Source organism: Pseudomonas sp. RIT-562 (genome assembly GCF_026241895.1).
Taxonomy (GTDB): Bacteria; Pseudomonadota; Gammaproteobacteria; order Pseudomonadales; family Pseudomonadaceae; genus Aquipseudomonas; species Aquipseudomonas mandelii_F.
Map to the genome: position 1 here is coordinate 1 of NZ_JAPJIV010000016.1, position 57671 is coordinate 57671.

The 57671-nt window shown below is 60.7% G+C and carries 51 protein-coding genes (1 of these 51 running past the window's edge); 25 read left to right on the forward strand and 26 right to left on the reverse strand.

Translation table 11 applies throughout. The features are described from left to right. Positions 1–6 precede the first annotated feature (6 nt). The gene (locus ORL50_RS18875) at positions 7–2853 is read left to right on the forward strand and encodes a valine--tRNA ligase (protein WP_266017362.1); all 2847 of its coding nucleotides are present in this window, start codon (positions 7–9) and stop codon (positions 2851–2853) included. A gap of 246 nt (positions 2854–3099) precedes the next feature. Continuing rightward, entirely contained in the window at positions 3100–4125 is a 1026-nt protein-coding gene (rlmF, locus tag ORL50_RS18880; RefSeq protein WP_266017187.1) for a 23S rRNA (adenine(1618)-N(6))-methyltransferase RlmF, read from the forward strand. Between the two features lie 189 nt (positions 4126–4314). Here rlmF and ORL50_RS18885 read toward each other — a convergent pair whose 3' ends face one another. Next, complete coding sequence (locus ORL50_RS18885; RefSeq protein ID WP_007905514.1) at positions 4315–4596, reverse strand: HU family DNA-binding protein; 282 nt, start codon at positions 4594–4596, stop codon at positions 4315–4317. 394 nt (positions 4597–4990) lie between these two features. Here ORL50_RS18885 and yejK point away from each other — a divergent pair, with 394 nt between their 5' ends. Both yejK and ORL50_RS18895 read left to right on the forward strand, forming a co-directional pair. Continuing rightward, positions 4991–5995, forward strand: coding sequence for a nucleoid-associated protein YejK (gene yejK, locus ORL50_RS18890; protein WP_247292135.1), 1005 nt, complete (start codon positions 4991–4993; stop codon positions 5993–5995). Further along, positions 5995–6345, forward strand: coding sequence for a glutaredoxin family protein (locus tag ORL50_RS18895; protein WP_266017191.1), 351 nt, complete (start codon positions 5995–5997; stop codon positions 6343–6345). Before yejK ends, ORL50_RS18895 begins: the two co-directional genes overlap by 1 nt. Positions 6346–6451: 106 nt before the next feature. Here the strand turns inward: ORL50_RS18895 and ORL50_RS18900 are convergent, their stop codons facing one another. The 4 genes from ORL50_RS18900 to ORL50_RS18915 all read right to left on the reverse strand — a co-directional run bounded on the left by ORL50_RS18900 (position 6452) and on the right by ORL50_RS18915 (position 9049). Beyond that, positions 6452–7387, reverse strand: a complete 936-nt coding sequence (locus ORL50_RS18900; RefSeq protein ID WP_266017192.1) for a glutathione S-transferase family protein — start codon at positions 7385–7387, stop codon at positions 6452–6454. An 88-nt stretch (positions 7388–7475) separates the two neighbouring features. After that, entirely contained in the window at positions 7476–7793 is a 318-nt protein-coding gene (locus tag ORL50_RS18905; RefSeq protein WP_266017193.1) for a GIY-YIG nuclease family protein, read from the reverse strand. 39 nt (positions 7794–7832) lie between these two features. Continuing rightward, positions 7833–8303: a nuclear transport factor 2 family protein gene (locus ORL50_RS18910; protein WP_266017194.1), complete on the reverse strand. Its 471-nt coding sequence runs from the start codon at positions 8301–8303 to the stop codon at positions 7833–7835. 113 nt (positions 8304–8416) lie between these two features. Next, on the reverse strand, positions 8417–9049 hold the full coding sequence (locus tag ORL50_RS18915) for a response regulator (protein WP_266017195.1): 633 nt from the start codon (positions 9047–9049) through the stop codon (positions 8417–8419). A gap of 357 nt (positions 9050–9406) precedes the next feature. On the opposite strand from ORL50_RS18915, the gene ORL50_RS18920 reads away from it, so the two are divergent. From ORL50_RS18920 to ORL50_RS18940, 5 genes are all read left to right on the forward strand, one after another. Beyond that, positions 9407–10123 carry a fimbria/pilus chaperone family protein gene (locus ORL50_RS18920; protein ID WP_266017196.1) on the forward strand — a complete coding sequence of 239 codons (717 nt, stop codon included), beginning with the start codon at positions 9407–9409 and terminating at the stop codon, positions 10121–10123. A 126-nt stretch (positions 10124–10249) separates the two neighbouring features. Next, a complete protein-coding gene (locus ORL50_RS18925) occupies positions 10250–12718 on the forward strand; it encodes a fimbria/pilus outer membrane usher protein (RefSeq protein ID WP_266017197.1) in 2469 nt (822 codons plus the stop codon). Between the two features lie 10 nt (positions 12719–12728). Further along, positions 12729–13862 carry a DUF1120 domain-containing protein gene (locus ORL50_RS18930; RefSeq protein ID WP_266017198.1) on the forward strand — a complete coding sequence of 378 codons (1134 nt, stop codon included), beginning with the start codon at positions 12729–12731 and terminating at the stop codon, positions 13860–13862. An 85-nt stretch (positions 13863–13947) separates the two neighbouring features. Continuing rightward, complete coding sequence (locus ORL50_RS18935; protein ID WP_266017199.1) at positions 13948–14571, forward strand: DUF1120 domain-containing protein; 624 nt, start codon at positions 13948–13950, stop codon at positions 14569–14571. Between the two features lie 161 nt (positions 14572–14732). Then, positions 14733–15356, forward strand: a complete 624-nt coding sequence (locus ORL50_RS18940) for a DUF1120 domain-containing protein (protein WP_266017200.1) — start codon at positions 14733–14735, stop codon at positions 15354–15356. 98 nt (positions 15357–15454) lie between these two features. Here ORL50_RS18940 and ORL50_RS18945 read toward each other — a convergent pair whose 3' ends face one another. From ORL50_RS18945 to ORL50_RS18970, 6 genes are all read right to left on the reverse strand, one after another. Next, positions 15455–16762, reverse strand: a complete 1308-nt coding sequence (locus tag ORL50_RS18945; protein WP_266017201.1) for a CynX/NimT family MFS transporter — start codon at positions 16760–16762, stop codon at positions 15455–15457. After that, on the reverse strand, positions 16752–17411 hold the full coding sequence (locus tag ORL50_RS18950) for a FadR/GntR family transcriptional regulator (RefSeq protein ID WP_266017202.1): 660 nt from the start codon (positions 17409–17411) through the stop codon (positions 16752–16754). Before ORL50_RS18950 ends, ORL50_RS18945 begins: the two co-directional genes overlap by 11 nt. Before the next feature lie 258 nt (positions 17412–17669). Then, positions 17670–18434, reverse strand: coding sequence for an amino acid ABC transporter ATP-binding protein (locus ORL50_RS18955; RefSeq protein WP_045062117.1), 765 nt, complete (start codon positions 18432–18434; stop codon positions 17670–17672). Between the two features lie 11 nt (positions 18435–18445). After that, positions 18446–19543, reverse strand: a complete 1098-nt coding sequence (locus ORL50_RS18960) for an amino acid ABC transporter permease (RefSeq protein WP_266017203.1) — start codon at positions 19541–19543, stop codon at positions 18446–18448. A 10-nt stretch (positions 19544–19553) separates the two neighbouring features. Next, the gene (locus tag ORL50_RS18965) at positions 19554–20735 is read right to left on the reverse strand and encodes an amino acid ABC transporter permease (RefSeq protein ID WP_266017204.1); all 1182 of its coding nucleotides are present in this window, start codon (positions 20733–20735) and stop codon (positions 19554–19556) included. A gap of 65 nt (positions 20736–20800) precedes the next feature. Beyond that, entirely contained in the window at positions 20801–21832 is a 1032-nt protein-coding gene (locus ORL50_RS18970; RefSeq protein WP_266017205.1) for an amino acid ABC transporter substrate-binding protein, read from the reverse strand. A gap of 469 nt (positions 21833–22301) precedes the next feature. Here ORL50_RS18970 and ORL50_RS18975 point away from each other — a divergent pair, with 469 nt between their 5' ends. The 5 genes from ORL50_RS18975 (at position 22302) to ORL50_RS18995 (ending at position 27616) form a co-directional block, all read left to right on the forward strand. Next, on the forward strand, positions 22302–22958 hold the full coding sequence (locus ORL50_RS18975; RefSeq protein WP_266017206.1) for an alpha/beta hydrolase: 657 nt from the start codon (positions 22302–22304) through the stop codon (positions 22956–22958). Between the two features lie 96 nt (positions 22959–23054). Further along, positions 23055–24542 (forward strand): ATP-dependent RNA helicase RhlB, encoded by a 1488-nt coding sequence (rhlB, locus tag ORL50_RS18980; RefSeq protein ID WP_266017207.1) that lies wholly within the window; start codon positions 23055–23057, stop codon positions 24540–24542. A gap of 138 nt (positions 24543–24680) precedes the next feature. After that, positions 24681–25628 carry an ornithine cyclodeaminase family protein gene (locus tag ORL50_RS18985; RefSeq protein WP_266017208.1) on the forward strand — a complete coding sequence of 316 codons (948 nt, stop codon included), beginning with the start codon at positions 24681–24683 and terminating at the stop codon, positions 25626–25628. Between the two features lie 143 nt (positions 25629–25771). Further along, positions 25772–26908 carry an NAD(P)/FAD-dependent oxidoreductase gene (locus tag ORL50_RS18990; RefSeq protein ID WP_266017209.1) on the forward strand — a complete coding sequence of 379 codons (1137 nt, stop codon included), beginning with the start codon at positions 25772–25774 and terminating at the stop codon, positions 26906–26908. Between the two features lie 81 nt (positions 26909–26989). Next, positions 26990–27616: a helix-turn-helix transcriptional regulator gene (locus ORL50_RS18995; RefSeq protein WP_266017211.1), complete on the forward strand. Its 627-nt coding sequence runs from the start codon at positions 26990–26992 to the stop codon at positions 27614–27616. A gap of 75 nt (positions 27617–27691) precedes the next feature. Here the strand turns inward: ORL50_RS18995 and hmpA are convergent, their stop codons facing one another. Beyond that, the gene (gene hmpA / locus ORL50_RS19000) at positions 27692–28873 is read right to left on the reverse strand and encodes an NO-inducible flavohemoprotein (RefSeq protein WP_266017212.1); all 1182 of its coding nucleotides are present in this window, start codon (positions 28871–28873) and stop codon (positions 27692–27694) included. Between the two features lie 146 nt (positions 28874–29019). Between hmpA and norR the strand changes: the two genes are divergently transcribed. From norR to ORL50_RS19025, 5 genes are all read left to right on the forward strand, one after another. Further along, positions 29020–30570: a nitric oxide reductase transcriptional regulator NorR gene (gene norR / locus ORL50_RS19005; RefSeq protein WP_266017213.1), complete on the forward strand. Its 1551-nt coding sequence runs from the start codon at positions 29020–29022 to the stop codon at positions 30568–30570. A 292-nt stretch (positions 30571–30862) separates the two neighbouring features. Next, a complete protein-coding gene (locus tag ORL50_RS19010; protein ID WP_266017214.1) occupies positions 30863–31765 on the forward strand; it encodes a chemotaxis protein CheV in 903 nt (300 codons plus the stop codon). A 27-nt stretch (positions 31766–31792) separates the two neighbouring features. After that, positions 31793–32251 carry a GNAT family N-acetyltransferase gene (locus tag ORL50_RS19015; RefSeq protein WP_266017363.1) on the forward strand — a complete coding sequence of 153 codons (459 nt, stop codon included), beginning with the start codon at positions 31793–31795 and terminating at the stop codon, positions 32249–32251. A 151-nt stretch (positions 32252–32402) separates the two neighbouring features. Next, on the forward strand, positions 32403–32729 hold the full coding sequence (locus ORL50_RS19020; RefSeq protein WP_266017215.1) for a hypothetical protein: 327 nt from the start codon (positions 32403–32405) through the stop codon (positions 32727–32729). An 84-nt stretch (positions 32730–32813) separates the two neighbouring features. Further along, complete coding sequence (locus ORL50_RS19025) at positions 32814–33563, forward strand: YkgJ family cysteine cluster protein (protein ID WP_266017216.1); 750 nt, start codon at positions 32814–32816, stop codon at positions 33561–33563. Positions 33564–33647: 84 nt separating this feature from the next. Here ORL50_RS19025 and ORL50_RS19030 read toward each other — a convergent pair whose 3' ends face one another. Then, positions 33648–33905 (reverse strand): hypothetical protein, encoded by a 258-nt coding sequence (locus ORL50_RS19030; protein ID WP_266017217.1) that lies wholly within the window; start codon positions 33903–33905, stop codon positions 33648–33650. Positions 33906–34149: 244 nt separating this feature from the next. Between ORL50_RS19030 and ORL50_RS19035 the strand changes: the two genes are divergently transcribed. The 6 genes from ORL50_RS19035 (at position 34150) to ORL50_RS19060 (ending at position 42767) form a co-directional block, all read left to right on the forward strand. Beyond that, positions 34150–35310, forward strand: coding sequence for an efflux RND transporter periplasmic adaptor subunit (locus ORL50_RS19035; RefSeq protein ID WP_266017218.1), 1161 nt, complete (start codon positions 34150–34152; stop codon positions 35308–35310). After that, on the forward strand, positions 35307–38408 hold the full coding sequence (locus ORL50_RS19040; RefSeq protein ID WP_266017219.1) for a multidrug efflux RND transporter permease subunit: 3102 nt from the start codon (positions 35307–35309) through the stop codon (positions 38406–38408). Before ORL50_RS19035 ends, ORL50_RS19040 begins: the two co-directional genes overlap by 4 nt. A 9-nt stretch (positions 38409–38417) precedes the next feature. Then, complete coding sequence (locus tag ORL50_RS19045) at positions 38418–39095, forward strand: heavy metal response regulator transcription factor (RefSeq protein WP_266017220.1); 678 nt, start codon at positions 38418–38420, stop codon at positions 39093–39095. Next, positions 39085–40449, forward strand: coding sequence for a heavy metal sensor histidine kinase (locus ORL50_RS19050; protein ID WP_266017221.1), 1365 nt, complete (start codon positions 39085–39087; stop codon positions 40447–40449). The genes ORL50_RS19045 and ORL50_RS19050 overlap by 11 nt, the downstream gene beginning before the upstream one ends. Before the next feature lie 298 nt (positions 40450–40747). Further along, complete coding sequence (locus ORL50_RS19055; RefSeq protein WP_266017222.1) at positions 40748–40972, forward strand: hypothetical protein; 225 nt, start codon at positions 40748–40750, stop codon at positions 40970–40972. Positions 40973–41264: 292 nt separating this feature from the next. After that, positions 41265–42767, forward strand: coding sequence for a sensor domain-containing diguanylate cyclase (locus tag ORL50_RS19060; protein WP_266017223.1), 1503 nt, complete (start codon positions 41265–41267; stop codon positions 42765–42767). 53 nt (positions 42768–42820) lie between these two features. On the opposite strand, the gene lpxC is transcribed toward ORL50_RS19060, so the two are convergent. The 13 genes from lpxC to ORL50_RS19125 form a co-directional block, all read right to left on the reverse strand. Next, positions 42821–43732, reverse strand: a complete 912-nt coding sequence (gene lpxC / locus ORL50_RS19065; RefSeq protein WP_045059296.1) for a UDP-3-O-acyl-N-acetylglucosamine deacetylase — start codon at positions 43730–43732, stop codon at positions 42821–42823. Positions 43733–43844: 112 nt separating this feature from the next. Beyond that, the gene (gene ftsZ, locus ORL50_RS19070; RefSeq protein ID WP_266017224.1) at positions 43845–45038 is read right to left on the reverse strand and encodes a cell division protein FtsZ; all 1194 of its coding nucleotides are present in this window, start codon (positions 45036–45038) and stop codon (positions 43845–43847) included. 73 nt (positions 45039–45111) lie between these two features. After that, entirely contained in the window at positions 45112–46371 is a 1260-nt protein-coding gene (gene ftsA, locus ORL50_RS19075) for a cell division protein FtsA (RefSeq protein WP_122838792.1), read from the reverse strand. Between the two features lie 15 nt (positions 46372–46386). Further along, the gene (locus ORL50_RS19080; protein WP_266017225.1) at positions 46387–47256 is read right to left on the reverse strand and encodes a cell division protein FtsQ/DivIB; all 870 of its coding nucleotides are present in this window, start codon (positions 47254–47256) and stop codon (positions 46387–46389) included. Between the two features lie 4 nt (positions 47257–47260). After that, a complete protein-coding gene (locus ORL50_RS19085; protein ID WP_266017226.1) occupies positions 47261–48217 on the reverse strand; it encodes a D-alanine--D-alanine ligase in 957 nt (318 codons plus the stop codon). Then, a complete protein-coding gene (murC, locus tag ORL50_RS19090; RefSeq protein WP_266017228.1) occupies positions 48214–49674 on the reverse strand; it encodes a UDP-N-acetylmuramate--L-alanine ligase in 1461 nt (486 codons plus the stop codon). Before murC ends, ORL50_RS19085 begins: the two co-directional genes overlap by 4 nt. Continuing rightward, a complete protein-coding gene (murG, locus tag ORL50_RS19095; protein WP_266017229.1) occupies positions 49667–50737 on the reverse strand; it encodes an undecaprenyldiphospho-muramoylpentapeptide beta-N-acetylglucosaminyltransferase in 1071 nt (356 codons plus the stop codon). Before murG ends, murC begins: the two co-directional genes overlap by 8 nt. Further along, entirely contained in the window at positions 50727–51944 is a 1218-nt protein-coding gene (gene ftsW / locus ORL50_RS19100; protein ID WP_045059289.1) for a putative lipid II flippase FtsW, read from the reverse strand. The genes murG and ftsW overlap by 11 nt, the downstream gene beginning before the upstream one ends. Then, the gene (murD, locus tag ORL50_RS19105; RefSeq protein ID WP_266017230.1) at positions 51941–53287 is read right to left on the reverse strand and encodes a UDP-N-acetylmuramoyl-L-alanine--D-glutamate ligase; all 1347 of its coding nucleotides are present in this window, start codon (positions 53285–53287) and stop codon (positions 51941–51943) included. The genes ftsW and murD overlap by 4 nt, the downstream gene beginning before the upstream one ends. 5 nt (positions 53288–53292) lie before the next feature. After that, entirely contained in the window at positions 53293–54375 is a 1083-nt protein-coding gene (mraY, locus tag ORL50_RS19110) for a phospho-N-acetylmuramoyl-pentapeptide-transferase (protein ID WP_266017231.1), read from the reverse strand. Then, on the reverse strand, positions 54375–55742 hold the full coding sequence (locus ORL50_RS19115) for a UDP-N-acetylmuramoyl-tripeptide--D-alanyl-D-alanine ligase (RefSeq protein ID WP_266017232.1): 1368 nt from the start codon (positions 55740–55742) through the stop codon (positions 54375–54377). The genes mraY and ORL50_RS19115 overlap by 1 nt, the downstream gene beginning before the upstream one ends. Beyond that, positions 55735–57198 (reverse strand): UDP-N-acetylmuramoyl-L-alanyl-D-glutamate--2,6-diaminopimelate ligase, encoded by a 1464-nt coding sequence (locus ORL50_RS19120; protein WP_266017233.1) that lies wholly within the window; start codon positions 57196–57198, stop codon positions 55735–55737. Before ORL50_RS19120 ends, ORL50_RS19115 begins: the two co-directional genes overlap by 8 nt. Beyond that, positions 57198–57671, reverse strand: partial view of a peptidoglycan D,D-transpeptidase FtsI family protein gene (locus ORL50_RS19125; RefSeq protein WP_205940065.1) — the 3' portion only. It continues 1266 nt past the right edge of the window; the window shows 474 of its 1740 coding nt (coding positions 1267–1740); its start codon lies off the right edge, out of view — the gene reads right to left on this strand; it ends in the stop codon at positions 57198–57200. The genes ORL50_RS19120 and ORL50_RS19125 overlap by 1 nt, the downstream gene beginning before the upstream one ends.

The following is a 57671-nucleotide window of genomic DNA, read 5'->3' on the forward strand; positions in this document are numbered from 1 at the left end:
CCGCGCATGGATAAGACCTACCAGCCGCACGCCATTGAAACTTCCTGGTACAACACCTGGGAGTCAGAGAATTACTTCGCCCCGCAAGGCGCGGGCGAGTCCTACACCATCATGATCCCGCCGCCGAACGTCACCGGCAGCCTGCACATGGGCCACGGTTTCAACAACGCGATCATGGACGCGCTGATCCGTTTCCGTCGCATGCAGGGTCGCAACACCCTGTGGCAACCGGGTACCGACCACGCCGGTATCGCCACGCAGATGCTGGTGGAGCGTCAACTCGAAGCCCAGGGCCAGAATCGCCACGACCTCGGCCGCGAGAAATTTCTCGAAAAGGTCTGGGAATGGAAGGATCAGTCCGGCGGCAACATCAGCCGTCAGATCCGTCGCCTCGGCTCGTCCGTGGACTGGAGCCGCGAGCGCTTCACCATGGACGACGGCCTCTCGGAAGCGGTCAAGGAAGCGTTCGTGCGCCTGCACGAAGATGGCCTGATCTACCGCGGCAAGCGCCTGGTCAACTGGGACACCAAGCTGCACACGGCGATTTCCGACCTCGAAGTGGAGAACCACGACGAGAAAGGTTTCCTGTGGAACCTCAAGTACCCGCTGGCCGACGGTGCAAAAACCGCTGAAGGTAACGACTTCCTGATCGTCGCGACCACTCGCCCGGAAACCATGCTCGGCGACTCCGCCGTGGCCGTTAACCCGAACGATGAGCGCTACAAAGCCCTGATCGGCAAATTTGTCGAGCTGCCGCTGGTCGGCCGCCGCATCCCGATCATTGCCGACGATTACTGCGACCCTGAATTCGGCACCGGCTGTGTGAAAATCACCCCGGCCCACGATTTCAACGACTACGAAGTCGGCAAGCGCCACAACCTGCCGCTGCTGAACATCTTTGACAAAAACGCCGCTGTCCTGCCGGCCTGCCAGGTGTTCAACCTCGATGGCACGCTGAACGGAAGCATCGACGGCAAGATCCCGCCTGAATACGCCGGTCTCGACCGCTTCGAGGCGCGCAAGCAAATCGTTGCCGCATTTGACGCCGCCGGCCTGCTGGTCAGCGTCGACGATCATGGCCTGAAAGTGCCTAAGGGCGACCGCTCCGGCACCATCATCGAGCCGTGGCTGACCGACCAGTGGTACGTGTCCACCAAACCCCTCGCCGAACCTGCGATTGCGGCCGTTGAAGATGGCCGTATCCAGTTCGTGCCGAAACAGTACGAAAACATGTACTTCTCGTGGATGCGTGACATCCAGGATTGGTGCATCAGCCGTCAACTGTGGTGGGGCCACCGGATTCCGGCCTGGTACGACGAGTCGGGCAAGGTCTATGTCGGTCGCGACGAAGCCGAAGTGCGCGCCAAGCACAACCTCGGCCCGGACGTCGCGCTGCAACAGGACAACGACGTTCTCGACACCTGGTTCAGTTCGGGCCTGTGGACCTTCTCCACCCTGGGCTGGCCTGAGCAGACCGAGTTCCTGAAGAAATTCCACTCCACCGACGTGCTGGTCACTGGTTTCGATATCATTTTCTTCTGGGTCGCCCGGATGATCATGCTCACCATGCACCTGGTGAAAAACGAAGACGGCACGCCGCAGGTTCCGTTCAAGACCGTGTATGTGCACGGTCTGGTGCGTGATGGCCAGGGCCAGAAGATGTCCAAGTCCAAGGGCAACGTCCTGGACCCGCTGGACATCATCGACGGCATCGAGCTGGAAGCCCTGGTACAGAAACGCACCTCCGGCATGATGCAGCCGAAGCTGGCGAAGAAGATCGAGAAGCAGACCCGCGACGAGTTCGCCGACGGCATCGCCAGCTATGGCACCGACGCCCTGCGCTTCACTTTCTGCTCGCTGGCCTCCACCGGCCGTGACATCAAGTTCGACATGGGTCGCGTCGAAGGCTATCGCAACTTCTGCAACAAGATCTGGAACGCCGCGCGCTATGTTCTGGACAAGGGCGAAGACTGCGGCCAGAACGGCGAGGCCTACGAGCTGTCCCTGGCAGACCGCTGGATCATCTCGCAGCTGCAGCGCACCGAAGCAGAAGTGACCCGTCAACTGGATCAATTCCGCTTCGACCTGGCGGCACAAGCCTTGTACGAGTTCATCTGGAACCAGTATTGCGACTGGTACCTGGAACTGTCCAAGCCTGTGCTGTGGGATGAAAACGCACCGGTCGAGCGTCAGCGCGGCACCCGTCGCACGCTGGTTCGTGTACTGGAAGTGGCCCTGCGCCTGGCGCACCCGTTCATGCCGTTCATCACCGAAGAAATCTGGCAGCGCATCGCGCCGCTGGCCGGCATCGAAGGCAAGACGATCATGCTGCAACCTTGGCCAGTGGCCAATGAACAGCGCATCGATGCGGCCGCCGAAGATGATATCGAATGGCTGAAAACCCTGATGCTCGGCACGCGCAACATTCGCGCCGAGATGAACATCGGTCCAGGCAAGCCGCTGAACCTGTTCCTGAAAAACGTCAGCGCCGAAGACCAGCGTCGTCTCACCGAGAACGAAGCCCTGTTGAAGAAGCTTGCGCGTCTCGAGTCGATCACTGTGCTGGCTGCGGGCGAAGAAGCGCCATTGTCTGCAACCGCTCTGGTTGGCGAGATGGAAGTGCTGGTGCCGATGGCCGGCCTGATCGACAAGGATGCCGAGCTGGCGCGCCTGGACAAGGAAATCCTGCGTCTGCAGGGTGAAGTCCAGCGCGTGGGCGGCAAGCTGTCGAACGCCGGTTTCGTCGACAAGGCCCCGGCCGAAGTCATCGAGAAGGAACGCGCCAAACTGGCCGAAGCGGAACAGGCTTTGGGCAAATTGGCTGAGCAGCATGCGCGGATTGCCAGTTTGTAACGGCGAATCGCAATGAAAAAGGGAGGCCAGAAATGGCCTCCCTTTTTTGTGCGCGCCCTTCTCCTCTAGACACCGAATACCCCCTGTGGGAGCGGGCTTGCTCGCGAAAGCGTCGTGTCAGTCGACTTCAATTTCGCTGACCCGCCGCTTTCGCGAGCAAGCCCGCTCCCACAGGGATTGCGTTCACAACGCCTGGATGTGGGACAATACCCCCCACTTTCAGCCATACCCGAATCGATCACGCCCATGAACGCCCCCCGCACTCCAAGACCCGCGCGCAAGAAGCCCGAATCCGCGACCCCGGCCAAAGCCGTGGAGCCCCGCGAGAAGGCCAGCCTGCACCCGCGCAACCGCCACCAGGGTCGTTATGACTTCCCGGCGCTGATCAAGACCACGCCGGAACTGGCGAAGTTCGTGATCACCAACCCGTACGGCAAGGAAAGCATCGACTTCGCCAGCCCGGACGCGGTGCGGGTGTTCAACCGAGCGCTGCTCAAGTCGTTCTACGGGGTGGCCCACTGGGATATCCCGGCAGATTACCTCTGCCCACCGGTTCCGGGGCGTGCCGACTACGTGCACTTCCTGGCCGACCTGCTGGCCAGCGTCAACGACGGTGAAATCCCCCGTGGCGCACCGGTGAAAGTGCTGGACATCGGCATGGGTGCCAACTGTGTCTACCCGCTGATCGGCTACAGCGACTACCGCTGGCACTTCCTCGGTTCGGAAATCGACCCGACTGCCGTGGCCGCCGCCAAGGCCATCGTCCAGTCCAACGGGCTGAACAAGGCCATTCAGCTGCGCCAGCAAAGCAATCCCAAGCACATCCTGCTGGGCCTGCTTGAACCAGGTGAACGCTTCGACCTGACCATGTGCAACCCGCCGTTCCACGCCTCGATGGATGAAGCCACCAAAGGCAGCGAGCGCAAATGGCGTGCACTGGGCCGTGCCGACCCGAAACGCAAGCTGCCGGTGCTGAACTTCGGTGGCCAGTCGGCCGAACTGTGGTGCGAGGGCGGCGAAGCTCGCTTCGTGACTCAACTGATCGCCGAGAGCGCGCACTTCCAGCACAAGGTGTTGTGGTTCAGTACCCTGGTGTCCAAGGCATCGAACCTGCCAGCCATCGAGATCGCCCTGAAAAAGGCCGGAGTGCTGGAAAGCCAGGTGGTGGAAATGTCCCAGGGCCAGAAGAAAAGCCGATTCGTCGCCTGGACGTTCCAGACCAAGAGCGAACAGCAAGTCTGGCGTCAGCGCTGGACCCGAAAGGGTAACTGACCCACGCAGATCAATTGTGGGAGCGGGCTTGCTCGCGAAAGCGGTGTGTCATTCGACTTCAATGGTGACTGACACACCGTCTTCGCGAGCAAGCCCGCTCCCACATTGGTTTTGCGGTGTCGGTATTAAATCGCAGGCACAAAAAAACCGTGCCCGGATCACTCCGGAGCACGGTTTTTTTTACACGTCTTACTTGTTAACAGCGTCGGTCAGGCCTTTGGCCACAACCAGCTTGATAACTTTCTTGGCAGCGATTTCGATGGCAGCGCCAGTCGAAGGGTTGCGGCCAGTACGGGCAGGACGCTCGGTCACTTTCAGTTTGCCGATACCTGGCAGAGTGATTTCGCCGCCGTTTTCCAGCTGATCAGCAACGATTTGGCCCAGTTGGTCCAGAGCGTTACGCGCGGTGGTTTTTGGCGCGTCGATAGCTTCAGCGATGTCGGCGATCAGTTGGTCTTTAGTAAGAGCCATGTAGTGTTCCTTCCCTATCAAATTCATATGGATTGCAGAGTGCAGTGTCAGCCATCGAGCCCGATCTTCTGGATCTGGCACCCTCGGCCAATAACCACGGGATCGGGGTTATAGATACCGAAATCAGGGTTTGGTTCGACCTGACAAATGCTGATTGCACGCTTAACGCAGTGACTTCGCGCAAGACCGGGCAAAACTAGCACAGAGACGGGGAAATATCCGCTTCTAGCTACCCATTTGGTCAGCTTTATTGCTCTAAAACGTTAAAAAACAGCATAAGCAGCAGCGCACCCCTCGGAATTGCCCTTCACCCCGCTCCAAAACCAATGGTTGCGGTACACTGGGCGCTTTTTCGGGGAGCACGCCCTCCCCTCTACAATCAGCCGAGAAGCCCATGCCGATCCGCCATTGCATTGTTCACCTGATCGACAAAAAACCCGACGGCACTCCCGCAGTTTTGCACGCCCGTAGTGAAGAGCTGCCTGAGTCGAGCGCCATCGAGAACATGCTCGCCGACCTCAATGAGAGCTACAACGCCAAACAAGGCAAGGCCTGGGGTTTGTTCCATGCCGAGTCCGGGGCGCATCCCTTCAGCGGCTGGCTGAAGGAGTACCTCGAAGGCGGAAAGGACTTCACGGCGTTCAGCCGGGTGGCGGTAGAGCATCTGCAGAAACTGATGGAAGAATCCAACCTCTCGGTGGGCGGCCACGTACTGTTTGCGCACTATCAACAAGGCATGACCGACTACCTGGCCATCGCGTTGCTGCACCACAGCGAAGGCGTCGCCGTGACCGAGCAGCTCGATGTAACCCCATCGCGACATCTGGACCTGGGTCAGTTGCACCTCGCGGCGCGAATCAACGTGTCGGAGTGGCAGAACAACAAGCAGTCCAAGCAGTACATTTCGTTCATCAAGGGCAAGAACGGGAAAAAGGTCTCGGAGTATTTCCGCGACTTCATCGGCTGCCAGGAAGGCGTCGACGGCCCCGGTGAGACCCGCACACTGCTCAAGGCTTTCAGTGATTTCGTGGAAAGTGAAGACCTGCCGGAAGAATCCGCCCGGGAGAAAACCAAGACCCTGGTGGACTACGCCAGCAGCCAGGCCAAGATGGGTGAGCCCATGGGCCTGGAGGAGTTGTCCGAGCTGATTGATGAAGAACGTCCGAAGGCGTTCTACGATCACATTCGCAACAAGGACTACGGTTTGTCGCCGGAAATCCCGGCAGACAAACGCACCCTGAATCAATTCCGCCGCTTCACTGGCCGTGCTGAAGGCCTCTCGATCAGCTTTGAGGCGCACCTGCTGGGTTCGAAGATCGAGTACGACGAAGAGGCCGGAACCCTGATCATCAAGGGCCTGCCAACCCAGCTTACTGATCAGCTCAAGCGGCGCAACTGATGCTCCAGGGCGTGCTGAAAAAATTCCTGCTGATTCTGCTGGTGGTCGTCGTTTATCAGAACTGGGGCAAGGTCGAGCGGCTGTTCAATCCGTCCCAGGTGGTGTCGCAGCAGACCCAGGCCAAAGCCAATGTGGTGCTCTACGCCACTGAGTGGTGTGGCTACTGCAAGCTGACCCGACGTTTTCTTGATCAGAAAGGCATTCCGTACAAGGAATTCGATATCGAGAAAGACGCCGCAGCACGCAAAGCCTATGAAGCGCTGGGCGGTGGCGGGATCCCGATCATCGATGTAAACGGGACGTTGATTCGCGGGTATGACCCGGATGCAATTCTTGCGGCCTTGAAATAACGCCTGCCTGTAGGAGTGAGCCTGCTCGCGATAGCGATGTGTCAGTCACATTGATGTTTGATGTGCCGCCCTCATCGCGAGCAGGCTCGCTCCCACAGTTTGTCCATCAGTGCTTTTCGATCCGAAACCCAAACCGCGGAAAGTGCACATGCACCACCCCGCCGCGTTCGTCTTCACGCCGCAGAATCAATTCTTCACTCCCGGCAAACATCAACTCACCGGCCACCGGATCAACCCCGTAATCGGTAGCCGCGATCACTACCTGCTGACCCGGCTCAAATCCGTTGGGCTCCTCGAAATGCTCCTCCGGCAACGGCGCAGGCGTTGCGGCCCGTGCCACTTCAAGCGCCTCTTCTGCCGTCATTTCGCTCGCAGCACCATGGCCGAACCCCAACACGCGTCCCAACCACGCGGATATTGCCGGATAGGCATCGACCAGGGGTGCCGTGACCGGGGTGGCCTTGAGAAACCACATTGGGTGAGCCAGGGAGAAATCGGCTATCGACGGTTCGCCAAATAGAAAGTCGCCCTGCTCACGCTGCAGTTGTTGTTCCAGCCGCGCCATGATCGTTGGCCACTGATGCCGCGCTTGCTCGGCCGACAATTTGCTCGCACTGCCGCCACTGAACAACCCGGCGCGATCGGCCAGGAAAGCCTTGATCGCTTCCGGTGGCAGATTGCCAAACCGTGCGGCGATCGACTCCGGCTGAAATATCAGGCTCACCGCATGCTGAAACACCACTGAATCAGCCCAGGCGGCGAACGACGCAGTGATCATTTCCTGGCCATCCGGGAAGAACGCTGGCAAGGCCTTTTCCTGCTCCAGGCGCCGGGCAATCAACGCAGTGTCACAGTAGATGTCAGCGCCGACCTGCAGGACCGGAGTCTTGCGATAGCCACCGGTCAAGGCAGTCAGGTCAGGTTTGGGCATCACCGGGGAAATCTTCACCGAGCGCCAGGACAGCCCCTTGAAGCCCAACAACAGGCGGGCCTTTTCGGCGAAAGGGGACGTCGGGTAATGATGCAGAATCAACTCGGACATGCTCGGCTCCGCCGCGCGAATAAGGAATTGGCAGCTTAGCGCGCAATTTTGAAGCAGCCTACGGGTCTGCCTGATGGGAACTGATCAGTCAGATTGATAAGCCTGCAGCAAAGGTCGCTACCAGGCATTCCTTGGCGCTTTTGCGTAGTTTCTTGATCAGCCGTTCCTGACGCAACGCTTCACCCTTGTCGCTACAGACTTCCGTATAGACCAAGGCCACGGCGGGGCTTGAGAGGAAAAATCGCGCACCTTTGCCTCGCTGGTGAGTGGCGAAGCGGCGCACCGGATCGTCGCTGATCCCGCAATACAACGATCCATTCGCCGCGCGAACGAGGTAGACGAACCAGGGTTTACTGACCAGCGCGGGCTCGGCGGCAATTGCGGGCATTTCGCTCGGAGTGTTCACGTGGCGTCAGGGCTTGAAAGGAAACAAGCAGCAATCTTATCAGCGACCCGCCTGAAATGCCTTAAGCCCCTTCAAGGCCTGGGCGCGTACGGCATTGCGCACCAATGGCGTCCAGCCCAGCAGCAGGCCCTTGAAACCCAGCGCCTGGCGCGACCAGCTCCACAGGTCAAAATTGTCGTGATGCTCGCAGATTTTTCCATCGCGAAATACGAACCGCGCCTGGATGTCGTTGACCACGGTATTGCCGGTCTGGCTGAACAGGTACGTGGCCACCCAATGCGCACCGCCCGTATGCTCGTCTGCGCGAACCTCATCGAACGTCAGGGAAAAATCCCTGGCTCGGGTGGTGAGCATGCGCCACATGTCACCCGCGTCGCGCCCGCGCAGTTCGCCAAAGGCCGGGTCACTGAACACCACATCATCGGCGTAACAGGCGCTCATGGCCTCGGCATCCAGCCTCTGGAAGGCTTGGTAGAACCGGGTAATCAAGGCTTGGTGGGCTTCGCTCATGGACAGGCTCCCTGGATAACAAATGGTTTCACAAGATTGCCTGCACGATAGTCAACTACTGCGCCGAACACTACCGGCATCAGTGTGGGGAATATCCTTGGCCATTGCGCAACCTACTGCACCATGCCACTTTCACGGGCATACGCAAACAGGCCCACATCATTGGCGATGCCCAGCCGCTGCATGGCCATGTTCTTCTGTTTGCTGATGGTGGAAACACTGCGCTTGAACCGATTGGCGATTTCACTGACGGTCATGCCACTGGCGAGCATTCTCACGACCTCATACTCCTTCGCCGACAATACGGGGAGATTCGACTGGTTCCGGGCGTCGACCTGAAGCAGCGTCGTGCGCAACGATCGGCTGACAAACCGGCGACCTTCGGCCACTGACTTGATCGCCATGGGCAGCTCCTGCGCCGACGCGTCCTTGGCCACGATTCCCTGGACCCCTTGGGCAAAGGTGGCCCTGAGTGTCATCACGTTGGCGAACATGGTCACCAGGATGATCTGCATTTTCGGGTAGGTACGCCGCACCTGGCTCAACATCTTCAGCCCGTCCGCGTGGGAGTTCCCGGGCATGGAAAAGTCTGTGACCAGTAAATCACAAGGTGTAGTGGCGAGCAGGTCGAGCAGGCTGTCAGGGCCATCAGCTTCGCCGAGGACCTCACAGTTCGCATTCAGATTTACGAGCATTCGCAGGCCGATGCGGACGACAGGATGGTCGTCAGCGATGATTACACGCATTGTAGGATTCATCCCGTTTAGTGACTGGAATTGGGGAAAATAGCGCCGCCATAGCGCCACTACAACACCATCAAACAATGGCAAATCCGCCAAGATCAATACAACCGGGGGCCTGTCCGGTCTCCTACACAAAAGAAAAAAAATTCCTACGCGACTTACTTACAACAGCCGTGCGAAAGGACTACAGACAATAGCGGTTAAACGGCAAAAACTCATTTCCATCAACTCTTTCAACGTTTTTCGTATTAGTTGCATTTCAGCCCTCAGCCTCAATCGATAGATTGCATCCACCAACACCACACCGGGCAACATCACAGGTGGGGTACCGCCTATTCCCTAATACTTACGAGAAACGTCATGCTGATGTTTTCAGATTTTAATCGCCGTTTGCTGCTGTCCGGCATCGTCGCACTCACCCTGCTGCCGAGCGCGCAGGCGAAGGCCGACGGCATGGTGCCCAGTACTTCCGTGGTGATCGTCAATGAAGCTGACGGCGAAGCATCGGTGTCGGTGACCAACACCGATGCCACCCTCGCATTGATGCACGTCACCCTCGAAGACATCGCCGAGGACAGCGAGTCCCTGTTGTTCGTCACACCACCGCTGGCGCGCGTCGAACCCGGCAAGAGCCAGCTGGTAAGGTTCATTCTGCAGTCGGAGAAACCGTTGCTCACCCAACGTTTGAAACGAGTCATTTTTGAAGGCATTCCCCAGGCTAAATCCGCCGCCGAAGCTGGCCAGGCACGAGTGGGTGTGACGCTGCGCCAGAACTTGCCGGTGATTCTGCACCCCAAGGGGCTGGCACCCAATCGCACGCCGTGGACCGACCTGCAATGGTCGCTGCGAGACGGGCAACTGACCGTGCGCAATGACACGCCGTATGTGGTCCGACTGAGCCAGGAAGTGCAACTGCTGCCCTCGGCAGGCAACGCAATGCTACCTAAAAGCTACGTGTTGCCCGGCGAACACGTCAGCATCAAGGTGCCGGAGGGCAGCGCTAAGCAGGTGCGCTTTCAACCGGCAACCGTCTACGGCTTTGCAGTGCCGCATTACGAAGCCCCCATCAAATCCTGAAACCACGCTACGAAGAAACCGTGAGCGCCTGCATCCACAGCCGACGGCCTCCAAGCCCTTCGCCACGCGCGTGATTAAGCCCCAGGCACAGCAGCCCGGCACGCCGAAATAACTCAAGTGAGCCCGATGAACACCGTATTGAATTACCGTGATGGCGAAGCCATGCCCGCGATTCGTGCCAGCGCTGCACCAAAGTGGTTGCGAAGGCTGATGCTGCTGGCGCTGCTGCTGACTCTGGCATTGATGATGCTCTATGCGCATGGCGCCGAGTCCGTGCCAGCCTCGTTCGACGAGGACACGTTGCTGCAGCGGGGCATCGATCCAGCGCTGGCAACGTTACTGATGCATGCTCCGCGATTCACTGCGGGCAGGCACCCCGTCACGCTCACCGTCAACGGCCAGCGCCAGGGCCGGGTCGACGTCGCATTTAATGAAGACGGTGCGCTGTGCTTCGATCGCGGCCTGGTGGATGCCGCCAATTTGAATGTGCCTGCGGACTTGCTGGACGATGGCCGCTGCCATGACTTCCTTGGCACTTCGCCGCAGACCATCATCGAACCGGACCCGGCGAACCTGGCCCTGTCGCTGATTGTGCCCACTGACTCGATTCGCCCGACGGCCAGGGACTTTTCCGGCTATCAAACCGGCGGCATTGCCGGCCTGATCAACTACGACGTCACCGGTTTGCACAGCCGCTATGGCGACCAGTCGAGCCGCTACGCTTCCGCCAATACCGAGCTCGGCTTCAACGCCGGGGACTGGATCGTGCGCAGTCGCCAGGTGCAGACCTGGCAGGACGACGTGTCCCGCACCACACATATCGCGGCATACGCCCAACGAACCTTTGCCAGCCAGGAAATGGTCTTGCAGGCGGGCCAGATCAACCTCTACAACCCGGTGCTGGCTGGCGCCCAGATCACCGGCGTGCAAGTGCTGAACGAACAGGCCCTGCAGGTTGAATCCCAAGGCGCCGTGATCGAGGGCATCGCCAACAGCCAGGCGCAGGTGGAAGTCCGTCAGAACGGTTCCCTGATCCATTCCACGGTGGTGCCGGCCGGTCCTTTTGCACTGGATAACGTGCGGCGCCTGAACACCCGTTCCGACGTCGAAGTCACGATCAAGGAGGCCGACGGCAGCGAGCGCCGTTTTACCGTGCCTGCGGCCATGCTCGGGATCGGCCTGCCCGCACCGGGTTACTCGTTGGCGGCCGGTCGGGTGCGCAGCGTCAGTGGCACCGAGGGCAGCGATCCCTGGGTGATCAGCGGCGGCTGGAGCGGCGCGCTCACCCCGCAATTGTTGCTCAGCAGCGGCCTGACCGGTGCTGCCAAGTACAGTGCGGCAGGGGCCAGCATCGGCCTGCTGCCGTTAGCGTCCACCCAGGTCCAGGCGGCGCTGACAGGCGCCAACGCCAGCGGCAGGAAGGCCAGCAAGGGGCTGCAGGCGGACTTGAGCCTGTCGCACCGTTTGAATGATCAGTGGGCACTCAACGCCGGCACTTCCTACCGCACGCTGGGTTACCGCGAGCTGGAAGATGCGGTCTTCGAAGGCACCAACGACAACCACAAGTCGCGTTATCGCGATCAGCAGAGCGCGGCCTTGTCCTGGTCCCATGCTTGGCTGGGCGCGTTCAGCAGCGGCTTGAGCCGCTCCAGTTCATTCGACGGCCAAAGCAGCAGCCGCGCCATCGCTTCCTGGGGCACCAGCATCGCCGGAGTATCGGTATCCGCCACTGCCGAATGGCAGGTCAGCGGCGCCAACCGCAACGACGACAGTGTCTACCTGAACCTGAGCTTTCCCTTGGGTGGGAACCGCCAGGCACGCAGCTGGGTACGCAGTTCCGACGGCGAATACCGCAGCGGCGTGGGCTTGAGCGAGCGGGTCAACGACCAGTTCGGTTACCGGGTAGGCGTCGAGCACGACACTCGCGACAAACAGGTCCAGACCACGGCCGGCGCTTCACTGCTGCCGCGCTACACCCAGCTGGATTTCAATTACACCCGCAGCGATGCCGACCGCTCCAGCTATCAGGCGAGCGCCCGCGGCGCAGCGGTGCTGCACGGCGGTGGGGTGACCATGTCGCCCTACCCGGTGAGCGACACCTTCGCCCTGTTGTCGGTTGGCGACATGGGCGCGATCAAGGTGTCCACGCCCAGCGGCCCGGTGTGGACCGACTGGCAAGGTCAGGCGGTGATCCCGCAGGTCGCGGCTTACGGCCGCAGCGCCGTGGAAGTCGACACCAAGACCCTGCCGCGCAACGCCGACATCAACAACGGCCTGGCAGTGATCTCGGCCGGTCGCGGCGCCGTCGACAACGTCGAATTCGGCATCACCCTGACCCGCCGCGCCCTGCTCAAAGCCACGACGGCCAACGGCGCACCGCTTCCCCGCGGCGCGTCTGTGAGCACCGAGGATGGTGAGTTCGTGACGCTGGTGCAGGACGGCGGCCTGGTGTTCGTGCCCAACGCCCTCGACCGCCGTGCGTTGTGGATCAGCGCACCGGGAATGGAACGCTGTGCACTGAGTTTCGAATTACCGGCGGACGCCGACACCGACGCCTACTACGAAACAGCACCCGCCAAGTGCCGGGCGCTCTGAGGATGACTTTATGAAACTGCCACGCGTGCTGCTGCTCCTCGCCCCCCTGATGTCGAGCGGCTTGACTTCGCTGGCCATGGCCGACGAGTGTCAGTTCAGCCTGAGCCAGCCGCTACTCGACTACGGCCTGATGAACCGCGCGATACAGCCCAATGGCGGCCAGGAGCGCCACCTTGGTGTGCGCAACCTGAGCCTCAGCCTGAGCTGTGCGCAGCCCACCGACGTCAGCCTGTTCTACCGAGCCATGGCCGCGACTGCCGAGCGCTTCCACTTTGCCGATCGCGGCAGCTATCAGGTCCGCATCCGCGATGCCGTGCTCGATGGTCATTCTGTGGATATCGGCCTGATTGCCGGGCCGGGTCAGCCGCCCACCGAAACGGCCTCGACACTGATCTGGCGTCCGGGCCACGGGGTGGTTGCGGTACAGGCGGGAGCGCCGTCCCAGGGTCGCACTTTTTCCGCCCAGCTTGAGGTCACTGCGTGGGTTCAGGAACAAGGGATGCTGCTACGTGAGGAGGTCACCTGGGACACCGCCGGGGTATTCGACGCCATCGCGCCGGGGCTCACTCGGGAAGCGAACCTGCGCGCCCGGTTTGCCCCGGCGGCCTGTCAACCCATGCTGTCCAATGGCGGCCTAGTCGACCTCGGCACCCTGTCAAACAAAGACCTGAACGCCGACAAAAGCACTCGCCTGCCCGACAAGTCCTTGACCCTGACCGTTGGCTGCGACGCGCCGACGGCATTTGCCTTGGTCATGCACGACAACCGCCTGGGCTCGGCGACCGTGGACAGCGACATCTACTACGGCCTGGGCAAGGACAGCCGCGACCACAAAATTGGCCTGTACTCGCTGCACTTCGACCCCAACGACGCCAGCGCCGACCGTTACCCCAAGCTTTATCGAACCGACTCCACCACCGGTGGCAGAGCCTGGAGTTCCAGCAGCGCCAATCCGATTCCCATCGGCAAGACCAGTTACCTGGCGTTTACCGACACCGCCGGCAGCACCTCCGGCCCGGTGATGATCCAGACACTCGCTACCCGGGTGACGGTGCAAGCCGTCATCGCCCCGACCAACGACCTCGACCTGAGCAGCGCCATCGACCTCGATGGCGCCGCGACGATCGAGATTCTGTACCTGTAACCCCCAAACCGAACCTGATGGATCGTGAGCGCAGTTGGGCGCAACGCCACCATCAAGTCCACTAACCATAAAAGTGAATAAACAAATGATGAAAAAGTACTTAGCAGCACTCTCCGCCACCGCACTGATCGGCATCGCCCCTTCTGCACTGGCGGCTTCGACCACCGAGTTGAAAGTCACTGGCATCATTACGCCAGCGGCGTGCGTACCAACATTGTCCAGTGGCGGAATCGTCGATCACGGCAAGATATCCTCCAAGGACCTGAACCAGACCAAGGAGACACGCTTGACTCCATATACATTGCAATTCTCTGTGAATTGCGATTCCGCGACAGTGTTCACGTTGAAGCCGATCGATAACAGACCGAATACCGACCACGATAACGGTGAGCTTTTCGGTTTGGGCAAGATAAACGGCGATCAGAGGCTCGGCGGCTTCCAGGGCTACTTCGGCAACTCTGTAGCCGACGGTGTGCCCGCAATCACACTAGGCTCCACAAACAATGGCAACAGCTGGTCTAAAGTTTCCGGTTTCTACCCCTACATGCTTTACGCAGTCGGTTCCCCCGCTGATCAAGCCACTCCGATAGCCGTGAAGGATCTGGTCACAGACCTTCAAGTCCAAACGTTCATTGCCAGGGCAGACTCACTGGACCTCGGCAACGAAGTGAATATAGACGGCTCCGCAACCCTGGAAATCCGTTACTGATTCCCGACCTAGCCCCGAGCCTCTCGCCAGCTAACTGGCAAGAGGCTCCGGGCCCCTCCCCCCGTCACTGGCGTCTACGGACACCGCCGGCAGCAACTCCGGCCCGGAACTGATCGAGACAATCAACATCAGGGCCACTGACCAGATAAGTGAATAAAACAATGATCAAGCGGTATTTGGCAGCACTCTGCGCAACTGCACTAATCGGCGTTGCCCCGCCTGCGGTGGCGGCTTCGACCACCGAGTTGAAAGTCACTGGCATCATCACGCCAGCGGCGTGCGTACCAACATTGTCCAGTGGCGGAATCGTCGATCACGGCAAGATTTCCTCCCAGGACCTGAACCAGACCAAGGAAACACGCTTGGCTCAACATACGTTGCAGTTCTCTGTGAATTGCGATTCCGCGACAGTGTTCACGTTGAAGCCGATCGATAACAGACCGAATACCGACCATGATCGCGGAGAGCTTTTCGGTTTGGGCAAGATAAACGGCGATCAGCGGCTCGGCGGCTTCCTGCCCTCCTTCCACAATGTTGTAGCCGACGGTGTGCCCGCAATCACCCTGGGCTCCATAGACAATGGCAACAGCTGGTATCGAAACTCCTTTATCTTCCCCTACGCAGTTAACGCAGTCGGCTCCCCTGCTGATCCATCTACTCCGATAGCCGTCAAGGATCTGGCCACAGACCTGCTGATCAACACCTACATTGCCAGGGCAGACTCACTGGACCTTGGCAATGAAGTGGCTATAGACGGCTCCACAACACTGGAAATCCGTTACTGATTTCCCGACCTTGCACGAAACCTCTCGTCAGCTAACTGGCGAGAGGTTTGGCGCGACAACCGCCACGGCTCGGCGACGTCGGGTAGGGTGAGCTTGAGTCAGACCTTCTCGCTGACTACGCCGACGTACAACGATCGGCCGGCACCCAGTCCGGCAAGGATCGCGCCGAGGCCGATGACCGCAAAAATCCAGCCGACCGCCGCCCAGCCGCCGGTCCAGTCATGCACGATGCCAACCGCAAGCGGCCCCATGGAGGCCAGGGTGTAGCCAAAGCCCTGAGCCATGCTCGACAGGTTCGCCGCCACGTGCGCGTCTCGCGAGCGCAGCACGATCAGGGTCAGCGCCAGGCTGAAAGCCCCGCCTTGCCCCAGGCCGAGCAGGATCGCCCAACCCCACAGGCCATCGATCGGTGCATACAGGCAACCGAACAGACCGCCCAGGGTCAGAGCCATGACAATCACGATCGCCAGGCGCTGGTCCTTGCCGCGAGTGGCCAGCCAGGGTGCCGCCAGGGAACTCGCCAACTGCACGATCACCGAACCGGACAGCACCAGCCCGGCCTGGGTCGGCGTCAGGCCGCGACCGATGAGGATCGAAGGCAGCCAGCCGAACACAATGTAGGCCAGCGATGACTGCAGCCCCATGTACAAGGTCACTTGCCAGGCCAGGGGATCGCGCAGCAGGCCGCGAACCCGGTAGGCGACATTGTGCACCCCGTGTTTCTGGCCGACTTGCGGCAGCCAGAACAGTGCCGCGACCAGTGCCGGAATCATCCAGAAGCCCAGGCCGATGGCCCAGCTGTTATCGAAATGTTCGCTCAACGGCACGGTCGCACCCGCCGCCATCGCTGCACCCAGGCACAGGGCCATGGTGTAGACGCCGGTCATGGTGCCCGCGTGTTTGGCGAAGTCGCGCTTGACGATGCCCGGCAGTAATACGCCAATCACGCCGATACTGGCGCCGCCCAAAACGCTGCCGGCAAACAGGCCGATTTCGCCGAACGAACTGCGCAGGATAATGCCGCCAGCCAGGGTCAGCAGAATGCCCAGCACCACTCGCTCGGCGCCGAAGCGGCGGGCCAGGATTGGCGCCAGTGGGGCAAACAGCCCAAGGCACAGCACTGGCAAGGTAGTCAGTAATCCGGCCTGGGCCGCGGACAAGCCAAGGCTTTTCGAGACCTCGCTGAGCATCGGCGCCATGCTCGACAGCGCCGGACGCAGGTTAAGCGCGACCAGAATCAAGCCCAACAGCAACAGCCAGGGCCGACGCAGGATTGGGTGGCTGTTCTGCACCTCTTCGTCGTCGGCTTCGGCGTCTATCAGCAGCTCTTCGAGCTCCGCCGTGCGTTTGGCTTCAGGGATGTTGCTGTTACGGCTGGACATGGTTTTCCTGGGTTCAAGGTTCATTGATCAACTGCCTGGACAGGGCTTTGGCCCGCTCCGGGTCACGTTGTTCGACGGCATCCAGCAGTTCGACATGGAGGTCGAACACTTCCTGGCGCCGTGGGGTGACGGTCAAGGTCTGGCGCAGTTGCGCGCCGACGATTCTGGAAAAGTAGCGATACAGCTCACTGAGCGTGGGGTTGTGCGCGGCGTCGACCAGGCGCCGGTGAAACACCAGGTCGCAAGCGATGTAGCTGTCGAGATCACCATGGTAGTGACTGCCGCTGACACCCAGGGCTTCGCGCAATGCCAGCAGATCTTCGTCGGTGCGTCGCAAGGCCGCGAGGCCAATCGCTTCGACTTCAAGGATGTGCCGGGTTTCGCGGGCCTGTTCATGGGAGCAGCGCGACAGCGCCTTCATAGTGTCCAGGGGGTCGATCACTGCGCGCAGGTAACTGCCATCGCCCTGGCGAATGTCGATCAATCCGGAAAAGGCCAGCACGCGCATGGCTTCACGCACGGTGTTGCGGCTGATGCCCAACTCCGCAGACAACTCCGGCTCGGTGGGCAGACGCTGCCCAACCGCCCAGACGCCTTCGGTAATGCGCTGGCGCAATTGGTCCAGGGCCTGATCGACCAGGGAGCGCTTGATTAACGGTGACATGTCAGACATGGATTCGCCCTGTCATCCAATCATAGGATGAATTTCCTGACATGTTAGTCAACTAACTATCAAAGGGCAACCACACTCCGTAGGAGCTGCCGAAGGCTGCGATCTGTTGATCTTGCTTTTTCGCTGATCTGGGTGAGCTCATGGACGCCTAGATCAAAAGATCGCAGCCTGCGGCAGCTCCTACAGGTGAGAAAGCGTTTCTGCGGGCGAAAAAAAACCCGGAACTGAGTCCGGGTTTCTTTCAATGCTTGAATCAGATCAATGCAGAATCTGGCTCAGGAACAACTTGGTCCGCTCATTCTGCGGGTTGTCGAAGAAGTCATTCGGCGCCGCCTGCTCAACGATTTCGCCCTTGTCCATGAAGATCACGCGGTTGGCCACGGTACGGGCGAAGCCCATTTCGTGAGTCACGCACAGCATGGTCATGCCGTCTTCGGCCAGGCCGATCATGGTGTCGAGCACTTCTTTCACCATCTCCGGGTCGAGTGCTGAAGTCGGTTCGTCGAACAACATGATTTTTGGCTTCATGCACAGAGCGCGAGCGATCGCCACGCGCTGCTGCTGACCGCCGGACAGTTGCCCCGGGAATTTATGCGCCTGCTCCGGAATGCGTACGCGCTCCAGGTAGTGCATGGCAATTTCCTCGGCCTTGCGCTTGGGCATCTTGCGTACCCACATCGGTGCCAGGGTGCAGTTCTGCAGGATGGTCAGGTGCGGGAACAGGTTGAAGTGCTGGAACACCATGCCGACTTCGCGACGCACCGACTCGATCTGTTTGAGGTCGTTGGTCAGCTCCACGCCATCGACCACAATGCGTCCCTGCTGGTGTTCTTCCAGGCGGTTGAGGCAGCGAATAGTGGTGGATTTGCCGGAACCCGATGGGCCGCACAGGACGATTCGCTCGCCCTGCTTGACGTTCAGGTTGATGTCTTTCAGCACGTGGAACTGGCCATACCACTTGTTCACACCCTGCATCTGAATAATGCCTTCAGGGCTCACAGGCTGTTTGATTGCTTCGCTCATAAAAAGAACTCCTAACGCTTGTGGCCAGTGTCGAGCTTGCGTTCCAGATGCATGGAATAGCGCGACATACCAAAACAGAAAATCCAGAACACCAGGGCGGCGAACACGTAGCCTTCAGTGGCCATGCCCAGCCATTTCGGGTCGGCGGCGGCTTGCTTGACGCTGTTGAGCAGGTCAAACAGGCCGATGATGATCACCAGGCTGGTGTCCTTGAACAGCGCAATGAAGGTGTTGACGATGCCCGGGATCACCAGCTTCAGGGCTTGCGGCAGGATCACCAGGCCCATCGAACGCCAGTAGCCGAGGCCCATCGCTGCGGCCGCTTCGTACTGACCTTTGGGGATCGCCTGCAGGCCACCGCGCACCACCTCGGCCACATAAGCCGACTGGAACAGGATCACGCCGATCAGTGCCCGCAACAGTTTGTCGAAGTTCATCCCTTCAGGCAGGAACAGCGGCAGCATCACCGAGGACATGAACAGCACCGTGATCAATGGCACGCCGCGCCAGAACTCGATGAAGGTCACGCACACCACGCGAATCGCCGGCATGTTCGAACGACGTCCCAGCGCCAGGACAATGCCCAGCGGCAACGCACCGGCAATACCGACAGTGGCGATCACCAGTGTCAGCATCAGGCCGCCCCATTGGCTGGTCGCCACCTGGGTCAGGCCGAACACTCCACCGTGCAACAGGCACCAGGCAATGATCGGGTACAGCACCAGGAAGCTCAGCCCGTACACCGCTTTGCGCGGGAAGCGAGAGATGAACAGCGGGGCCACGCCGATGACCGCCAGCCACACGGTCAGGTCCACGCGCCAGCGCAGGTCCACCGGGTAGTAGCCGTACATGAACTGGCCGAAGCGCTGTTGGATGAACACCCAGCAGGCGCCATCCTTGGTGCAGTCGGCCTGGCTGGTCCCGACCCAGTTGGCGTTGATAATCGCCCAACTGAGAATCGGCGGCACCACCAGGTAAATCAGGTAGAACGCAAACAGGGTCAGCAGGGTGTTGAGCCAGCTGGAGAACATGTTGGCGCGCATCCACGCCACCACACCGATACTGCGGTCCGGTGGCGGCATGTCAGGTTTGAAAGTATGAGTACTCATGCGCTTTTCCTTACCGCTCGATCAGCGCAATGCGCTTGTTGTACCAGTTCATCAGCAAGGAAATGCTGATACTGATCGCCAGGTACACGCTCATGGTGATGGCAATCACCTCGATCGCCTGCCCGGTCTGGTTCAGCACCGTGCCGGCAAACAGCGAGACCATCTCCGGGTAACCGATACCGGCGGCCAGCGAGGAGTTTTTTGCCAGGTTCAGGTACTGGCTGGTCAGCGGTGGAATGATCACGCGCAGGGCTTGCGGGATGATCACCTTGCGCAGGGTCGGACCATTGCGCAGCCCCAGGGAGTGCGCCGCTTCGGTCTGGCCATGGCTGACCGACTTGATACCCGAGCGCACGATCTCGGCAATGAATGCCGCGGTGTACACGGTGAGCGCCAGGGTCAGCGCCAGCAGTTCCGGGATCAGCACCCAGCCACCGACGAAGTTGAAGCCTTGCAGCTTGGGCATTTCCCAGTGCACGGGGGCGCCGAAAATCAACGCGCACAGCGCCGGGATCACCAGGAACAGCGCCAGGCCAACCCAGAACTTGTGGAACGGCACGCCGGTCTCTTCGAAACGTTTGGTCGCCCAGCGGTTCATCAGCACGATAGCGACTATGGCCACGCCGACGCTGGCCACGAACGGCCAGAAACCATCCGACGCCAGCGCTGCCGGCATGTTCAGGCCACGGCTGCTGACGAAGAAGGTATCGCCGAAGTTGTGGCTGTTGCGCGGCCCAGGCATGGTCAGGAATACCGCGAAGTACCAGAACAGGATCTGCAGCAGCGGTGGGATGTTGCGGAAAACTTCTACATACACCGTCGCCAGCTTGGCAATGATCCAGTTTTTTGACAGCCGTGATACGCCGACGATAAACCCGAGGATTGTCGCCAGGATCACGCCGATGAAGGTCACCAGCAGCGTGTTGAGCAGGCCGATGACAAACACCCGGGCATAGCTGTCCGATTCGGTGTAGTCGATCAGGTGTTGGGCGATGCCGAAACCGGCACTGCGCTCCAGAAAGTCGAAGCCGGAGGTAATGCCCCGGTGTTGCAGGTTGGTCTGGGTGTTATCGAACAGATACCAGCCCAGCGAGACCACCGCCACAATGGTGATGATCTGAAATAGCCACGCACGCACTTTGGGATCGCTGAGGCTGAGCCTCTGCTTTGGTGCGCCGATTGAATTTTGCATGAAGTGCCCCGCAAGAAATGGAACAGAACATCACCCGGCGGTTGGCCCACCGGGTGATAGAACCATCAGCGCACTGGTGGTGCGTATTGAATGCCGCCGTTGTTCCACAGCGCGTTCAGGCCGCGGTCAATTTCCAGCGGGGTGCTCTTGCCGAGGTTTTTCTCGAACACTTCGCCGTAGTTACCTACCTGCTTGACGATCTGTACTACCCAGTCCTTCGGCAGTTTCAGATCCTTGCCGTATTCACCGTCAGCCCCGAGCATACGAGCGACGTCCGGGTTCTTGGTGGCTTTGGCTTCGGCTTCGACGTTCTTGGAAGTGATGCCGGCTTCTTCTGCATTGAGCATGGCGTAGCCAGTCCAGCGAACCACAGCCAGCCATTCGTCATCGCCGTTACGCACCACAGGGCCGAGCGGCTCTTTGGAGATGGTTTCCGGCAGAACCACGTAGTCCTTCGGCGCGGCCAGCTTGCTGCGCTGGGCGAACAGCTGGGACTTGTCGGAGGTCAGCACGTCGCAACGACCGGATTCCAGCGACTTGGCGCTTTCGTCGGAGGTGTCGAAGGTGATCGGGGTGTATTTCAGACCGTTGCCGCGGAAGTAATCGGAAACGTTCAGCTCGGTGGTGGTACCGGCCTGGATGCAGATGGTTGCACCGTCCAGTTCCTTGGCGCTCTTGACGCCGAGCTTGTTGTTTACCAGAAAGCCGATGCCGTCGTAGTAGGTGATGAAACCTGGAAACTTCAGGCCCATGCCCGCATCACGGGAGCTGGTCATGGTGGTGTTGCGCGACAGAATGTCGATTTCGCCGGATTGCAGCGCGGTGAAGCGCTCCTTGGCGTTCAGCTGGCTGAATTTAACCTTGTTGGCGTCGCCGAATACCGCAGCGGCTACAGCGCGGCAGAAGTCAGCATCGATGCCGAGGATCTTGCCAGTGGCGTCCGGAACCGAGAAACCCGGCAGGCCGTCACTCACACCGCACTGTACAAAACCTTTCTTCTGCACTGCATCCAGGGTTGCACCCGCCTGAGCGAACCCGCTGACGCCAAGTACTGCGGCTGCAGTCACGACGGCCAGGGTGGATTTCAACATCTTCATTCAAACCTCCAGTTTTGCTCTTGTTGTGTCGGAGCGTGAGTCCAGTCGCACCCTTATGAGGCGTTGTTGACCCGTGTTGGCTTTTTTTAGGGTCAAGCGACGTAGGACCTTAGCTATGAGTCTAGTAGGAGAAAATCCACGTCATGGACCACTCACTTCTCACCAATCGGCCGAACGGGCTGTAGCCCTTCTCGTTCGCGAAGCCCGTAGCGGCCACTGGCGAACATCCATCACCGGATTTTTTTTGCTATCCCGCCGCCAGCAGTACACTGATAGTGTTACCGCCAGTCGCTGGATTGATTGCTCGGGTTTTCCCATAGCAAAGCCCGTACCAGACCACTCGCCAATGCCATTCAAAGACAGGTCAATAGCAAAACTTGTAACCTTGCGACATCTTCTTAACTGATCAACCAGACGCGCACTCAGAACTCGCACTCAATGAGAGCGCACGCACAAAAATGGAGCGAACATGACCGAGCCCTTGATTCTTCAACCCGTCAAGCCAGCAGATGCTTGCGTTATCTGGCTGCACGGCCTGGGCGCCGACCGTTACGACTTCCTGCCGGTGGCCGAAGCGCTGCAGGAAACCCTGTTGAGCACCCGCTTCGTTTTGCCCCAGGCACCGACTCGCCCAGTCACTATTAATGGTGGCTACGAGATGCCCAGCTGGTACGACATATTGGCCATGAGCCCGGCCCGGGCAATCAGCCGCGAGCAGCTGGACGAGTCAGCACAGCGGGTGCTGGATTTGATCGAAGCTGAGCGCGCCAGCGGAATAGACGCCTCGCGCATTTTCCTCGCGGGTTTTTCCCAGGGTGGTGCCGTGGTGTTGCACGCCGCCTTCCTGAAATGGCAGGGGCCACTGGGTGGCGTACTTGCCCTCTCCACCTACGCGCCGACATTCAGCGACGAGCTGGAAATTTCCGCCAGCCAGCAGCGTATTCCGGTGCTGTCGCTACATGGCCAGTACGATGACGTGGTGCAAAACTCGATGGGGCGCAGCGCTTATGAGCATTTGAAGACCCGTGGTGTCACCGTGACATGGCAGGAATACCCAATGGGTCACGAAGTGTTACCCGAGGAGATACACGATATCGGGGTCTGGCTCACCGAGCGCCTGCGTTAAACAACTCGTGTAAAAGCCACCTTTGATCATCACACTACGCCGCGCCCGATTCTTGCATTACACTGGCCGGCGTACATTCCTTAATCAATTGATGAGATGACCGTGCTCAAAGCACTCAAGAAAATGTTCGGTAAAAGCGAGACTGAGCAGCTCGCGCCAGCCTCCAGCGCTCCGTCTCACACTCCCAGCCACCGCACCGACGGTAATCAGCCTGGCCGGACCGCAACCGCAGCGGTACCCAAGGACGAGCCGATGACCCCACCGGTCGCCCCCTCCGTCGCAGTTACTGCCGACGAACCGCCGCTCAGCGAAGCAGCAAAACCGGCAAGGCCACGGCGCGAACCCAAGCCCAAGGCACCGGTTATTCCCTGGAAGCTCGAGGACTTCGCCGTCGAACCCCAGGAAGGTAAAACCCGCTTCCACGATTTCAAACTCGCCCCCGAACTGATGCACGCGATCCAGGACCTGGGCTTCCCGTATTGCACGCCTATCCAGGCCCAGGTGCTGGGTTTTACCCTCGCCGGCAAAGACGCCATCGGTCGCGCCCAGACCGGCACTGGCAAGACTGCCGCATTCCTGATTTCGATAATTACCCAGCTGCTGCAAACCCCACCGCCCAAAGAGCGCTACATGGGCGAGCCACGGGCACTGATTATCGCGCCGACCCGTGAACTGGTAGTGCAGATCGCCAAGGACGCCGCCGACCTGACCAAGTACACCGGCCTCAACGTCATGACCTTTGTCGGCGGCATGGACTTCGACAAGCAGCTCAAGCACCTCGAAGCCCGTCACTGCGACATCCTCGTGGCCACGCCTGGCCGTCTGCTGGACTTCAACCAGCGCGGCGACGTGCACCTGGACATGGTTGAAGTCATGGTCCTGGACGAAGCCGACCGCATGCTCGACATGGGCTTCATCCCGCAAGTGCGGCAGATCATTCGCCAGACCCCGCCGAAAAACGAGCGCCAGACGCTGCTGTTCTCCGCGACCTTCACCGAAGACGTGATGAACCTGGCCAAGCAATGGACCACCGAGCCGTCGATCGTCGAGATCGAGTCGCAGAACGTGGCCAGCGAAAACGTCGAGCAACACATTTACGCCGTCGCCGGTGCGGACAAATACAAGCTGCTCTACAACCTGGTCAACGACAACGGTTGGGAGCGGGTGATGGTGTTCGCCAACCGCAAGGACGAAGTACGGCGCATCGAAGAACGCCTGGTGCGCGATGGCGTCAACGCCGCGCAGTTGTCCGGTGACGTGCCGCAGCACAAGCGCATCAAGACCCTGGAAGGCTTCCGCGAAGGCAAGATCCGCGTACTGGTCGCCACCGATGTAGCCGGTCGCGGCATCCACATCGACGGCATCAGCCACGTGATCAACTTCACCTTGCCGGAAGTGCCGGACGATTACGTACACCGTATCGGCCGCACCGGCCGGGCTGGCGCCGACGGTGTGTCCATCAGTTTTGCCGGTGAAGACGACTCCTACCAGCTACCGTCCATCGAGGCGCTGCTGGGCCGCAAGATCAGCTGTGAAACGCCGCCGACGCATCTGCTGCGGGCGGTTGAGCGCAAGCGCCCGTAACTTCTGGCGTGTGCAAGAGGCGCAGCCGGCAACGGACTGCGCCTTTTTTTCGTCCGGGTTTCGTTCAACAGGCTTGCCCAACAAAACTAAAAGTCCATAATGGACAAAATAGTTTAGATGCAGTCTCCGGAGCCGTTCATGTCCAGCACGCCCTACGTGATCACCCAACCCCAGACCCGCGAACTGCTGGCGCAACTGGATGTTCCGCAGATTCTGCGCAAACTGTTTCGCGACCTGGCGGCCGGGCACGCGGTGCAACCGGCGCAGCAACTGGTGGAATTTCCCCAAGGCGCCGGTGACTTCATCAACTACCTGGGTGTGCTGGCCGAAGACGGGGTGTACGGGGTCAAGACTTCACCCTACATCGTGCGCGAGCAGGGCCCGTTGGTGACTGCGTGGACCTTGCTGATGTCGATGCAGACCGGCCAGCCGTTGTTACTGTGCGACGCCGCCGAACTGACCACGGCACGCACTGCCGCGACCACCGCCGTGGCAGTCGATGCCCTGGCCCCACAGAAGGCGCAGCGCCTGGCGATTATCGGCAGCGGCAAGGTGGCCCAGGCGCACCTGCATTATGTGAAGGGTCTGCGTGAGTGGCAGAGCATCAACCTCTATTCCCCCGGCCTGGACAGTCTTGATGCTGAAACGAAAGCGCGGCTCACAGGCCTTGACCCACGCCTGACACTGGCCACGAGTCGCGAAGCGGCCATCCACGACGCCGATGTGATCATGCTGTGTACCTCGTCCGCCGGCCCGGTCATCGACCCGTCCACCTTGAGCAAACCGGCACTGATCACCTCCATCAGCACCAACGCGCCACGGGCTCACGAAGTGCCGCCGCAAAGTCTCAGCGCCATGCAGGTGTTCTGCGACTACCGGGTGACCACGCCTGGTTCGGCCGGCGAGATGCTGATTGCCGGTGAACAACATGGCTGGGACAAAAGCGCCATCGTCGGCGACCTGGCCGATTTGATCAGCGGCAAAGTGCAACGCCCCGCCTACGATCGCCACGTGTTTTTCCGCTCGATCGGCCTGGGCCTGGAAGACATTGCACTGGCCAATGCCATCTACCGCCTACAGCACTAACACCACCACCCCCTGTAGGAGCCTGCTTGCTGGCGATCGCATCACCACGGTTCCCTGACAGACCGCGGCGCCTGTATCGCCGGCAAGCCGGCTCCTACAAAGATCATCGAAACATTGGCATTTTCGCCCATCAGGAGACATGCATGAGCCAGGCAGACTTCATCATCATCGGCGGCGGAATTGCCGGCGCTTCCACCGGCTTCTGGCTGTCGCAGCATGGCCGAGTGATTGTGCTCGAGCGTGAATCCCATCCGGCCTATCACTCCACCGGCCGTTCCGCCGCGCTGTACACCGCGGCCTATGGCACGCCGCAGGTCAGGGCGTTGACCCAGGCCAGCCGGGATTTCTTCGACGCGCCACCCGCCGGTTTCTGCGAACACCCGCTGCTGACTCCGCGCGGCGAGATGACCGTCGACTTCAGCGGCGACCCTGCCGAACTGCAGAACCAATACCTGAGCGCCAAGGCCACGGTGCCGGAAATGCAGATGCTCAGCGCCGAAGAGGCCTGCGTGCGCCTGCCGATCCTGCGTCGGGAAAAAGTTCATGGCGCGATCTATGACCCGACTGCCAGCGACATCGACACCGATGCCCTGCATCAGGGTTACCTGCGCGGTATCCGGCGCAACCAGGGCCAGGTCCTTACTGATACTGAGGTGCTGAGCCTGAGCCAGGATGCCGAGGGCCTATGGCAGGTGCAAACCAACGGCCAGACCTTCAGCGCCCCGGTCGTTATCAACGCTGCCGGCGCCTGGGCCGACAAGATCGGCGAACTCGCCGGCGCCCAGCCGCTGGGCCTGCAACCCAAGCGGCGCGCGGCGTTCATCTTCGCCGGGCCGGAAGGCGTGGACATCCACCACTGGCCGATGCTGGTCAGCCTGGATGAATCGTTCTACATGAAGCCCGACGCCGGTATGTTCCTCGGCTCGCCGGCCAATGCCGACCCGGTCCAGCCCCATGATGTGCAGCCCGAAGAGCTGGACATCGCCATGGGCATCTACCAGATCGAGGAGGCCACCACCCTGACTATCCGCCGTCCGACCCGCACCTGGGCGGGGTTGCGCAGTTTTGTCAGCGACGGCGATTTGCTCTGCGGCTTCGATCCGCAGGTACCTGGGCTGTTCTGGGTGGCGGCTCAAGGGGGTTACGGGATTCAGACCTCTCCGGCGATGGGTCAGGCCAGTGCCGCACTGGTGCGCGGCGAGCCCCTGCCCGAAGCGCTGAGCCGATTCGGCCTGAACGCTGCCATGCTCGACCCTGCGCGCCTGAGCAAACAGGGTTAGTCGGGTGACGTCCACCGCCGTTTGCGGCAAACTTCCAGCGCCCTGCCTTGTGGGCGCTGATGCCGCCTGGAGCGCCACTGAATGAACGCCCCCGAGAGAGATCCGGCCCTGGATAACTACCGAGCCATCAGCGACGCGATTGCGACGCTGTTCTTTCCCCATGCCGAAGTCGTGCTGCACGATCTGCGCACGCAGAAAGTCGACTACATCGCCAACAACCTGTCGAAACGCGAAGTGGGCGACGACTCTTCGCTGGAAGACATGCTCAGTGAAGAGGTCAGCGAACGAAATATTGGGCCGTATGAAAAGCTCAATTGGGATGGTCAGAAAATTCGCAGCTTGAGCAGTGTGTTGCGCGACAGTGATGGCCTCCCCTTGGCGGTACTGTGCATCAATCTGAATATTTCGCTGTTCGAGAACGCCAAGGCGGCGCTGGATTTGTTCCTGTCGCCGAGCAAGCTGATACCGCAACCGGACTCACTGTTCCGCGATGACTGGCAGGAGCGTATCAACACCTTCCTCCACGCCTGGCTGCGCGAGCGCCAGCTGAGCCTGAGCATGCTCACCCGCGACCACAAACGCGAACTGGTCCTGGCCCTGCACGCCGAAGGCGCCTTCAAAGGCAAAAGCGCCTCCAACTATGTGGCGAATGTCCTGAACATGGGACGGGCCACGGTGTACAAGCATTTGAAGGAACTCAAAGGCTGATTGCAGGGCTCGCCAGCGATGGCGGCCGTGGGATTGCCATCGCCGGCAAGCCGGGCTCCGTCAGAGGGGCGGTGGTTATTCCAGCGCGGATGCCGGGCCGAAGAACTCGTAGCGGCTTTGTTTTTCCGGCACACCCAACGCTTTGAGGTGGCGCTTGATCGCTGCCATGAAGCCTTTGGGCCCAAGGAAATAAGCGTCGAGATCACGCTCTGCGGGCAACCACTCGCCCAGCTGTTCCTGGCTTAAAAGACCAACCTTGTCGGCGGCCGGGCTCACGCCGTCATCTTCGGCATAGCAATAGAAACGCTTGAGCTGCGGGTGACGTTCGGCAAGGCCGTCGATCCAGTCCCGGAACGCATGGACGCTGCCATTGCGCGCGCAGTGGATGAAGTGCACCGGTCGCTCAGTGGCCAGCGCCGCTTCCAGCATCGCCAGGGTCGGCGTGATACCAACGCCGCCACTGATCAGCACCAGGGGTTTGTCGCTGGCACTCAAGGTGAATTCACCCGACGGCGGGAACAGCTGGATGGACGCGCCCACATGCAGTTGGTCGTGCAGGTGATTGGAGGCACGCCCCCCTTGCTCACGCTTGACGCTGATGCGGTATTGCCCTTTGTTGGCCAAGGCCGACAGTGAATAGTTACGGCGAATTTCTTCACCATCCAGGATCAGTTTCATGCCGATGTACTGGCCAGGTTCCGCCGCCAGGATCGGGCCCTTGTCCGCCGGCTCGAAATAGAACGAAATAATTTCCGCGCTCTCCTCGACCTTGGCCGCCACGATGAATTCCCGCGCCCCACGCCAACCGCCAGGCGCCTGCGCCTTCTGGTCGTAGATGGTCTTTTCCGCACCCATCAGGATATCGGCCAGTTGCCCATAAGCAGCGCCCCAGGCGGCCATCACTTCAGGCGTGGCGATCTCGTCACCCAGCACTTCGCTGATGGCTCGCAGCAAACAGGAGCCGACAATAGGGTAATGCTCCGGCAGAATCTGCAACGCCACGTGCTTGTTGATGATCTTCGCCACCAGGTCGCCCAACTGGTCGAGCTGATCGATGTGACGGGCATACATCAGCACGCCATTGGCCAGGGCGCGTGGCTGATCACCACTGGCCTGGTGGGCCTGGTTGAACAGCGGGCGCACTTGCGGGTATTCGGAGAGCATCATCCGGTAGAAATGGGTGATCAACGCTTCGCCGCCGCTTTCCAGCAATGGCACGGTGGATTTGACGATTGCACGATCTTGAGCGCTCAGCATAAGGTGACTCCTGGGTTTCTATTCGTTTGCCCTTAGGTATCAGTTTTCATGCCAATTTTAAAATCGTTATAAATCAGCTAGTTATGCTTAATATAGTCATTTAGACCTGAGTTGCTTTATAGTCAAATCGACTATATGGAGTCACTATGACTGCAAAATCCCTGCTCACCGCCCTGCTGCCCCTGGTCTCCGACCTGTCCCGCGAACTCCCGGAAGGTGAGCGCTATCGACGCCTGCTCGAAGCCATGCGCGCCCTTTTGCCGTGCGACGCCGCAGCCCTGCTGCGCATCGACGGAGAGTGGCTGGTGCCGCTGGCAGTCGACGGCCTGAGCACCGACACCCTGGGACGACGCTTCAAAATCAGCGAGCATCCGCGCTTCGAAGCGCTGCTCAGCAGTCCTGGGCCCACCCGATTTGCCGCCGACAGCGAGTTGCCGGACCCTTACGATGGGTTGGTGGATGGCCTGCATGACCATTTGGAAGTCCATGATTGCATGGGCTGCCCGCTGTTTATCGACGAACGTCCGTGGGGCCTGCTGACCCTGGATGCACTCGATCCGCAAAGCTTCGAACCGATTGAGCTGGATGCACTGCAAGCCTTCGCCAGCCTGGCGGCGGCCACAGTCAATGCCGCGGAACGGATCGAGCGCCTGGCCAACAGGGCCGAACACGAACATCAGCGCGCCGAGGTATATCGCCAGGCAAGCGGTCAGCAGAATCGCGAGATGATCGGCCAGAGCAAGGCGCATAAACGCCTGGTTGAAGAAATCGACCTGGTGGGCGGCAGCGACCTGACCGTGTTGATCACTGGCGAAACCGGGGTTGGCAAGGAGCTGGTGGCTCAGGCCATCCACGCCTCTTCTGCCCGCGCCGACAAACCGATCATCAGCCTCAACTGCGCCGCCTTGCCCGACACCCTGGTCGAAAGCGAGCTGTTCGGCCACGTGCGCGGTGCTTTCACCGGTGCCACCAGTGACCGGCGCGGTAAATTCGAACTGGCCAATGGCGGCACGTTGTTTCTTGACGAAGTGGGCGAGCTGTCGCTGACCGTGCAGGCCAAACTGTTGCGCGTGCTGCAAAGCGGCCAGCTGCAACGGCTGGGGTCGGACAAGGAACATCAGGTGGACGTGCGTTTGATCGCGGCGACCAACCGCGACCTCGCTGAAGAAGTGCGCAGCGGCCGCTATCGTGCCGATTTTTATCACCGCTTGAGCGTCTACCCACTGCTGGTGCCGGCGCTGCGTGAGCGCGGGCGCGATGTACTTCTACTCAGCGGCTACTTTCTGGAGCAGAACCGTTCACGCATGGGCCTCAATAGCCTGCGCCTCAACAGCGATGCCCAGGCTGCGCTGCTGGCCTACGACTGGCCGGGCAACGTGCGCGAGCTGGAACACCTGATCGGCAGGAGTGCCCTGAAGGCGCTGGGTCAGTGCAAGGAACGGCCGAAGATTCTCAGCCTGAGCGCGGCGGATCTCGACCTGCCCAATGGCAGCGTCGAAGTACTGGCGCAGCCACCAACCGTGGCTGCGCCAGCACTGGTGTCGGGAGACCTGCGCGAAGCGACCGACAGTTATCAGCGGCATTTGATCAGCGCTTGTCTGGAACGGCACCACAACAATTGGGCCAGCGCGGCACGGGAGCTGGGGCTGGATCGGGCGAATCTTGGGCGGATGGCCAAGCGCCTCGGCATGAAATAGCGAGGAACCCAGCTCGACCGGTCAAAATTGAAAGGATGAAAATGCCCGTGTAGCAGCTGCCGAAGGCTGCGTTCGGCTGCGCAGCAGACGTAAAATCGGCGGTTATACCGCGTTATCCGGATTCACGACTGCTACGCAGCCGAACGCAGGCTTCGCCAGCTGCTACAAAGGTCGCGTCAGCCGACAATACCGGTATTTAACCTAAAGCCTGCCCGCAACAAGTCGATAACCCGGCATCGATAGTTGTTGGCGCTCCCCACAGCGCCCTCACCTTTTTCCACAGAAGGTTTTTATGTCCTCCACCAAAGCCCGCGCAGACTCACTTTCGCTTCTGCTATTTACCTTGCGCAGCGGCAAGCTGATGGCGATCAACCTGCTGAAAGTCAGTGAAATCATCCCCTGCCCAGCCCTGACCAAACTGCCGGAGTCACACCCCCACGTCAAAGGCATCGCCACCCTGCGCGGCATGTCGTTGTCGGTGATCGACCTCAGCCGCGCCATCGGCGAGAGGCCGCTGGAAGATCCCAACGGTGGCTGCCTGATCGTCACCGACGTCAGCCGCTCGAAGCAGGGCCTGCACGTGCAGGCGGTGAGCAAGATCGTCCACTGCCTGACCACTGACATCCGCCCTCCGCCCTACGGCTCTGGCGGTTTGCGCTCGTACATCACCGGGGTGACTTCGGTCGACGGCACGTTGGTGCAAGTTCTGGATATCGAAAAGGTCATTCACGGCATCGCCCCGGCCCAGATCGAATCGGCGCCGACCGAACTCAGCATGGAAGACGCCGAAACACTCGGCAATGCACGGATACTGGTAGTCGACGACAGCCAGACTGCGCTGCAGCAATCGGTGCACACCCTGCGCAATCTCGGCCTGCAATGCCACACCGCGCGCAGCGCCAAGGAAGCCATCGACTGCCTGCTGGACTTGCAAGGCACCGAACAGCAGATCAACCTGATCGTTTCAGACATTGAGATGTCGGAGATGGACGGCTATGCCTTCACCCGAACCTTGCGTGAAACGCCGGACTTCGCGCACCTTTATGTGCTGCTGCACACTTCCCTGGACAGTGCGATGAACAGTGAAAAGGCCCGTCTCGCTGGCGCGAACGCGGTGCTGACCAAGTTCTCCTCGCCAGAGTTGACCAAGTGCCTGATCGAAGCCGCCAGGGCTGTCGCAGAACAAGGTCATTGAGGCTTGAGCAAGGATTACTGCTTTCTGATGCGGCGCAACCTTGCTGAAGTTGTGCCTGCGATCACCTGGCCCCGGGGAATCGTCCTCGGCGAATACTGCCCGGAGAGCGCTGAAGCCGTTCATCGCTTGATGGAATCGGGTTATGAGCACGGTGGCGGCCGCGTGCCGGCACTGGATGTCTGGCAACAGCGTTTTGCAACCGATCCGGAATACGACCCGTCCCTGTGCTTCATCGCACTGGATGCCGCAGGTATTGTCGGAGTTTGCCAGTGCTGGACGAGCGCCTACATCAAAAACCTGGTGGTGCATCCACGGGCTCAGGGCCAAGGATTGGGCCGGGCGCTGCTGCTACATGCTTTCAACGTGTTTCAGCAAAGGCGCGAAGGGTTTGTCGATTTAAAGGTGCTGGAAGACAACCTCAGGGCGCAGCGGCTGTATGAAAGTGTCGGGATGTCTGTGGTTCGCCGGGAGCGGGTTCCTGCCTGATGGCGCCAAGATCGCAGCCTTCGGCAGCTCCTACAGGCGAACGCATGCCACCCCGTAGGAGCTGCCGAAGGCTGCGATCTTTTGGCGATTTCAGGCAACCCTACCCTCTTGAGGCATACTCGACCTGACATCACCAAGGATCCCTGCCCCCATGAAAGCAATCACCCTGACCGTCATCTGCCTCACTGCCCTGGCCACTCAAGCCCAGGCCTCCAGCCCCGACGCCTGGGCAGCCTTCGACAAAGCAGTGCTCGCCAGTTGCACCAAGGCCAGCGGCCTGAAAAACCCCAAGCCGGTCGGCACCGCCGCCCAATTCGATGATCGCGTCGGCTACACCGCGCTGCTGCTGCAGGGCCAGTACCCGCAAAAACACATGAAAGGCCAGCAAGGCACCGAGCTGTGCCTCTACAACAAGAAAAGCAAAACAGCCTACGCCACCGAATGGGATTCGATCCGCGCGCCGGGCAAAACCCAATGAGTGGCGCATAACTTGCTTCCACGCAGGCCTTCGCGGTGATTTTCCGTCACCGTTCTCCTGCTTCCGGATGCGACTGACCGCTCAATGAATACGACGTTTTCCTGCGTAGGCTGTGGCAAATGCTGCACCGATCACCATGTCCCCCTGACCCTGGATGAAGCCCGTATGTGGGCTGGTGACGGCGGTCAGGTGATCGTGCTGGTCGAGGCTTTCCTCGACAGTGGCCTGGGGCTGCCAGCGCAGCAACGCGAGCATGCCGAGCGCCGTTCGGCGCGGGTGAGCAGCGGCGAATCCGCGGCATTCGTGGCCATCACCTTTGCTGCCTACAACCTGGGGCGCTGCCGGAATCTTGACGAAGACAACCTGTGCCGCATCTATGATCGCCGCCCCCTGGTTTGCCGCATCTATCCGATGGAAATCAACCCACACATCCCGCTCAACATCGCGGTAAAGGAATGTCCTCCAGAGTCGTGGGAGAGTGGGCCGGAGCTGATCGTGGGTGGCGCACTGGTTGACCAGCCACTGGCCGAACTGATCCAGCGCTCACGCCAGGCGGATCGGGATGATGTGCTGGTCAAGGACGCGATGTGCGCGCTATTGGGGATACGTACCACGGCGCTGAAGGGCGATGGTTTTACCGCGTACCTGCCGGATATGGCCGAATTCGCCACGATCTTTGATGAGCTGGCCGGCCAGACACTGCCGGAATGGGCCAGCGAGTGGCTGTTCCATGTCTCGGGCGACGACATCGCCGGCCAGGTCCAAGCCGCTGGTGCTGAACTGGCCGACGGTGCAGCCCTGAACTACGCGTTTATTTCGTTGCGGGCGGCCTGATCTGAATACCTGTCGCGGGCAGCCTCCCCTGCAGGAGCGAGCCTGCTCGCGATAGCGGTGCAACAGATAGCAAAATCTCGAAGCTTAGCGCTTGCCCATCGACCGACGAGTACCCGGCGGCGCAGCGCCCGGGGTCTTGGTATGGCCATTCTTCGCGCCATTCTTGTACCAAGGCTGATTGGCATTCTTCGCAGCGGCCAGTTCGCCCGGCTTGAACGGGAATTTGAATGCCGGGATTGCAGGTTTGGTTTCGCTGTCTGCGCTGGAGTCGACGCTGTCTGGCAGGTCTGCCGGAACGTCGCTCGAAGCGTCGGCAACCGGCGGTTGTGTCGGGGAAGTCATGAAAGCTCCGGGTGATGCAATAGAGTCGGGCCCGGTCAGCGAGCCGCGAAAGGCGGCAGTATACCTGCCCGATCAATCCACGCACGCGCACCTTCGGTCGGTGTAACAGAATTTCGCGCAGCACCTCCCCAGCCAAACTGACGGCGCTGTCAGTTTGCAGTCACTTTCCTGACGGTGTAACAGGGCTATAAGGGAGGTATAAATCACCATTCAAAGTCCACCTCCTGCCTGGCGCCCCACTCGCATGCGAATCCAGAAAAACACCGCTCTGCTCGCCACCCTTCTGCTCGTGCTGATTGCACTGGGCATCTGGTACTTGAGCAAGCCGGCCACGGCGAAACTGGCAGCGCCGACCGCGATCCCTGTGCGAGTGGTGAATGTCGCCGAAAAAGATGTCCCGCGCTTTGTCAGCGGCATTGGCTCGGTGTTGTCGCTGCACAGCGTGGTAGTGCGTCCGCAGATCGATGGGGTGCTGACCAAACTGCTGGTCAAGGAAGGTCAACTGGTGAAGACCGGGGACCTGCTCGCCACCATCGATGACCGCACTATTCGCGCCAATCTCGATCAGGCTCGCGCGCAGTTGGGTGAAAGCCAGGCGCAACTGCAGGTGGCGATGGTCAACCTCAAGCGCTACAAATTGCTCAGTGTCGATGATGGCGTGTCGAAGCAGACCTATGACCAGCAGCAGGCGCTGGTCAATCAGCTGAAAGCCACCGCCCAAGGCAATCAGGCCTCGATCGACGCGGCACAAGTACAACTTTCCTACACACAGATTCGCTCCCCGGTCACCGGTCGGGTGGGGATTCGCACGGTGGACGAAGGCAATTTCCTGCGTATGACCGATACCCAGGGGCTGTTCACAGTGACGCAGATCGACCCGATCGCTGTCGAGTTTTCCCTGCCCCAGCAAATGCTGCCGACCTTGCAAGGCCTGATCAACGACCCCCAGCATGCCCAGGTCAAGGCCTACATCGGTGCCGACACCGACGGCGAGACCGGCAACCTGTTGGGCGAGGGGCATCTGACCCTGATCGACAACCAGATCAACTCCAACACCGGGACCATCCGCGCGAAGGCCGAATTTAACAATCCCGGGCAAAAACTCTGGCCTGGCTTGCTGGTGACGGTAAAAATTCAGACAGCCCTGGACAAAGATGCGCTGGTGGTTCCACCTACGGTGGTCCAGCGTGGCCTCGACCAACATTTTGTTTATCGGGTCAACGGTGACAAGGTCGAGATTGTCCAGGTGCAGATGGTGTATCAGGGCAGTGGCCAGGACATCATCAAGGGCGTGAAGCCCGGCGATGTGCTGGTCAGTGACGGCCAGTCGCGGCTCAAGCCCGGTTCCACGGTGCAGGTGCTTAGCGAACCGCCGCAGGTTGTGCAGTCGGAGGCCAAGCCATGAAGGGCCGCGGCTCGGTTTCGGCCTGGTGTATCGATCATCCGGTCGCGACGATCCTGCTGACGTTCGCCCTGGTGCTGCTGGGGGTGATCGCGTTTCCGAAACTGCCGATCGCGCCCCTGCCGGAAGCTGAATTCCCGACTATCCAGGTCGCTGCGCAGCTGCCCGGCGCCAGCCCCGAGACCATGGCTTCGTCGGTGGCCACGCCGCTTGAAGTGCAATTCAGCGCGATCCCCGGCGTGACCCAGATGACTTCGAGCAGCGCCCTGGGCTCGACCAACCTGACCCTGCAGTTCACCCTCGACAAAAGCATCGACACCGCTGCCCAGGAAGTACAGGCGGCAATCAACACGGCCTCCGGCAAACTGCCCAAGGACATGCCCAACCTGCCGACCTGGCGCAAGGTCAACCCGGCCGACAGCCCGGTGCTGATCCTCAGTATCAACTCAACCCTGCTACCCGGCCCGGAACTCAGCGACCTGGTGGAAACTCTGCTGGCGCGTCAGATCAGTCAGATCGACGGCGTAGGCCAAATCAACATCACCGGTCAGCAGCGTCCGGCAATCCGCGTCCAGGCTTCAGCGGACAAACTTGCAGCGATCGGGCTGACCCTGGCCGACATCCGCCTGGCCATCCAGCAAACCAGCCTCAACCTGGCCAAGGGTGCGCTGTACGGCGAGTCGAGCATCTCGACCCTGTCGACCAACGATCAGTTGTTCCATCCGGAGGAATACGGCCAGCTCATCGTTTCCTACAAGGACGGTGCACCGGTGCATCTCAAGGATGTCGCCAAGGTCGTCAACGGCTCGGAAGATGCCTACGTGCAGGCTTGGGCGGGTGACCAACCCGGGGTGAACCTGGTGATCTCGCGCCAGCCAGGCGCCAACATTGTCGAAACGGTCGACCGCATCCAGGCTGCGTTGCCCGGCTTGGAGGCCATGCTGCCGGCCTCGGTCCAGGTCAAAGTGCTGATCGACCGGACCCAGACCATCCGCGCGTCCCTGCATGAAGTGGAAATCACCCTGCTGATCGCAATCGCCCTGGTCGTCGCGGTGATGGCGCTGTTCCTGCGCCAGCTCTCGGCGACGCTGATTGTCTCGGCGGTACTCGGTGTTTCACTGGTCGCCAGCTTCGCCCTGATGTACATCATGGGCTTCAGCCTGAATAACCTGACCCTGGTCGCCATCGTGGTGGCCGTGGGGTTTGTAGTCGACGATGCGATTGTGGTGGTGGAGAACATCCACCGTCACCTGGAGGCCGGCGACGGCATGCGCGAAGCGGCGATCAAGGGTGCCGGCGAAATCGGCTTCACCGTGGTGTCGATCAGTTTTTCGCTGGTGGCGGCGTTCATTCCGTTGTTGTTCATGGGCGGTGTGGTCGGGCGGCTGTTCAAGGAGTTCGCTCTGACGGCCACCGCGACCATCATGATTTCAGTCGTGGTGTCGCTGACCCTGGCGCCAACCCTGGCTGCGCTGTTCATGCGCGCACCGGTGCATCACGCCAACCGCAAGCCTGGGTTCGGCGAGAGGCTGCTGGGCTGGTATGAAAAGGGCCTGCGCCGCGCCCTCGCGCATCAGAAGCTGATGATCGGAGTATTCGGGGTCTCATTGGGCCTGGCCATCGCCGGGTACATCTTCATTCCCAAGGGCTTCTTCCCGGTGCAGGACACCGGTTTTGTCCTGGGCACCACCGAAGCCGCTGCGGACATTTCCTACGGCGACATGGTGAAAAAACACCTGGCCATGGCCGAAATCGTCGCTGCTGACCCGGCTGTCCAGGCGTTTTCCCATTCAGTCGGCGTCTCGGGCAGCAACCAAACCATCGCCAACGGCCGCTTCTGGATATCCCTGAAAAAACGCGGCGACCGGGATGTCTCGGCCAGCGAGTTCATCGACCGGATTCGCCCGCAGCTGATGAAAGTCCCCGGCATCGTCCTGTACCTGCGCGCCGGCCAGGACATCAACCTCAGCTCCGGCCCGAGCCGCGCGCAGTATCAATACGTGCTCAAGAGCAACGACGGCGCGACCCTCAGCACCTGGACCCAGCGCCTGACCGACAAGCTGCGCAGCAACCCGGCGTTCCGCGACATCTCCAACGACCTGCAACTGGGCGGCAGCATCACCCACATCAGCATCGACCGCAGCGCCGCCGCGCGTTTCGGCCTGACCGCCAGCGATGTCGACGAAGCGCTATACGACGCCTTCGGCCAGCGCCAGATCAACGAATTCCAGACCCAGATCAACCAGTACAACGTGATTCTGGAACTGGACACCCGGCAACGGGGCAAGGCCGAAAGCCTCAACTATTTCTACCTGCGTTCACCGCTGAGTGGCGAGATGGTGCCACTGTCGGCCCTGGCCCGATTTGATGCGCCAACGGTCGGCCCGCTGTCCATCGCTCACGACGGCATGTTCCCGGCCGCCAACCTGTCCTTCAACCTGGCCCCCGGCGTGGCGTTGGGCGATGCGGTGATCATGCTCAACCAGGCCAAGGCCGAGATCGGCATGCCGGCGGCCATGAGCGGGAATTTCCAGGGTGCGGCCCAGGCCTTCCAGAGTTCGCTGGCCAGCCAGCCGTGGTTGATCCTGGCGGCGCTGGTAGCGGTGTATATCATCCTCGGCGTGCTCTACGAGAGCTTCGTCCACCCGCTGACCATTATCTCGACGCTGCCTTCAGCGGGGCTCGGGGCGGTGATCATGCTGTGGATCTGCGGCCAGGATTTTTCGATCATGGCGCTGATCGGCCTGGTGTTGCTGATCGGTATCGTGAAGAAGAACGGTATCCTGATGATCGATTTTGCCCTCGATGCCCAGCGCAACCGTGGCCTGCCACCGCAAGAAGCAATCTACGAAGCCTGTATCACCCGGTTCCGGCCGATCATCATGACCACCCTCGCCGCCCTGCTCGGCGCCTTGCCGCTGATGCTCGGCTACGGCACCGGCGCCGAACTGCGCCAGCCCTTGGGGATTGCGGTGGTCGGCGGGCTGCTGGTGAGCCAGGCGCTGACGCTGTTCACCACGCCGGTCATATACTTGTGGCTGGAGCGGCTATTCCATCGACCTGAACCAGCCCCGGTACCGGCGCTGGCGACCACAGACTGAGGCGGGGTCATGCGCGTCCTGATCATCGAAGACGAAGAAAAAACCGCAGACTATCTACACCGCGGCCTGACGGAACAGGGTTACACCGTGGACCTGGCCCGCGACGGCGTGGAAGGCCTGCACATGGCGCTGGAAAGTGACTACGCGGTGATCGTCCTCGACGTCATGTTGCCGGGCCTGGACGGCTTTGGCGTACTGCGTGCGTTGCGTGCACGCAAGCAAACCCCGGTGATCATGCTGACCGCCCGCGAGCGTGTTGAAGACCGCATCAAGGGCCTGCGCGATGGTGCCGACGACTATCTGGGCAAACCGTTCTCCTTCCTTGAACTGGTCGCTCGCCTGCAAGCGCTGACTCGCCGCAGTGGCGGGCATGAACCGGTACAGGTGAGCATCGCCGACTTGTGGATAGACCTGATCAGTCGCAAGGCGACCCGCGCCGGAACCCGTCTGGACCTGACCGCCAAGGAGTTTTCGCTGCTCAGCGTACTCGCTCGTCGCCAGGGCGAAATCCTCTCGAAAACCGCGATCGCCGAAATGGTCTGGGACATCAATTTCGACAGCGATGCGAACGTCGTCGAGGTCGCTATCAAGCGTCTGCGGGCCAAACTCGACGGGCCTTTCGACGAGAAACTGCTGCACACGATTCGCGGCATGGGCTACGTGCTGGAGAGCCGTAATGTCCAGTAACTCGATTGCCCTGCGCCTCAGTGGCATGTTCACGCTGGTGGCGCTGCTGGTGTTCCTGTTGATTGGCTGGGCGCTGTACCAGCAGGTCGACAAGGGCTTGGGCCTGCTGCCCGAAGCCGAGCTGGATGCGCGCTACAGCGTGCTCGAATCCACCGTCGGCCGTTATGGCACGCCGGAGCACTGGGTGAAGATCAACAACAAGCTCAAGCTGCTCGGCGAAGAAGACAAGCGCATCAGATTCTGGATCACCAGCGGCGACCCGCACTATGAATACGGCGAATTGACGCCGCAGATCCGCGCCTTCGCCCAAGGCCCGCTGGGTATGCGCGACTTGAAGCTGCCCGACCAGCCGTATCCATTGAAGGTGCTGGTCAGCCAGTTCCCCGCCAAGGATCAGCGTCCAGCGCTGCGTTTCATGATTGGCATCGACACCGAAACGTTTTTCCAGACTCAGCACCACTTGCTGATCGCGCTGATCAGCCTGGCGATCATCGGCGTGCTGCTGGCATCGGCGCTTGGTTATTGGGTGGCACGGATCGGCCTCAAGCCGCTGATCAAACTGTCCCAGGAGGCGCAGCGCCTGGCGCCACCGCTGCTGTCTGGCCGGCTGCAACTGTCGCCGCTGCCACCGGAGTTGAACCAGTTCGTCAGCTCATTCAATTCGACCCTGGAGCGGGTCGAGCAGGCTTACTCGCGCCTTGAATCCTTCAACGCCGATGTGGCCCATGAACTGCGCTCGCCACTGACCAACCTGATCGGCCAGACCCAGGTTGCCCTGACTCGCGGAAGGTCGGCAGAGCATTACTTCGAAGTGCTGCAATCGAACCTCGAAGAGCTTGAGCGACTGCGTTCGATCATCAACGACATGCTGTTCCTGGCCAGCGCAGACCAAGGCAGCAAGGCTACCAAACTGACCTCTACTTCACTGGCGGATGAAGTGGCAACCACCTTGGAGTATCTGGATTTCATCCTCGAGGATGCTCAGGTTGAAGTGCAGGTGAGCGGCGATGCACAGGTGCGAATCGAAATCGCCCACCTGCGCCGGGCGCTGATAAATCTGCTGAGCAACGCCGTGCAGCACACAGAACCCGGGCAGGTAATTCAGGTTCGCATCGAAGCCCAGGCGCACCAGGTCAGCATCGGCGTGGCCAACCCTGGCGCGCCGATTGCCAGCGAGCACCTGCCGCGCCTGTTCGAGCGCTTCTACCGCGTTGACGCTTCGCGCAGCAACAGCGGGAACAACCATGGGTTGGGGCTGGCGATCGTCAAGGCGATTGCGCTGATGCACGGCGGTGATGTGTTTGCCCGCAGTGACCAAGGCGTGAATACATTCGGCATCCACCTGCCCATCTAACCCCACCGATTCCTGCGTCGCTTGCGTCGCTCTTGCGCTGGCGAAGTGCGTCGCTCTTGTAGCAGCTGGCGAAGCCTGCGTTCGGCTGCGCAGCAGTCGTGAATCTGGATAACGCGGTATGACAGCAGATTTTACGTCTGCTTCGCAGCCGAACGCAGGCTTCGCCAACTGCTACAGGGCAGCCAACTATTGCCTTTCCCGCAACAGTCCTTTCACAAATCCACTCTTTTTCCCCTCGCCGTTCGGCCTTATCTTTGCGCCACCAAACAGCACTTGCCAAGCAAGAAGGTTTTCAAAGATGTCCAACTCCATGGGTATTGCCAGCGCTTTCGTTTTGTCCTCATTGTTCCTCTCCCCACTCGCGATGGCCGAAGAGTCGCCGACCTTCGCCGCCCGCAATGCCGAACGCGCAGCGGCGTTCGAAGCCTATCAGGGAGAGATGACGGCCAAGGCCCAGGAAGCTGCGCAGACTCCGCAAGCATCGACCATTCACGCCCAGCCCCAGGCTGAGAAAGACAGCTGACCCGCTGCAGAATCTGTTTCCCTCGACACTTTGCATAGGCTCTTCCCTTTGCAAAGTTGTCTTCAAGCCGCTGTTGCAGCGGCTTTTTTTCGTCTGCTGATTCTTACATCCATCGCAACGATAGGCACAACCGTCGACTACCTGCTTAACTCACTGTAGGAGCGAGCTTGCTCGCGAAAAACGTCAAGACACCGCGCTAAACCGCACAGCTCGCGTTATTGTTGACGTTTTTCGCGAGCAGGCTCGCTCCTGCAGTTATGAATTAAATGAAGTTAACGCAGACATCATTCCCATGATCGCGAGTCGTCTCCCTCAAGTATCAGGCAAGACCGGCCGACCGGAACTCATGGTGATCCTCGGCAGCACCCTGACGGTCATCGCGATTCTGGGCATTGTCACCTTCCTGCTGATCCGCGAGCATGCCGGAGCCAAGGAGGCCGCCACCCGCAGCGCGACCACCATTGCACAACTGATCGATGCCGATGTGCTGCGCACCGTCGAGCTTTATGACATGACCCTGCAGGGGCTGATCTCAGCCGCGCAACGGGACGACCTGCGCCAGGTGTCACCGCAGATTCGCCACCTGGTGCTGTTCGACCGCTCGACCACAGCTCGATTCAAGGGCGACATCCTGCTGCTCAACAAGCATGGCGAGGTACTCGCCGACTCCTCCCTGATCGAGCCCCGACCGGACAATTTCGCCGACCGCGACTACTTCCAGGCTCACGTCACCAACCCGGGAAGCGGCATGTTCATCAGCCGCCCGTTCAAGCCTCGCTGCGATTGCGAAGACAACAATGAATGGCGTATCAGCTTCAGCCGCCGCATTGCCTCGCCGACCGGGGAGTTTCTCGGAGTGGCCGTAGCATCAATGCGCCTGACCTACTTCGATCAGCTGTTCAACAGCCTGTACATAGGCAGCGACAGCACGCTGAACATCATCGACGACGCCGGCATCCTGCTGGCGCAGAAGCCCTATCTGGAGCATGACTCGATTGGCAAGAGCTTCGCCAACCGCCCCAACGTCGTACGCATCCTGCGCGAAGGTACTGGCAGCTTCGAGAGCGTTTCGAGTATTGATGGCCAGCAACGCCTTTATACCTTTTCCCGGGTCGGCAACCTGCCGCTGACAGTGATCGTGGCGCTTGCCAACAAGGACGTGTTTGCCGCGTGGCGACGCACGGCGTTGGTGATCAGCGGGGCGACAGGCGTGTTGTGCATTGGTTTGCTGTGGCTTAGCTGGTTGCTGCGCCGGGAACTGCGCTTGCGTCACCTCGCCGAGCAGGAGCTGGCGCAACTGGCCGCTACCGACGCCCTCACCGGGGTCGCCAACCGTCGCATCCTCGACCTGACCCTGCGCCACGAATGGTTTCGCGCACAACGTTCAGGCCTGCCGCTGTCGGTGCTGATGATTGATGCCGATCACTTCAAGGCGTTCAATGATCGCCATGGCCATCAAGGCGGTGACGAAGCCTTGCGCACCGTGGCCAAGGTTATCTCGGCCAACGTGCGGCGCCCGGCGGACCTGGTGGCGCGCTACGGTGGCGAGGAGTTTTCGGTGATCCTGGCGGAAACCGACAGCGCCGGCGCACAGCAGATTGCCGAAAAAATTCGGGCTGCGGTGGAACAGTTGCCACGGGTGGAGGGAGACGAGCAGCCGATGACCGTCAGTATCGGTATCAGCACCTGGACCACCCAGACGGATGCGACCCTGGAGCAACTGCTGTTTGCGGCAGACAAGGCGCTGTATCAGGCCAAGGAGCGAGGGCGAAATCGGGTGGTTGCAGCACCTTAAGCATAAAAAAAGGCCACCCGAAGGCAGCCCTTAAAAACTAGAGAGGTTTTTACTTACACGGCCGCAACTGGACGCATGTAAGAGATCGGTGCAGTGCTGGCGTCTTCGAAAGTCACGACTTCCCAAGCATCTGTCTGCTCAATCAACTTGCGCAGCAGCTGGTTGTTCAATGCATGTCCGGACTTGAAGCCCTTGAACTCACCTATCAGGCTATTGCCCAGCAGGTAGAGATCACCAATAGCATCGAGGATCTTGTGCTTCACGAATTCGTCTTCATAACGAAGGCCGTCTTCGTTCAGTACACCATCCGCGTCGACCACAATAGCGTTTTCAACGCTGCCGCCGAGTGCGAGGTTGTGCTTGCGCAGGTACTCGATATCACTCATGAAACCAAAGGTACGGGCGCGGCTGACTTCTTTTACGAACGAAGTGCTGGAAAAATCCACGCTTGCACTTTGTGTGCGGTCACGGAAAACCGGGTGATCGAAATCGATCTCGAAACTCACCTTGAATCCTTCGAAAGGGACAAAAGTGGCGCGCTTGTCGCCGTCTTCCACTGTCACTTCACGCAGGATGCGGATGAATTTCTTGGCGGCGTCCTGTTCTTCCAGGCCAGCCGACTGAATCAGGAATACGAAAGGTCCAGCGCTACCATCCATGATTGGGACTTCGGACGCGGAGAGCTCGACGTAGGCGTTATCGATGCCCAGGCCAGCCATGGCCGAGAGCAAGTGCTCCACCGTATCCACTTTGGTGTCACCACTGACCAGTGTGGTCGACATCGTGGTTTCACCAACGTTTTCCGCGCGGGCAGGAATCTGCACCACAGGGTCGAGATCGGCACGACAAAACACAATGCCGGTGTCGATAGGTGCGGGCTTGAGGGTCAGGTATACCTTCTCCCCGGAGTGCAGGCCTACACCTGTGGCACGGATAATATTTTTCAGTGTGCGTTGTTTAATCATGGCTTGGGCCGCTTCAGCGCAAATTGCGAACTGGTATCAACAAAGGCTGGCGATAATAGCAGACCAGACCTTTGCTGAACACCAATCACCTTCATAGCCCTGATACATTCCATCAATCGGCCTGACGACGCAGGAAAGCCGGGATGTCCAGGTAGTCCAGGTCATCTTGCGGATTCATCTTCGCGGCAGTCGCTGCACCGGCCTGGGCCTGGTTGCGCATGACGGTCGGACGGTCCAGATCACGGTAGTTCACGGCAGGAGCTTCCTGACGAGCGGACACCTGCTGCTGCGGCTGCGAAGCCACGGAAGTGTGCATGGTGTTGTCGATAACCTTCACAGGCTTCTCGATTTTCGCGCCCAGACCGGTAGCAACTACAGTCACGTGCAGCTCGTCGCGCATGTCCGGATCGATAACGGTACCGACCTTGACCATGGCGTGTTCGGAAGCGAAGGCTTCGATGATGCTACCCACGTCGGAGTACTCACCCAGGGACAGGTCAGGACCGGCAGTGATGTTCACCAGGATGCCGCGTGCACCTTGCAGGTTCACGTCTTCCAGCAACGGGTTGCGAATGGCCGCTTCGGTGGCCTCGCGTGCACGGTTCGGACCGCTGGCGCAGCCAGTGCCCATCATCGCCATGCCCATTTCGCTCATCACGGTACGAACGTCGGCAAAGTCGACGTTGATCATGCCCGGACGCTTGATGATATCGGAGATACCGCGAACGGCACCGGCGAGTACATCGTCGGCCTTGGCGAAAGCCGACAGCAGGCTGGCGTCTTTACCGAGGATGGTCAGCAGCTTCTCGTTGGGAATGGTGATCAACGAGTCAACGCTTTCAGACAGCAGACGGATACCTTCGTCGGCGATCTGCATACGCTTGCGGCCTTCGAACGGGAACGGACGGGTCACCACCGCAACGGTGAGGATCCCCATTTCCTTGGCCACTTCAGCAATGATCGGCGCAGCACCGGTACCGGTACCACCGCCCATGCCAGTGGTGATGAACACCATGTTGGTGCCCTGCAGGACTTCGGCAATGCGCTCACGGTCTTCGAGAGCGGCCTGACGACCTACTTCAGGGTTGGCGCCAGCGCCGAGACCTTTGGTCACGCCGGTGCCCAGTTGCAGGATGGTCCGCGCGCCGATGGATTTCAGCGCCTGGGCATCAGTGTTGGCGCAGATGAATTCAACGCCTTCAATGTTGCTCTTGACCATATGGTTGACAGCGTTGCCGCCGCCTCCGCCAACACCGATAACTTTGATGACCGGGCTTGCGGGGATGTTGTCTACGAGTTCGAACATTTTCCCTCTCCTTACATTCTCTAGTTTTTTCGCCTACTGCGTTTGTTGCGGTCCTGCGGTGTTGCGTAATTCTTTAGAAGTTGCCTTGTACCCAGCTCTTGATGCGATCGAGCAAGGCGGGCTTGGCTTCTTCATTGCTGTAGCTGTCACGGCTGCTGATGCCCGAGAACGAGATCCCGTCGGACTGCTTCTGCAGGCCGTACATCAACAGGCCAACGCCAGTCGAGTAGATCGGGTTACGCACCACGTCATCCAGGCCCTTGACGCCATGAGGCACGCCCAGGCGGACCGGCATGTGGAAGATTTCCTCGGCCAGTTCGACCGCGCCTTCCATTTTCGAGGTGCCGCCGGTCAGCACGATGCCGGCCGGGATCAGGTCTTCGTAGCCGCTGCGACGCAGCTCGGCCTGGATCAGCGTGAACAGCTCGTCGTAACGCGGCTCCACCACTTCGGCCAGGGCCTGGCGGGACAGCTCACGCGGTGGACGGTCGCCAACGCTTGGCACCTTGATGGTTTCGCCAGCACCGGCCAACTTGGCCAGGGCGCAGGCGTAGCGAATCTTGATTTCTTCGGCGTACTGGGTCGGGGTGCGCAACGCCATGGCGATGTCGTTGGTCACCTGGTCGCCCGCAATCGGGATCACTGCGGTGTGACGGATAGCGCCTTCGGTGAAGATCGCGATGTCGGTAGTGCCGCCACCGATATCCACCAGGCACACGCCCAGCTCTTTCTCGTCATCGGTCAGCACCGAGTACGCGGAAGCCAGTTGCTCGAGGATGATGTCGTCGATTTCCAGGCCGCAGCGACGCACGCATTTTTCAATGTTCTGTGCGGCGTTGACGGCGCAGGTGACCACGTGAACCTTGGCTTCCAGGCGCACGCCGGACATGCCCAAAGGCTCACGGACGCCTTCCTGGTTATCGATCACGTAATCCTGCGGCAGGGTGTGCAGCACACGCTGGTCAGCCGGGATCGCCACGGCCTGGGCAGCGTCGAGTACGCGCTCGAGGTCGGCGGAGCTGACTTCGCGATCACGAATCGCCACGATGCCGTGGGAGTTCAGGCTGCGGATGTGATTGCCCGCCACGCCGACAAATGCCGAGTGGATCCGGCAACCGGCCATCAGCTGCGCTTCTTCGATGGCGCGCTGGATCGATTGCACGGTGGACTCGATGTTCACCACCACGCCTTTTTTCAGGCCGCGGGACGGGTGCGTACCGATCCCGACGATTTCCAGCGTGCCATCGTCCGCGACCTCGCCGACCAGCGCCACCACCTTGGAAGTGCCGATATCCAGACCGACGATCATTTTGCCGCTTTGCACGTTTGCCATGGGTCCTGCCTCTTCTTAATTCTTCGCGACAGCGGGTTGGGCTGTCGTGGGCGCTACAGGTTCCCGCCAGCCAACAGCGAGGCCGTTGGCGTAGCGCAGATCGATGCGCGCAATGTTCGTAATCTGTTCTTTTAGCGTCTTGTCATAGATGGCGATAAAACGGCGCATCTTTTCCAACAGGTTGCCGCGTCCCAGCAGCAGCTCGATGCCCGGGCCTGCGCTGCCGGCTCCAGTGGTCAGGAACCAGCTGCCGCGCTCGCGCAATTCCAGCCGTGCAATCGAGAAGCCCAGCGGCCGGAGCATCTGGCTCAGCACCTGGTACTGCTGCATCACCTGCTGCTGGGCCCGTTGTGGGCCGAACAGCTGTGGCAGGTGTTCGTAGTTCGCCAGCTCACGCGGGGTGAACGCCTGGCCCTGGTTGTTGAGCAACGACTCATCGCCCCAACGGGCTACCGGCAGTTGCTCTTCCAGCCGAATCACCACCTGGTCCGGCCATACCCGGCGCACTTCGGCGTGGGCAATCCATGGCATCTGCTCAAGCTCGGTGCGCATGCTCGCCAGGTCGATGGTGAAGAAGCTCGCCGCCACATAGGGGGCGATCCGCTGTTGCACCGCTTGCTGGCTGATGTAACTCAGGTCGCCCTGTACGGCGATCTTGGTGATCGGTCGGTCGGCGTAGGGCAGCAGGCGCTGTGCACCTTCGTAAGTACCGAAACCCAGGGCTACCAGCAGTACCGGCCAGAACAGGGCTTTGAGAAAACCGAAGTTGGCTTTCGGCAGGCGCGCGGACATCGGCTCTTTGGCCACCATTCGGCTTGCACCCCGCGGCACCGGCTTGCGGCCGGGCGGTGCGGGAGGCTGATGTCTCAGCTGGGCGCCTTGCATGGTCTTAACCTCGCGGCTCTAGGCTGGCGGCCAAAATGGCCAGAACCAGTTGCTGGAAATCCAGACCGGCAGCACGGGCCGCCATCGGCACCAGACTGTGATCGGTCATGCCCGGCGCGGTATTGACTTCGAGAAACCAGAACTGCCCATCGGCGTCCTGCATCACGTCTGCCCTGCCCCAACCGGCGATACCCAGCGCCTCACAGGCTTTCGCCGTGAGGTCGATCAATTCTTTCTCTTTGTTGCTGTCGAGCCCGCAGGGAATCCGGTACTGGGTATCGGAAGCCACGTACTTGGCGTCGTAGTCGTAGAAGCTGTGAGTCGTGCCCAGGGCAATCGGAGGTAACACCTGGTCACGCAGGGTGGCGATGGTGAACTCCGGACCTTGAATCCATTGCTCGACCAACACTTGCGAATCGTAGGTACTGGCCGCTTTCCAGGCGTCGATCAATTCGGACGCGGAGGTCACTTTGGCCATGCCGATACTTGAACCTTCATGGGCCGGTTTGACGATCAAAGGGAAGCCCAGTTCCGTCGCTGCAGAAATACAATCGGCCTCGCTGCACAGCACTGCATGGCGTGGCGTTGGAATGCCGAGGCTGTGCCACACCTGCTTGGTGCGCAACTTGTCCATGGCCAGCGCCGAAGCGAGGATGCCACTGCCGGTGTACGGGATGCCCAGGCATTCGAGCAGGCCCTGCATGCTGCCGTCTTCACCGCCACGACCGTGGAGAATGATGAAGGCGCGGTCGATCTTTTCGTTGAGCAGGCGCTGCAACAAATCATCGCCTACGTCGAGGCCGAACGCATCGACTCCGGCGCTTTGCAGCGCTTCAAGCACGGCGTTACCCGACTTCAGGGACACCTCGCGTTCGGCGCTCTTGCCACCGAACAGCACGGCCACCCGACCGAAGTCTTTCGGCGCAATGGTGGAAAAGAGGTTGGCGTATGCAGCGGTCATTTCAACTTCCCCACGCTCGGCGCAGCAACGGCGCCAACGAATAACGGACTTTTCAACAGTTTCGGCGCGAGGCCGCCGATGTCACCCGCGCCCTGGCACAGCAGGATGTCGCCGGCACGCAGCAGCGGCTTGACGATCGGCGCGAGGTCCACGCCGCGCTCGATGTAGATCGGGTCCAGCTGGCCGCGTTGCCGGATGCTGTTGCACAGCTTGCGGCTGTCCGCGCCCGGAATCGGCTCTTCACCGGCGGGGTAGACTTCCATCAGCAGCAGCACGTTGGCATCAGCCAGTACATTGACGAAGTCGTCGTACAGGTCACGGGTTCGGCTGTAGCGGTGCGGCTGGTAGACCATCACCAGGCGACGCTCCGGCCAGCCACCGCGCACGGCCTTGATCACGGCTGCCACTTCGGTCGGGTGATGCCCGTAGTCGTCCACCAGCATTACGTTGCCGCCCTCTACCGGCAGTTCGCCGTAGACCTGGAAGCGTCGGCCGACGCCCTGGAATCCGGACAGACCCTGGACGATGGCTTCATCGCTGACGCCCTCGTCGGTGGCGATGCAGATGGTCGCCAAGGCGTTCAGGACGTTGTGGTTGCCCGGCATGTTCACCGAGACATCCAGCGGCTCGCGCTCAGGGCGCAGCACGGTGAAGAAGGTCTGCATGCCTTGCTGGCGCACATTGATCGCACGCACGTCGCAGTCGTCGCCGAAGCCGTAGGTGACAGTCGGACGTTTTACCAGCGGCAGGATTTCGCGAACCACCGGGTCGTCCAGGCACACCACTGCCAGGCCGTAGAACGGCAGGTTGTGGAGGAACTCGACAAAGGTTTTCTTCAGTTTGTTGAAGTCACCGTCGTAGGTCGCCATGTGATCGGCGTCGATATTGGTGACCACGGCCACCAGCGGCTGCAAGTGCAGGAAGCTGGCGTCGCTTTCATCGGCTTCGGCGATCAGGTAACGGCTGGTCCCCAGTTGTGCATTGGTACCCGCTGCATTCAGCCGACCACCAATGACGAACGTCGGGTCCAGGCCGCCAGCGGCGAACACCGAGGCGATCAGGCTGGTGGTGGTGGTTTTGCCGTGGGTACCGGCGACAGCGATACCGTGACGGTAGCGCATCAGCTCGGCGAGCATTTCAGCGCGCGGCACGACCGGAATACGCCGCTCAAGTGCAGTGGCGACTTCCGGGTTGGAGGTGTTCACCGCGCTCGACGTGACCAGTACATCAGCGGTCGCGGCGTTCTCGGCGCGGTGGCCGATGTAGATGTGGGCACCGAAGGATTCGAGGCGCTCGGTCACCGGGGAAGCCTTGAGGTCGGAACCGGACACTTCATAGCCCAGATTCAACAACACTTCGGCAATCCCGCACATGCCCACACCGCCGATACCGACGAAGTGGATGCGACGGATGCGGCGCATTTCCGGATGCGGCATGGCTTTCTGATTCTCAACCATGGGCCACCTCCAGGCAGGTATCGACAACGTTGCGGGTAGCGTCTGGTTTGGCCAGGCGGCGGGCGGCGGTGGCCATGTCATTGAGTCGTTGCGGTTGCATCAGGACCTCTGTCAGGCGTGCGGCAAGATCCGCAGCGCCGGTCGTTCTTTGTGGCATCAGGAAGGCAGCGCCTTCACGGGCCAAATAATCGGCGTTGCGGGTCTGGTGATCGTCGATGGCGTGGGGCAAAGGCACCAGCATCGAGGGCAGACCGGCGGCAGCCAGTTCACTGATGGTCAGCGCGCCTGCGCGGCACACCACCAGGTCGGCCCAGCCATAGGCTTGGGCCATGTCTTTGATGAAAGGCTGCACCTGCGCCTCGACGCCGGCCGCGCGATAGCGCTCTGCAGTCACTTCATCGTGGTTTTTGCCGGCCTGATGAAACACTTCCGGGCGCAGGTCGGCAGCGACTTGGGCCAGGGCTTCAGGCAGCAGTTTGTTCAATGGCTCTGCGCCCAGGCTTCCGCCCAGGACCAGCAGACGCGCCTTGCGACCGGCCAGGGCCGAGCGCGGTGTTTCGAGGAACAGTTCGCTACGCACCGGGTTGCCGGTGGTACGGCGGCTGTCCGACAGGGTAAAGGTGTCGGGAAAGGCTTCACACACCCGGGCGGCCAACGGCACCAGCAACCGATTGGCGGTACCGGCGACGGCGTTCTGCTCGTGAACGATCACTGGCACGCCAGCCAATTTGGCGGCGACACCGCCAGGACCGGTCACATAGCCACCAAAGCCGACCACGCAGACTGGCTGCAGCTGGCGAATGATCGCCCGCGCCTGCCAGACCGATTTGAGCAACATGATCGGCGCCTTGAGCAGCGACAGCTTGCCCTTGCCCCGCAGGCCGCTGGCATGGATGCGGTGCAGTTCGATACCGGCCATCGGCACCAGTTCGTTCTCGATGCCGCGCGGAGTACCGAGCCAATGCACGGTGTAACCGCGGGCCTGGAACTCGCGAGCACAGGCCAGCGCCGGGAACACGTGGCCACCGGTGCCGCCCGCCATGATCAGCACGTTAGCGCCCATGGGTTGGCTCCTCGGCGAAATCGCTTTCCTGGAATTCCATCTCTTCGCTGCCCAGGTGGGTGCGACTCTCCCACTCGATGCGCAGCAGCAGGCCCAGGCAGGCGCAGCAGATCACCAGGGAACTGCCGCCATAGCTGAGGAACGGCAGGGTCAGGCCCTTGGTTGGCAACAGGCCGACGTTCACGCCGATGTTGATCAGGAATTGACCGATCCACAGGAACGACAAACCGTACGCAATGTAGGCGGCGAAAAACTGCTTGGCTTTTTCCGCCCAGTAACCGATGTACATGCCGCGGACACAGACGAAGGCAAACAGCGCCACCGTGAACAGCGAACCCACTGCACCCAGCTCTTCGGCCAGGACCGAGAACACGAAGTCGGTGTGGGCTTCCGGCAGGTAGAACTGCTTTTGCACACTGTTGCCCAGACCGACGCCCAGCCACTCGCCGCGACCGAACGCGATCAACGCCTGGGACAGCTGGTAACCAGCGCCGAACTGGTCGGCCCATGGGTCGGCGAAGTTGGTCAGACGCGCCATCCGATACGGCTGCATCTGAATCAGCAGCACCACGGCACCGACGGCCAACAACACCATCAGCAGGAAGCGAAACAACCCGACCCCGCCCAGGAACAGCATGGCCGCGGCGGCTCCCATCATCACGACGGTGGCGCCGAAGTCCGGCTCCATCAGCAACAGCCCGGCCATCGGCAGCAACACGATGAACGGTTTGAAAAAGCCCATCCAGCTTTCGCGCACTTCTTTCTGGCGGCGCACCAGATAACCGGCGAGGTAGATCACCACGAACACCTTGGCGATCTCGGAAGGCTGCACGTTGAAGAAGCTGAAGCCGATCCAGCGCATCGAACCGTTCACTTCACGGCCAATGCCCGGGATGATGACCATCACCAGCAAGCCGAACGCGCCAATCAGCATCAGCCAGCCCAGGCGTTGCCAGGTGGCGATCGGGATCATCATGGTGACGATGCAGGCGCCCAGGCCCAGCACCACGTAAATCAGGTGACGGATCATGTAATACAGCGCGCTGCCCGACTGCACGGCGGCCACTTCGGTCGACGCCGAGGCAATCATCACCAGGCCCAGGCCGAGCAGCGCCAGGCAACCGGCGAGCATCGGGAAGTCGAGGTCGATGCCGCGCCCAGTGATGATCGGCGACGGGTACGGCTTGATGATATTGAGCAGGCTCATGCCAGTTCCTCCACAGCGCGGACGAACTGGTGACCACGATCTTCGTAATTCTTGAACATGTCGAAACTGGCGCACGCTGGCGATAGCAACACCACGTCACCCGGATGGGCCGCAGCGCGGCATTGCTCTACCGCCTCGACCAGGGAGCCGACGCGGATCAGCCGCACGCGGTCGCCAATGGCCGCACCGATCTTGTCGGAGTCGCGGCCCATCAGGATCACGGCGCGGCAGTTGGCCGCCACCGGATCACGCAAATCGCCGAACTCAGCGCCCTTGCCGTCGCCACCGGCGATCAGCACGACCTTGCCGTCGATGTCTGCGCCCAGGCCTTCGATGGCGGCCAGTGCAGCACCGACGTTGGTGGCCTTGGAGTCGTTGTAGTAGCCGACGCCATCCAGGTCACGGACCCATTGGCAACGATGTTCAAGGCCGGCAAAGGTGCGCAGGCTCGACAGCATGGCGTCGAACGGCAGGCCGACGGCATGCCCCAGCGCCAATGCCGCCAGGGCATTGGACTGGTTGTGCGCGCCACGAATCTTGAGCTCGCGTACCGGCATCAGGTTCTGGAATTCGAAGGCCAGGTATTTCTCGCCGTCTTCTTCGCGGATTCCGAATGCCTTGAAATCAGGTTTGCTCAGGCCGAATGTCCAGCAGGGCTGGCCTTCACCTATCAGCGGACGACTCAGGGCATCCTGGCGGTTGACCACGAACTGGCGGGCGCCGCGGAAGATCCGATGCTTGGCCAGGTGGTAGGCCGGCAGGCCGCTGTAGCGGTCCATGTGGTCTTCGCTGACATTGAGCACGGTGGCCACTTCAGCATTGAGTTGATCAGTGGTTTCCAGCTGGAAGCTCGACAGCTCCATGACGTACAGCTCGACGTCGTCGCGCAGCAGGTCCAGCGCCGGCGTACCCAGATTCCCGCCTACCGCCACGCGCTTGCCAGCCGCTGCGGCCATCTCGCCGACGAGGGTGGTCACGGTACTTTTCGCGTTGGAACCGCTGATGGCGACAATCGGCGCCTTCGCGTTACGCGCGAACAGCTCGATGTCACCGGACAAATTCACTCCACGAGCAGCGGCAGCCTGCAGGGCCGGGGTCGCCAGCGCCAGGCCGGGGCTCACGTAGAGCTCGTCGGCACGGCACAGGAACTCGACGTCAAGCTCGCCACAACGCACTTCCACGTGCGGATAGTCACGCTTGAGCGTGGCCAGTTCCGGTGGATTTTCCCGCGTATCGGCAACGGCAAACGACGTGCCCCGGTTCGCCAGGAAGCGAACCAGGGACATGCCGCTCTTGCCGAGGCCGACAACGATGCGGAAGTGGTCAGAAGCGATCAGAGACACTCGTTCTACCTCAGCTTCAGGGTGGCAAGGCCAACCAGCACGAGAATCACGGTGATGATCCAGAATCGGACGATCACGCGCGGCTCGGGCCAGCCCTTGAGTTCAAAGTGGTGGTGTATCGGTGCCATGCGGAACACTCGGCGACCGGTCAACTTGAAGGAGGCCACCTGGATGACCACCGACAGGGTTTCCATGACGAACACGCCGCCCATGATGAACAGGACGATTTCCTGGCGAACGATCACCGCAATGGTGCCCAGGGCTGCGCCCAGCGCCAGCGCGCCGACGTCACCCATGAACACTTGTGCCGGGTAGGTGTTGAACCAGAGGAAGCCCAGGCCCGCACCAATCAGCGCGCCGCAGAATACGATCAGCTCACCGGCGCCCGGTACATACGGGATCAACAGGTATTCAGCGAATTTCACGTTACCCGACAGGTAGCAGAAGATCCCCAACCCGCCGCCAACCATCACGGTCGGCATGATCGCCAGGCCGTCGAGGCCGTCGGTCAGGTTCACCGCGTTGCTCGAGCCAACGATCACGAAATAGGTGAGGACGATGAAACCCGCGCCCAAAGGAATGCTGTAGTCCTTGAGCATCGGCAGGATCAGCGTGGTTTCCACTGGCGTGGTAGCCGTCATGAACAGGAAGATCGCCGCGCCGAGGCCGAACACCGACTGCCAGAAATATTTCCAGCGACTCGGCAGGCCACGGGAGTTCTTCTCGATCACCTTGCGGTAGTCATCCACCCAGCCAATGGCGCCGAACAGCAGGGTTACCAGCAATACGGTCCAGACATATCGGTTGCTCAGGTCAGCCCAGAGCAAGGTACTGACGCCGATGGAAGACAGGATCAGCGCGCCGCCCATGGTCGGGGTGCCCGACTTCGACAGGTGCGATTGCGGGCCATCGTTACGCACCGACTGGCCGATCTGACGCTTCTGCAGGGTACGGATCATCCACGGGCCATAGCACAGCGAAAGGACCAGCGCGGTCAGCACACCGAGAATCCCGCGCAGGGTCAGGTACTGGAAGACCGCGAAGCCTTTGTAGAACTGTTGCAAGTACTCCGCTAACAGCAGCAGCATCAATGTTTCTCCAAACTGGACCCGCACAAAGCGGCAACGACGTTTTCCATCGCAGCGCTGCGCGAGCCCTTGATCAAAATGGTGGTGTTGGTGTCTTGCTCGGCGCCAAGCGCCTTGATCAGTTCAGCCTGAGAGCTGAAGTGATGGGCGTGTTCGCCAAAAGCGTTCACGGCATGAGCCATCATTGGCCCGACCGCATAAAGCGCGTCGACCTTGCCGCGGGCGTACTCGCCAACGTCACGGTGCCCCTGCTCCGCCCAGTCGCCCAACTCGCCGATATCCCCGAGCACCAGAACGGTGCGGCCGGAAAAGCCGGCGAGTATATCAACGGCGGCGCACATGGAGGTGGGGTTCGCGTTGTAAGTGTCATCAATAACGCGCATGCCATTGCTTGCCAGCTGAGCCACGGTGCGACCCTTGACCGGTTGCACCGCGCCGAGGCCGCTGGCAATGCCCGACAGGGACACACCCAGCGCATGGGCAGCCGCAGCTGCAGCCATGGCGTTGGCGACGTTATGGGTGCCGAGCAGGTTCAGCTGAACGCGCTCCACACCTTCGGGACTGTGCAGATTGAACGCCGGGCAGCCGCGGGCATCGCGGTCCAGGTCACTGGCGTAGAAATCGGCGGCAACATTGCTCAGGGCAAAGGTCAGCACTTTGCGCCCGGCTGCGCGGGTCTTCCAGATTTCGAAAGCCTTGTCATCGAGATTGAGTACGGCGATGCCATCGGCATCCAGCCCTTCGATAATCTCGCCCTTGGCCTCGACGATTTTGTCCGGCCCGCCAAACTCGCCGACGTGGGCGGTCCCAGCATTGTTCAGCACGGCAACATGGGGTTTGGTCATGGCCACGGTGTAGGCAATTTCGCCGAGCCGCGAAGCACCCAGCTCGATCACTGCGGCCTTATGTTCCGGAGCCAGTTCGAGCAGGGTCAGCGGGACACCCAGGTCGTTGTTCAGGTTGCCGCGGGTGGCCAGCACGGGACCACGAGTGCGCAGGATGCTCGCAAGCATTTCCTTGACCGTGGTCTTGCCACTGGAACCGGTGATGGCCGCCACTGGCTGGGTGAACGCGACACGGTTCATTGCGCCCAACTGGCCGAGGGCCTGGCGGGTGTCTTTGACCACCAGTTGCGCGAGCGGGCTGTCGGCGACTTCGCGCTCGACCAATGCCGCAACGGCGCCTTTGGCGGCAACGTCATTCAGATAGTCATGCCCGTCGAACCGCGGGCCGGTCAGGGCTACAAACAACTGCCCAGGCTGGATGGCCCGGCTGTCGATGCTGACGCCATTGAAGCTCGCGTCAGTGTTGACCAGGCGAGCATTCAGCGCGCCGGTGAGTTCGCTCAATTTCAAGGCTTCAAGCACGGGCCACCTCCCATGCGGTCAGGGCGCGATCGGCCTCGACCAGGTCGGAGAACGGCTGACGTTCGCCATTGATTTCCTGATAGTCCTCGTGGCCTTTGCCCGCCAGGACAATTACGTCATCAGCCGAAGCGCTGGCAATCAGCTGGGCGATCGCCTGGCCACGGCCGGCAACAAAAGTCACGTTATCCACAGCGCTGAAACCGGCACGGATGTCGTCGAAGATTACTGATGGATCTTCGTTACGCGGGTTGTCGTCGGTGACCAGCACTCCGTCCGCCAGTCGCTCGACCACTTCCGCCATCAGCGGGCGCTTGCCGCGATCGCGATCACCGCCGCAGCCGAACAGGCACAGCAAGCGACCTTTGGCGTGGGGACGCAGGGCCATCAATACTTTTTCCAGCGCATCTGGGGTGTGAGCGTAATCGACCACTACCAACGGCTGCGTGCCGCCACCCAGGCGCTGCATGCGACCGGCCGGGCCTTCGAGTTTCGGCAGCACCTTGAGAATTTCGTCCAGTGCGTAGTCCAGGCCGAGCAAGGCACCGACTGCGGCCAGCACGTTGCTCAGGTTGAATCGACCGAGCAGCGTACTGCGCAAATGATGCTCGCCCTGGGGCGTGACCAGCGTGGCGCGCACGCCTTCGTCGTCGAAATGCGCCTCACGGCAATAAAGGTAGGCGCTGGTGTTTTCCAGGCTGTAGGTGATCAGGCGCGACTCGCGCTTGTCGGAGGCCAATTGGCGGCCGAACTCGTCGTCGAGATTGACCACGCGGCATTTCAGGTCATTCCAGGCAAACAGCTTCGCCTTGGCTTCGCCATAAGCCTGCATGGTGCCGTGGTAATCCAGGTGATCGCGGGACAGGTTGGTCATCACGGCCACGTCGAACGCCAGGGCTGTCACTCGGCCCTGATCCAGACCGTGAGAGGAGACTTCCATGGCTACGGCTTTGGCCCCGGCTTTTTTCAGGTCGGCAAGGGTCGCCTGTACGGCAATCGGGTTCGGCGTGGTGTGCAGGCCGCTTTCCAGGGAGCCGTAGAAGCCGCTGCCCAGGGTGCCGACGATGCCGCAATGCTGACCGAGCAGGTCCAGGGCTTGCGCGACAAGTTGGGTAACGCTGGTCTTGCCGTTGGTGCCAGTAACACCCACCAAGTTCAGGTGGCGGCTGGGGTCACCGTAAAATCGTCCGGCGATGTCCGACAGCTGCGCTGCCAGGCCCTTGACCGGGATCAGCGGCACGTCGGTGATCGGCAGCACAGTGGCGCCTTCGACTTCATAGGCCACGGCTGCAGCGCCGCGTTGCAAGGCATCGCCGATGTGCGCACGTCCGTCGAACTTGCCGCCAGGCACGGCGAGGAACAGATCGCCCGCGCGCACGTTACGACTATCCAGGGTCAGCTCGCGAATCAGCAGATCGCGTCCGGCGTGGGCGAATATCTTGTTCAGACTAAGTGACATCAGCCGCGCCCTCCATTGGCTTTCAGCGGAACAGCCGGGGTGGCATTGGCTTGCTGCACCGGAGGCAGGTTGTCAGGAGTGATGTTCATCAGGCGCAAGGTCCCGGACATCACTTTGCTGAACACCGGCGCCGATACCAGGCCGCCGAAGTAACCGGCTTTGCTAGGTTCATCGATGACTACAACAATTGCGTAACGCGGATCGCTCATCGGGCCAAAGCCGGCGAACAGCGAACGGTAGGAATTCTCGGCGTAGCCCTTGGTGCCGACCGACGTTTTACGCGCGGTACCCGACTTGCCGCCCACGTGATATGCCGGGACCTGTGCACGGAAAACTCCGCGCGGGGCCTCGATCACTTGTTGCAGCATGGTCTGCATGGTTTTTGCGACCGTCTCAGGCAATACCTGGGTGGTCTGCGGCGCCTTGTCGGTTTTGATCAGCGTCAGTGGCGCCAGGCGACCGTTGTTGGCCAG

Coding starts and splice junctions, on each gene's coding strand:
- ORL50_RS18875 (WP_266017362.1), top strand. CDS start 7: ATGGATAAGACCTACCAGCCGCACGCCATTGAAACTTCCTGGTACAAC.
- rlmF (WP_266017187.1), top strand. CDS start 3,100: ATGAACGCCCCCCGCACTCCAAGACCCGCGCGCAAGAAGCCCGAATCC.
- ORL50_RS18885 (WP_007905514.1), bottom strand. CDS start 4,596: ATGGCTCTTACTAAAGACCAACTGATCGCCGACATCGCTGAAGCTATC.
- yejK (WP_247292135.1), top strand. CDS start 4,991: ATGCCGATCCGCCATTGCATTGTTCACCTGATCGACAAAAAACCCGAC.
- ORL50_RS18895 (WP_266017191.1), top strand. CDS start 5,995: ATGCTCCAGGGCGTGCTGAAAAAATTCCTGCTGATTCTGCTGGTGGTC.
- ORL50_RS18900 (WP_266017192.1), bottom strand. CDS start 7,387: ATGTCCGAGTTGATTCTGCATCATTACCCGACGTCCCCTTTCGCCGAA.
- ORL50_RS18910 (WP_266017194.1), bottom strand. CDS start 8,303: ATGAGCGAAGCCCACCAAGCCTTGATTACCCGGTTCTACCAAGCCTTC.
- ORL50_RS18915 (WP_266017195.1), bottom strand. CDS start 9,049: ATGCGTGTAATCATCGCTGACGACCATCCTGTCGTCCGCATCGGCCTG.
- ORL50_RS18920 (WP_266017196.1), top strand. CDS start 9,407: ATGCTGATGTTTTCAGATTTTAATCGCCGTTTGCTGCTGTCCGGCATC.
- ORL50_RS18925 (WP_266017197.1), top strand. CDS start 10,250: ATGAACACCGTATTGAATTACCGTGATGGCGAAGCCATGCCCGCGATT.
- ORL50_RS18930 (WP_266017198.1), top strand. CDS start 12,729: ATGAAACTGCCACGCGTGCTGCTGCTCCTCGCCCCCCTGATGTCGAGC.
- ORL50_RS18935 (WP_266017199.1), top strand. CDS start 13,948: ATGATGAAAAAGTACTTAGCAGCACTCTCCGCCACCGCACTGATCGGC.
- ORL50_RS18940 (WP_266017200.1), top strand. CDS start 14,733: ATGATCAAGCGGTATTTGGCAGCACTCTGCGCAACTGCACTAATCGGC.
- ORL50_RS18945 (WP_266017201.1), bottom strand. CDS start 16,762: ATGAACCTTGAACCCAGGAAAACCATGTCCAGCCGTAACAGCAACATC.
- ORL50_RS18950 (WP_266017202.1), bottom strand. CDS start 17,411: ATGTCTGACATGTCACCGTTAATCAAGCGCTCCCTGGTCGATCAGGCC.
- ORL50_RS18955 (WP_045062117.1), bottom strand. CDS start 18,434: ATGAGCGAAGCAATCAAACAGCCTGTGAGCCCTGAAGGCATTATTCAG.
- ORL50_RS18960 (WP_266017203.1), bottom strand. CDS start 19,543: ATGAGTACTCATACTTTCAAACCTGACATGCCGCCACCGGACCGCAGT.
- ORL50_RS18965 (WP_266017204.1), bottom strand. CDS start 20,735: ATGCAAAATTCAATCGGCGCACCAAAGCAGAGGCTCAGCCTCAGCGAT.
- ORL50_RS18970 (WP_266017205.1), bottom strand. CDS start 21,832: ATGAAGATGTTGAAATCCACCCTGGCCGTCGTGACTGCAGCCGCAGTA.
- ORL50_RS18975 (WP_266017206.1), top strand. CDS start 22,302: ATGACCGAGCCCTTGATTCTTCAACCCGTCAAGCCAGCAGATGCTTGC.
- rhlB (WP_266017207.1), top strand. CDS start 23,055: ATGACCGTGCTCAAAGCACTCAAGAAAATGTTCGGTAAAAGCGAGACT.
- ORL50_RS18985 (WP_266017208.1), top strand. CDS start 24,681: ATGTCCAGCACGCCCTACGTGATCACCCAACCCCAGACCCGCGAACTG.
- ORL50_RS18990 (WP_266017209.1), top strand. CDS start 25,772: ATGAGCCAGGCAGACTTCATCATCATCGGCGGCGGAATTGCCGGCGCT.
- ORL50_RS18995 (WP_266017211.1), top strand. CDS start 26,990: ATGAACGCCCCCGAGAGAGATCCGGCCCTGGATAACTACCGAGCCATC.
- hmpA (WP_266017212.1), bottom strand. CDS start 28,873: ATGCTGAGCGCTCAAGATCGTGCAATCGTCAAATCCACCGTGCCATTG.
- norR (WP_266017213.1), top strand. CDS start 29,020: ATGACTGCAAAATCCCTGCTCACCGCCCTGCTGCCCCTGGTCTCCGAC.
- ORL50_RS19010 (WP_266017214.1), top strand. CDS start 30,863: ATGTCCTCCACCAAAGCCCGCGCAGACTCACTTTCGCTTCTGCTATTT.
- ORL50_RS19015 (WP_266017363.1), top strand. CDS start 31,793: ATGCGGCGCAACCTTGCTGAAGTTGTGCCTGCGATCACCTGGCCCCGG.
- ORL50_RS19020 (WP_266017215.1), top strand. CDS start 32,403: ATGAAAGCAATCACCCTGACCGTCATCTGCCTCACTGCCCTGGCCACT.
- ORL50_RS19025 (WP_266017216.1), top strand. CDS start 32,814: ATGAATACGACGTTTTCCTGCGTAGGCTGTGGCAAATGCTGCACCGAT.
- ORL50_RS19030 (WP_266017217.1), bottom strand. CDS start 33,905: ATGACTTCCCCGACACAACCGCCGGTTGCCGACGCTTCGAGCGACGTT.
- ORL50_RS19035 (WP_266017218.1), top strand. CDS start 34,150: ATGCGAATCCAGAAAAACACCGCTCTGCTCGCCACCCTTCTGCTCGTG.
- ORL50_RS19040 (WP_266017219.1), top strand. CDS start 35,307: ATGAAGGGCCGCGGCTCGGTTTCGGCCTGGTGTATCGATCATCCGGTC.
- ORL50_RS19045 (WP_266017220.1), top strand. CDS start 38,418: ATGCGCGTCCTGATCATCGAAGACGAAGAAAAAACCGCAGACTATCTA.
- ORL50_RS19050 (WP_266017221.1), top strand. CDS start 39,085: ATGTCCAGTAACTCGATTGCCCTGCGCCTCAGTGGCATGTTCACGCTG.
- ORL50_RS19055 (WP_266017222.1), top strand. CDS start 40,748: ATGTCCAACTCCATGGGTATTGCCAGCGCTTTCGTTTTGTCCTCATTG.
- ORL50_RS19060 (WP_266017223.1), top strand. CDS start 41,265: ATGATCGCGAGTCGTCTCCCTCAAGTATCAGGCAAGACCGGCCGACCG.
- lpxC (WP_045059296.1), bottom strand. CDS start 43,732: ATGATTAAACAACGCACACTGAAAAATATTATCCGTGCCACAGGTGTA.
- ftsZ (WP_266017224.1), bottom strand. CDS start 45,038: ATGTTCGAACTCGTAGACAACATCCCCGCAAGCCCGGTCATCAAAGTT.
- ftsA (WP_122838792.1), bottom strand. CDS start 46,371: ATGGCAAACGTGCAAAGCGGCAAAATGATCGTCGGTCTGGATATCGGC.
- ORL50_RS19080 (WP_266017225.1), bottom strand. CDS start 47,256: ATGCAAGGCGCCCAGCTGAGACATCAGCCTCCCGCACCGCCCGGCCGC.
- ORL50_RS19085 (WP_266017226.1), bottom strand. CDS start 48,217: ATGACCGCTGCATACGCCAACCTCTTTTCCACCATTGCGCCGAAAGAC.
- murC (WP_266017228.1), bottom strand. CDS start 49,674: ATGGTTGAGAATCAGAAAGCCATGCCGCATCCGGAAATGCGCCGCATC.
- murG (WP_266017229.1), bottom strand. CDS start 50,737: ATGGGCGCTAACGTGCTGATCATGGCGGGCGGCACCGGTGGCCACGTG.
- ftsW (WP_045059289.1), bottom strand. CDS start 51,944: ATGAGCCTGCTCAATATCATCAAGCCGTACCCGTCGCCGATCATCACT.
- mraY (WP_266017231.1), bottom strand. CDS start 54,375: ATGCTGCTGCTGTTAGCGGAGTACTTGCAACAGTTCTACAAAGGCTTC.
- ORL50_RS19120 (WP_266017233.1), bottom strand. CDS start 57,198: ATGTCACTTAGTCTGAACAAGATATTCGCCCACGCCGGACGCGATCTG.